Here is a 44,934-nt window from a genome sequence, read left to right on the forward strand (position 1 = left end):
GGATATCGTTGCCGTCGCCGAGCAGGATCTGGCCCTGGATATTGGACCCGATCCAGATGTTGACGAAGTCGTCACCGGCGCCGAGATCGACCGTGCCGACGATCTTGCCGGTGTTGCCGAGCTTGTCGTTACCGTCGCCGAAGCTAACGTCGCCGGTGATGACGCCGGTGCTCTGATTGATCAGCTCGTCGGCGCCGGCACCGAGCAGGACGTCGCCGGTGATGATGGCGCGGTTGACGATCAGATCGTCACCCTCACCCATGTTCACCGCCGAACCGCCAGTGGCGGTGATCGAGCCGTCGTTGCTCAGCGTGTCGTTGCCGCCGCCCATCGCGACGCCGCCGACGATCTGACCGGTGGCGCTGTTGAACAGCGTGTCGGCATAGGTGCCGATCAGGTTGATCGCCTCGTTGCCCCGCAGGTCGAACGGCGCCGCATCCTCGGGGGAGACCCCTTCCGGACCGTGGCCGTCGCCCTTGATCAGGCCGTGGTTGGTGATGGTCGTCACCCCCAGCGCGTTGGCGTTGCTGGAGTTGTCGACCTGGATCGCACGGCCGTAGCCGTAGATCTCGCCGCCGGCATTGTTGACGATGCTGCCGCCACCGATCGCGATCGCTTCGGAGACGTTCGGCTCGCCGTCGTGATAGCCCTCGGCGCCGAGGCCGGAGATCTTGCCGGAGTTGATCAGGGTCAACAGGCCGTCGACGTCGATCGCGTCACCGTCGGAGTCGGCGAGTTCCGCCGAGCGTCCCTCCATGACCCCGTAGTTGGTGACGTAGACCATCTCCGCTTCCGACCCGTCGGTGTCCATGTTCACCGCCGAGCCGTTACGGCCGATCATGGTGCCGTAGTTGACGACCGTCATGTCCTGCTTGCCGGTCACCGCGTGGCGGGCGCCTTCGAGCCAGCCGCCGGCGTAGTTGTTGACCGAGCTGCCGCGACCGCTGTCGAAATCGAGCAGATCGCCGCTGCCAGCCGCGCCGACGACCGACTGCATCGTGCCCCAGTTGTTGACGACGGTGTTGTCGTCGAGCCGGGTGACGTCGGTACCGGCGGTACCGACCTGCCGGATCACGCCGGTCGCGTAGTTGTTGATCACCACATGGGCGCCGTCCTTGACCAGTTCCTTGAGGTCGAAGATGCGTCCGCTGCCCTCGATCAGACCGGCGTTGTTGAAGGTGATCACCGATTCCGGCCGCACCTCCTGACGCGGGTTGAAGTTGCCGTGGACCACGCCGGCTTCGAGGTTGTTGAAGGTGAAGTTGCCGGTCGAGTTGGTCTTGGTGTCGAAGATCCGGCCGGTCGCTTCGAGCAGGCCCGCGTTGTCGACTACGACATCGCCGCCGCCCTGCCAGTAGATCGCATCGCCGGTGACCGACAGCGTGCCGCCGTTCGCGATGACGAGGCGGTCGTCGTTGTCGACCGTCAGGCCCGAGGTCACGGCGGCGCCGCCCTCGACGGTGATGGCGTCGTAGCTTGCGCTACCGGCGACCGACCAGTTGCCGCCCGACACCAGCAGGTTCTCGACATTGAGGGTCGAGGGCAGTTCGCTGCTGCCGCCGCCGATCAGCTTGACGGTGTCGTTGCCGGCGCCGCCGTCGATCAGCGCCGGGGCGCCGTCTTCGGTGGAGACGATGATCAGGTCGTCGCCGTCGCCGCCGTCCGCGGTGTCGCCCTCGCCCACCGTGAGCTCGTCGTTGCCGTCGCCGGCTTCGAGCGTGTCGTAGCCGTCGCCGCCGACCAGGATGTCGTCGCCGGCGCCACCGCGCAGGGTGTCGTCGCCGTCGCCGCCGACCAGGATGTCGTCGCCGGCCTCACCGTCGAGTTCGTCGTCGCCCTCGCCGCCGTCGAGCTGGTCGTCACCGGCGCCGCCGAGCAGCACGTCGTCGCCCTCGCCGCCGTCGAGCCGGTCGTCGCCGCCGAGGCCGACGAGAAGATCGTCGCCGCCGAGGCCGGTGAGCTCGTCGTCACCCAGCGCACCGGTGAGTTCGTTGTCGTCGTCGTCGCCGACCAGAACCACCGACCCGACATCAAGGACGGTATCCTCGCGGTAGTCGAGGTTCTGGATGCGCTCGTCATGCGCCCGGTCGGTGTCCGCCACGTCGTAGGGCGTGTCGGAGTATTTCGCCGCGAGATATTCGGCGAAGGCGTCCTGTTCGGTGCCCTCGGCGGCGAAGTTGGCGACCTGGCCGGCGTCCGGCACCAGGTCGGGCGCCAGGTTGACGATGTTGGCGAAGGTCGGATCGGCCGCGATGAAGCTGGCGAACGGATAGCCGTCGCCGCCGGTGAGCAGGAAGCTCAGTGTGACCACGCGGATCGCCATGTTCGGATCGACCACCAGCTCGCCGTTGGCGACCAGCGCCAACACCGGGTTGCCGTTCTCGTCGATCAGCGCCGCCGACTGGACGCGATTGCCGGCCGGGTTGTCGATGTCGAACGAGTAGGAGATGCCGCCGAGCTGAGCGAACTGGCCCGGGGTGGCGGTCGCGGTGGAGGCCTTCACCGCGTGCTCCAGCACTTCGAGGAGCTGCGACGCGGTGACCGTGACCAGCGACAGCGCGTTGTTGAAGCGCAGCGAGTTGGCGATGTCGAGCTGCGAGATGTCGCCTTCCTGCTTGCCGACGCCGGGGTTGGCCGCCGGCGGGTTCTCCACCGCGGTGTCACCGACCGCATAGACGTTGCCGATCGAGTCGCGGACGCCGCCGCCGTTCTTGATCGACACCAGCACGGTGCCGTCGACCTTCTGCGCGTACCAGAGGTTGGCGTCCGCCGTGAGGTTGCCGAGGTTGGTTTCTTCGGTGCGCACCTCGCCGCGGCGGCCTTCCAGATACACGCTGGTGCTGCCGAACAGGTTGCCGTCCTGGGCGTCGATCACGTCGCCGACCGCCTGCGCGATGTCGTCGACCAGATCGCCCCTGCCGCCTTCCGCGAACGGATTGGCGTCGTCGGCATCGACGTCGCCGTCATTGTCGACGTCGATGGTGGTGTTGCCCTGATACAGCGAGTCGACCACCTCGTCGGTGGAGGCGTAGGCGCCGTTGACGGCCTTGTTCTCGGTGTAGATCACGTTGCCTTCGGCGTCGAAATCGACCACCAGCCGGCCGACATAGGAGTATTCGCCGGAGGTGTTGACGATCAGCGTGGTGTTGCCGTCGGCGTTGGTGGTGACGATCGGGTAGGTGCCGCCGGCGGTGTCGCCCGACGCCAGCACGTCGGTGTCGTCGGCGAGCAGCGTGTGCGAGCCGCCGGCGATGATGACGTCGACGCCGTGCAGCAGCGGGGCCAGTTCCTGTTCGAACGAGAGCTGCTGCAGATGGCTGACCAGGATGATCTTGTTGATGCCCTGGGCCAGCAGTTCGTCGATGGTCGGCTGCAGGATGGCCGCGAGCGCCGCCATGTCGTTGACGTCGTCACCGATCACGTCGATGCCGCCGGTCGAAGAGATGCTCTCGACGATCTGAGTAGTGGCGCCGACCACGCCGATCCGCTCGCCGCCTTCCTCGATGATGGTGGCGGGCGCGATCTTCTTGCCGATGCCGGCCGCCGGCGGGAAGCCGGTGTAGTTGGCCGCGTCCTGGATCGTGCTGGTGTAGAGCCCGGACAGGTTGGAGTCGCCGGAGAACTCCAGGTTGGCCGAGAGGTAGGGGAACTGGGCGCCGGGGAAGCTCGCGGTCTGCCGGATGATCGCCGCGAACGGGTTGGTGCCGGCATCGAACTCGTGGTTGCCGATCGCCGACGCCTGAACGCCGATGATGTTCAGCATCGAGATGTCGGCGGTGCCGAAGCCGGGAGAGATGTTCAGCGTGCCCGGAGCGAGATTGTAGTAGGTCTCCAGCGCGGTCTCGTAGACTTCCTTGAGCGAGGCGTCGCTGCCGGCGTTGAAGAACGGGCTCGGGATGAAGTTGTCACCCGACGACAGCGTGATCGAGTTGGCGTAGGTCTCCTCGAGATAGTCGACGATCGCGGCGAAATTGCCGGCGCGGTCGACCGCGTTGAGGCCGGCCTCGAAGTCCGAGGCGTGCAGGATCTGCAGCGTGTAGGCGGCCGCCGGCTCGTCGTCGCCGAGGTTGAGGCCGACGATCACCGGATCATGGTCGGACACCCGCACGGCTTCGTCGCCGTCGAAGATCGAGGTGTCGCGGCCGTAGTCGGTGTTGTAGTCGAGCGCATCGGCCTCGTCGGCGTTGATGTGCCAGGTGGTGACGCCGGAAACCTGAGAGCCGAGGCTGCCGTTGGCAAAGGCGTAGTCGAGCGTGCCGGTCTGGCCGTCGAACACGTAGGAGTAGGCGCCGTCCTCGCGGTTCTGCAGGTTCTCGTAGCCGGCGCCCTCGATGATCGCCGTGGACTGCTCCTTGGCGTAGCCGTTGAAATCGCCGAGCAGCATCACGTCCGGATCGCCAGAGCCGGTCGGATCGCTCGCAGCCCAGGCGGTCAGTGCGGTGGCGGCCAGCTCGCGCTGGTTCTGCCAGTTGCCTTGACCGTCGCCCTGGTCGGCATCGGCACCCGAGCCGGTGCCGCTCTTCGATTTGAGATGGTTGGCGATCGCGGTGAAGGTCTCGCCGGTGGCGACTTCTTCGAACGTCACCGCCAGCGCGTTGCGGCTGGTGTTCTCGCCGTCGAACACGGCGCCGACCGTGCTCTGGCTGAGCAGGCCTGAAACGCCGAGGCCGGGAAGGTCGGCGTCGTTGAGGATCTCGACCGTGGTGCCGTCGGCGATCTTGACCGCCGTGGTGTTGTAGATGAAGCCGACCGCGATGGCGTCGCCGCCGACAAAGCGCTGGCCGGGATCGACCCAGGCATAGGCGCCGGCGCCGACCGCGGCGTTCAGCTGCTCCACCAGATGCTCGATCGCGTTACCGGAAGACCCAGCCAGGAAATCGTTCTCCAGTTCGGTCAGCGCCAGCACGTCGACGTCCATGTCGAGAATGGTTTCGACCAGCTTGGCGGTCTGGCGCGCCAGTTCGGTGGCGTTATCGGCCCCGCGGGGGTCGGCGCCGATGGCGGTGGTGGCGGAGCCGACATCCAGCGTCGTGAAGTAGTTCAGCACGTTGAAGCTCGCCACCTTGAGGCGGCCGCCGACGTCGGCCGGTTCCTCGGTCCGCGCCGGCGCGGTGTCGTCGAAGCTGTTGGTGCCGTCCTCGGCGGAGCGGATCCGCCAGGTCGCGCCCGAGGCGGAATTGCCGGCCCACTGATAGTCGAGCACGCCGGTCAGCCCGGTGACGGTGTCGCCCATCCGCGGCGCAGTCTCGGTGTTGTAGACCGGGCCGAAGCCGTCGAGATTGCTGATCGGCTCGTTCTGGGTGTTGAGACCGTCGTCATAGGTGATGGTGCGGGCGCCGAGTTCGGCCAGATAGGCCTGATACGCCGCGGCGTCCGGCGCGTTCTCCTGGGTGAACTGCTCCGGACGGTCGCCGGCCACCAGCTTGATCTCGTTGAAGCGATCGAGGTTGTACTGCTCGGTGATGGTCAGGGTTTCCGGGATCGTGACCAGCATGCCTTCGTAGGCTTCGAGATCGGGCTGGTAGTCGCCGTCCTGGCTCAGCGTGGTTCCCGCCGACGGCAGATCGATCTGCACCGCCATGGTGTTGATGTCGGCCACCGCGCCGGCTTCGACGATCGAGATGCTGCTCGCGGTCAGCTCGGTCAGGCCGAAATATTCGCTGATGGAGCCGGTCACCCGCACCTTGTCGCCGATCTGGACGTCGGTGGAGCCGCCGTAGACGAAGATCGCTTCCGAGGTCAGCACGTTGCCGTCCGAATCGGTGATCTCTTCCTGCACGTAGAAGCCGTTCAGGTTTCGGCCGGTGTCGCTGTCGCCGTTCTGGAAGTCGCCGACCACGATCGCTTCCACCGTCACGGTCTGGCCGACCATCGTGCTGCTGGCACCGGTGCCCTGAATGGCGCTGATCTTGGTGATCGAGGCGTCGTCGTTGACGATGGTGCCGGTGGCCTGCGACGAGGCTCCGATGGTGGTGGTGACCGGCTGGGAATTGGAGACGGTGTCGAGCGTCAGCGTAAAGCTCTCGTCCGGCTCGTTGGTGGCGTCACCCGCGACCGTGACGGTGACCGTGGCAGTGGCCTGTCCTTCGGCGATCGTGCCGGAGAAGCCCACCGGCGTCCCGCCGACATAATCCGCCGCATCGGTCTGCGACGAGGCGAAGGTGCCCGAGAACGACACGTCGCCGACGGTGCCCCCGCTGCGCTCCACCGTAAAGGTGTAGACCGTGGGGCCGGCATCGCCTTCGTCTTGGGAGATCGAGGTCGAGCCCGGCACGAAGCCGACGGTCTGCCCCTCGACCGGCGTGTCCGGCTCGCTGGTCACCTTGATGTCGTCGATACCGACCCACTCGTCGTTGCCGCCGGCGTTGGTGGTCATAATACGGACCTGCAGGTCACTGTGACCGTTGACCTCGGCGGGAAGCAGCAGATCGAACGGCGTCACCTGGGTCGCGCTGCCCTGGGTAGTCACGTCCGCAGCATAGCCGCCGGACACGTTGGTCCAAGTGCCGGAGGATCCGAAGCGATACTGCACGTTGATCTGCTGGGCGGCATTGTCGGTGCTGGCGTCGAGGTCGCGGACATTGAACGAAACCCGGACGTCCTCCCGGCCGGAGGCGTCGAGATACAGCACCAGACTCGGCGCGTCGGCGGTGCCCGAGCCGTTCAGCGCTATGGTCGGGTTGGTCAGCGCGAACTCGGCGACGCCGCCATTGGTCAGGGAGTTGGGAGCGGTCTGGTTGGCGATGACGTCGACGGCACCGAGGGCGGCGCCGGTCAGGGTGCGGGGATCGACCCCGGTCGGCGAGCTCGAATTGATGTCTCCGAGATAGCCCTGGATCGACGCTACGCCCGACCAATTGTCATCGGAGGTGATCAGGTTGGCGTTGGTCCAATCCTGCAGGAGGTCGCCATTCGCCAGGACATGATAGGTCGTCGACATCGATTGCCACTCCAATGATAGGGGGATGGACGTCGAGCACCGTCGTCGCGCATGGCGCGACGGGCCCGAACGGCCGTGGTTAACGAGATGTTAATGTCCGCATCTAGAACGTGAACGCTAACAATTGGGTGACTGGATCTTAACGTTGAAATGAAACGTCGGGACGGACAGCCGCATCCCGGGGGCGCGGAACGGACGATGAGACGCGGCGCCAGTGGAGCGCCGCCTCCCGGCGTCGCGCATGATATTCATATGATATAAGCGGTTGGCTATGTTAAGTCGCGAGCAGTTCTCACTCGCGCTGGTCACCCCGGGCGGCCCGCGCGGCGCCGGGCGCGGCCGGCGGCACGGCGGCGTTTGGTCGCAGGCCCGGGGTGGACAATCCGCTTGCACGGGTCCGGCGCGGCGCCGGGCGCTGTCATGTGACTGACGCCTATCGTCGATAACAAACCCGCGCGGCTCTGATCATGGCGATCCGCCGCTTGTTTCGATTGGATATCATGACCGTCCCGACGCCGTCCCAACAGGCTGCGCCAAAGCCGCGCGATCTACCGACCGTCGCAATCGCCTCGTGCCGCAATGCTTTCATCGCGGTCGGACTGTTCTCGGCCGTGATCAACCTGCTGATGCTGGCCGGCCCGATCTACATGTTACAGGTGTATGATCGCGTCATCCCATCACGGAGCATCCCGACGCTGGTCGCCTTGTCGATCGCGGTCGCGGCTTCCTATGCGCTGCAGGGTTTGTTCGATTCCTTGAGGCAGCGCATTCTGACCCGGATCGGTGCGGCTCTGCATATCGCACTGTGGCAGCCGGTCGTCGCCACTATTCTGCGCGGGCCGCTGCGCGGCGGTGCGGGCAATCGCGGCTCGCAACTGTCGCACGATCTCGACTCCATCCGGTCGTTTCTGTCCGGGCTCGGTCCGACCACGCTGTTCGATCTTCCGTGGATGCCGCTGTATCTCGCCGGTTGCTTCCTGCTGCACCCGTATCTCGGCTGGACGCTGGTCGCCGGTGCGGTGCTGTTGTTCGGAATTGCGCTGATTACCGAACTGCTCACCCGGGAGCCGACGCGCGAGGCGTCTCGCAGCGGCGCGGCGCGCGGCGTTCAGCTCGAAGCCGGGCGGCGGAATGCGGAAATCGTCGCCGCGCTCGGGATGGAGCGGCGCCTGATCGAGCGGATCGGCGCCGCCAACGACGAACATATCGCCGCGCAACAGCGCAATGCCGATATCGCAGCATCGCTCGGTGCACTGTCGAAGACGCTGCGCTTCATGCTGCAATCCGCGCTGCTCGGTCTCGGCGCATATCTCGTGATCGAAGGCGAGGCCAGCAGCGGCGTCATGATCGCGGCCTCGATCATGGGCAGCCGCGCGCTCGCCCCGGTCGAACTGGCGATCTCGATCTGGAGGCCGTTCCTCGGGGCACGGCAGGCATGGCAGCGGCTGCGGAGCGCGCTCGGCAGCGGCGATGCTCCCGCCTCTGCGGTGGCGCCGGAACCCGCGACACAGCGGCTGACGGTCGAGCAGGTCTTCGTCGCCGCACCCGGCAGCGGAACGCCGATCGTGCAGAACGCCACCTTCAAGTTGGAAGCCGGCCAAGCGCTCGGCGTGATCGGACCGTCCGCCGCGGGCAAGTCGACTCTGGCGCGGGCGCTGGTCGGGATCTGGCCGGTCGGTCGCGGCGAGCTCCGGCTCGACGGTGCGACGCTCGATCAATGGCCGGCGGAGATCCGTGGCGGCATGATCGGCTATCTGCCGCAGGACGTCGAGCTGTTCGACGGCACGGTGGCGGAGAACATCGCCCGGTTCGATCCGGAGATCGACGATCAGGCGGTGATCGCCGCCGCCAAGGCCGCGGGTGCCTACGACATGATTCTCAAATTGCCGAAGGGGTTCGAGATGAGGGTCGGCGAAGCCGGCGCAACGCTCTCCGGCGGGCAGCGCCAGCGGATCGCGCTGGCACGCGCGCTGTACAAGGATCCGTTCATGATCGTGCTCGACGAGCCGAATGCCAGCCTCGACGCCGAGGGTGACGCCGCACTGACCGAAGCGATCCGGCGCGTTCGCGCCCGCGGCGGCATCGCGATCATCGTCGCGCATCGGCCGGCGGCGCTGGCCGCCGTCGACCTCGTGCTCACCCTCGCCAACGGGCAGGTGCAGGCGTTCGGGCCGAAGGACGAGGTGCTGCGCAAGACTTTGGCCGGCCATCCGGTGCCCGGCACCGTTCCGCTGCAGGCCGTGCCCGACGCCCGCATGACGCCGGCGGCGGCCGTGAGCTGAGGATCCGCGCATGTCTCGATCTCCCGACACCAAGCCGGCCCGCAGCAATCCAGCGCGCGATATCCGCCGCGCGGTGATTGCCGGCGTCGCAACACTGACGTTGGTGATTTCCACCGCCGGCGTGTGGGCGGTGACCGCGCCTCTCGCCAGCGCGGTGATCGCGCCGGCGCAGGTGGTGGTCGACAGCAACGTGCGGCGCATCCAGCATCCGACCGGCGGCGTGGTGGCCGAGATCTACGTCAACGACGGCGATCAGGTCCGCGCCGGCGACATTCTGGTGCGGCTCGACGAGACGCTGCCGCGCGCCAATCTGGCGCTGATCGAGAACCAGCTCAATCAGCTCACGGCGCGGCGCGCCCGGCTGCAGGCCGAACAGAGCGGACGAGACACCTTGGTGCTGCCTCCGGAGATTCTCGCACGCCGCGACGTCGCGGTGATCGCCGAAATGATCGACGGTGAAACCACGCTGTTCGCCCGGCGCCGCGAGGCGATCAGCGGCCAGCAGTCGCAATTGCGCGAACGCAAAGCGCAGATCGCCGACGAAATCCGCGGCCTCGAAGCCCAGATCGCTTCGAAGCGCGAGCAGGTCCGCTGGATCCAGACCGAGCTCGACGGCGTCCGGCAGCTTTATGAGAAGAATCTCGTGCCCTATGCGCGCCTCACCGCTCTGGAACGTGAGGCCTCCCGGCTCACAGGCGAGGACGGGCAACTGATCGCCGAAATCGCGCGCGCGAAGGGCCGGATCACCGAGACCGAATTGCAGATCATCCAGCTCGTTCAAGATCAGCGCCGCGAGGTGGCGACCGAGCTGCGCGAGGTCGAGACCAAGATCGCCGACCTCGGCGAGCGCCGAATCGCGGCGATGGATCAGCTTGAGCGCGTGGTGCTGCGCGCCCCGCAGGATGGTCTTGTCCACCAGAAATCGGTCCACACCGTCGGCGGCGTGATCACCGCCGGCGAGCAGCTGATGCTGATCGTGCCGAAGGATTCGTTGGTGGTCGAGGCCAGGGTCGAACCGCAGATGATCGACCGACTGAGGCTCGGGCAATCCGCCAAGCTGCGTTTCAGCGCGTTCGACTCCGCGGTCACGCCGGAGCTCGATGGGACACTGACGCGGATCGCCGCTGACCTGACCAAAGACCAGCAAACCGGTGCGGCGTACTACGTGGCCCGGATCAGCCTCGCCGCGACGGAACTGGCCAAGCTCGAAGGCAAGGCACTGGTGCCCGGCATGCCGGTCGAAGCCTTCATCCAAAACGGCGTCAGGACCGCATTCACCTATCTGCGCAAGCCGCTGGAAGATCAGCTCGCGCGCGCCCTGCGTCAGAAATAGTTCGCCCGACGCGGGGGGCTTAGACGCTCCTGCGACGGCGGCGCATAGTCTGGCCTCGGAAGTTTCAACGTGCGTTGGCTGTGACAGCCGGTGCCGTCGAGCCCGATCGCTGCTTCCGCCGATGCGGCTCTCCCGCGAGCCGGCAGGCCTCGCACCCGGACTACCCGTGGGATCGACCGCCGTTGCGCGATCGGCCGATTCTGCTAGAGTCGATCAAATATCATCCTCGCACGCACCATGTTGCAGATGTTCTCGCGATCCAAGCCCGACAGACAGTTCAAGGCACGTTCTGCCGGACGGGATTCGCAAACCGACGCCGGTCGCGTCAGTTCGATCGGACAGTCCATCGATGCCGCGCTTGCGGCAGCGCAGGCGGAGCACGCAGGTCTGGGTCAGCGGCTGACGGATGTGTTGGCGCGCGCCGCCTTGACGGTCGGCAACGATGCCGACGAATACATCGATCGCGAACCGGAGAACAACGAGCTGCAGAGCGCACTCAGCGCCGAGATCGCGAACGCCGAACGTCGGCTCCGGGAGCTGGAAGTTAGCATTGGGCACTTCAAGTTTCTGCGGGCCGCACTCGCGACCCGCTTCCCGGATCTGATCGGTTCTCCGAACAAACCCGCCCGATAGACCGCCATCTGCATCGTGCCGACGGCTTGCGGCTCGTCCGTCTACCTCCCCCGGCGCGATGATGATGGCCGCTATTTCCTGCAGATGCGGTGACAGTCGTCCCGGCGCCTGTTGCGGCCCGCTTTCGGAGCGCGATGATCCCCCGGCACGGAACGGTCGCGAATATCGCTTCGAAAACACAATCCGACCAGAAATGTATGTGAGTCGCCGATCAGGAAATCTCCGCTCGGAACTGGTATGGAAAACGGCCCGCCGCTTGTGAAGCGGCGCTAGTCACCGTTCATCCGATTGCGCCGATCGATCGGCATACACCTTCTCGAACCGGAACGATTCCCCGCCCGGGATGCCCTCTCGAGTTTCGGGATGCGGATCCGGGTGATGAAGGTTGAAGAATTCGACGATCTTGAAGCCGCATTTGTTGACATAGAAGTGGATGTTGCGCTTCTCGAAATACGGCGTGTGGGTTTCCCACGCCAGCGTGTCGGGATACATCGCTTCGATCGCGCGCCACGCTCTGGAGCCGATGCCTTTTCCGTGATGTTCGGCGGAGACGAAGAACAGATCGAGCGAATTGTGATGCGTGGCGCTGTCGATCGTCAACACGACCCCGCCGACCCGCGCGCCGTCGAGCACGATGTGATACGTGACCGCCCCCGGCGTATGGAAGAACTCGCCGAGTTCTGCATCCGACGGGATCGGACCTTCGGGCAGCGTTCCGAATGCCGCTGTGAACCCGGCCGCGAACGCGTCCTGCAGACTTAACCGGAAATCCGTCAGCTCCGCTTCCTGCGCCGGGACCAGGATGACACAATTTGCCTCGTCCAATCTCATTGCTTCGTCTCCTGCATTGTCGATCGGCCTTTTGCCGGTCGTCTCGCTCATAAAGCCGCACGCCGATGCGTGATCGGACCGGCTGGATGCGGTCCGGTGTCGACGTCGATCACCTCCGGCGTCAGTGAATCGACCTCGCCGTCCCATCCGCCGCCGAGGGCCTTGTTCAGTGCGATGTAGTCCGAGACGATTCGGACCCGGCTCTGCAGCAGCGCGTCTTCGGCGCTGTAGAGCGAACGTTCGGCGGTCAGCACGTCGAGAAAGCTCGACGATCCGGATCGATACAGCGACTGGGACAGGCTCACTGCCTGCCGATAGGCCGTGGTCGATGTCGCGAGACTTCGGCTCCGCACGCGCTCGTTACTCAGCGCCACCAGCGCGTCTTCGACGTCCTTCAACGCGGTGAGCACGGACGCCTGGTAGGCGAGAAACTGCTGGTCGCGCTGCGCCTGAGCGATCTCCACCGCCGCGCGCAGTTTGCCGCCGTTGAAGATCGGCACCGTCAGGGTCGGGCCGAGCGACCAGCTGATCGATGAATTCCTGCCGAGATCGCCGAGCCTGGTGCCGGAGGTCGCAATGTTCCCCGCCAAACTGACGCTGGGATACAGTGCGGCTTCAGCCTGTCCGATCCGCGCCGTGGATTGCGCGTAGCGACGCTCCGCCAGCTGCACATCGGGCCGCGTCAACAAAACATCCGCAGGAATCCCGGCCGGCACCGGCAGCTTCGGGGCCGGGATCGACTTCGGCCGCGCCAGGAGAGCGGACAACGCGGCCGGCGGCCGACCGGTCAGCACCGACAGCCGATGCACCGTCTTGGCATAAGCCGTCTCGAGCGTGGGAATCACGGCGCGCGTCGCCGCCGCCTGCCCGGTCGCGGTGGCGAGATCCACGGCCGACGCGGTGCCCGCGGCCAGGCGGTTGCGGGTGATCGTGGTGGTTTCGTCCTGCGACAGCGCGGTGCGATGGGCGAGCGCGATGCGCGCCTCATAGCCGCGCGCCTCGACGTAGCTCGACGCGACGTCGCCGACGAGAGTCAGCAACACGGCGCGCAGATTCTCGTCCGAGGCATCGATGCCGTAGGCCGCGGCCTCGACGGCCCTGCGGTTGGCGCCGAACAGATCGAGCTCCCAGCTCGCATCGAAGCCCGCCTGATACAGACCGGAGCTACCGTCCGATCCCACCAACGACGACGGACCGCCGAGGTTGAGACCGCCGGGTGCCGCCGACGTCCCCCCCGTCCCCTTTGCAAGCCTTGCCGACTTGGTGTTGGCGATCGTCGGAAGCAACGCGCCCACCGCCTGCCGATAGCTCGCCCGTGCCTCGCGCACGCGCGCGCTCGCCGTCGCCACATCGAGGTTGCCGTCCACGGCCTCGACCACCAGTCGATCCAAGGTCGGATCGCGCAAGCGGGTCCACCAACGTGGCAACACGGGCGGCGCAGGGGTCGCGACGCCGGCCCGGCTCCACTGCGCGGGCGTCGCGACAAGCGGCGTCCGATAGTCGGGACCGACAGCGCATCCGCCTAGCAACACCGCGGCGAGAATCATCAGCGTCGCAAACGACGGCGCGACCGCAGGCTTCGCCGGTGTCGTGGGTTTCGCAGGCGCCTGCACGGGCGGCGGCGTCCTTGCCGGGTTCAGCGGAATCTCGATGGCGCACCCGCTCAGCGCGGTAGCTATCGACGCCAACGACGCTGACGCGGCGAGCAGCACTCCGGCTCTCCGGCAACGCCGAAGCCATCCGCGCGACCGCATCATCGGCGTTCGTGCTTGCATCATTGCTCTGCTCACGAGTCTGTCGGGCCCGCAAGGCCGAACGCCGCGGGCGGGGTCGGGCTCACGGTGATCTCGGTGCCGGCCGCGCCCTTGAACACACGCCGAACCACGACGAACAGCAGCGGCACGAAGAAGATGCCCAGTACGGTGGCCGCCAGCATGCCGCCCATCACACCGATGCCGATCGAGTTCTGCGCCGCCGAGCCGGCGCCGCTGGCGACGACCAGCGGCGCGACGCCGAGGATGAACGCGAACGACGTCATCAGGATCGGCCGCAGCCGCTGCCGCGCGGCGAGCAAAGTGGCGCGGTGCAATCCCAACCCCGCCTGCTGCCGGGCGATGGCGAATTCGATGATCAGGATGGCGTTCTTGGCGGCAAGACCGATCGTGGTCAGCAGACCGACCTTGAAGTACACGTCATTGCTCTGACCGAGCAGCAGCGCGGCCGCCAGCGCGCCGAACACGCCGACCGGCACCGACAGCATCACGGCGAACGGGATCGACCAGCTCTCGTAGAGCGCGGCCAGACACAAGAACACCACCAGGATTGAGATCGCGTACAGCGACGCCGCCTGATTGCCGGAGAGCTGTTCCTGCCGCGACAACGCGGTCCATTCGTGGCCGAAGCCGCCCGGCAGGCCGGCGACCAGGCGATCGATCTCCGCCATCGCCGCGCCGGAGCTGACCGAGGCCGCAGCGTCGCCCTGGATCTGAACCGCGGCCGCGCCGTTGTAGCGCTCGAGCCGCGGCGAGCCGAAGGTCCAGCGGCCGGACGCGAAGGCAGAGAACGGCACCATCGCGCCGGCGTTGTTGCGGACGTACCAAAGATCCAGATCCTCCGGCTGCATCCGGAAGTCCGCCGCAGATTGCAGATAGACCCGCTTGACGCGGCCACGGTCGATGAAGTCGTTGACGTAGCTGCTGCCCCACGCGATCGACAGCGTCGAATTGACGTCGGCGAGATTGAGGCCGAGCGCACTCGCCTTCTCCCGATCGATGTCGATCGAAAATTGCGGGGTATCGTCCTGCCCATTGGGCCGGGTCCCGCTCAGGAGCCGGCTTTTACCGGCGGCGCCGAGCAGCTGATCGCGCACGGCCATCAACTTGTCGTGCCCCGCGCCGTTGATATCCTTCAGATAGAAATCGAAGCCGTTGCTGGTTCCGAGCCCTTCGATCGCCGGCGGCGCCAGCGCAAATACCTTCGCGTCGCGAATGCCGGCGAACACTGCCATGGCACGTTCGGCCACCGCATTTGCGGAGAGGTCGGTGTCTTTGCGTTCGGCGAAGTCCCTCAGACGCACGAAGGCCATGCCGACATTCTGGCCGGCCCCGGAAAACGAGAAGCCCGTCACCGTCATGAGTCCATCCACCGCCTTGGTCTCGTGGTCCAGGAAATGGCGGGTGACCTTGTCGAGCACACGCTCCGTGCGGTCGGTGGTGGCGCCGACCGGCAACTGCACCGACACCATCAGCAGGCCTTGGTCCTCTTCCGGCAGGAACGAACTCGGCAGCCGGATGAACAACGCCGCGGCGGCGACGATGACGAGCACGAACGCGATCAGACCTTGCCGCGGACGCCGCAGCATGCCGCGCGCCCCGGCCTGATAGGCATCCGTGCCTCGGCCCAGCACGCGGTTGAACCATCCGAATAGGCCGCGCTTCTCGTCGTGCGGCTTCGGCGGACGAAGAATCGTCGCGCACAGGGCCGGCGTCAGCACCAGGGCCACGATCACCGACAGCACCATCGCGGAGACGATCGTGACCGCGAATTGCCGATAGATGACCCCCACCGAGCCGCCGAAGAACGCCATCGGCACGAACACCGCCGACAGAACCGTCGTGATGCCGATCAGCGCGCCGGTGATTTCCGTCATCGATTTGGCCGTCGCCTCGCGCGGTGACAGCCCCTCGTCGTGCATCACGCGTTCGACGTTCTCGACCACCACGATCGCGTCGTCGACCAGAAGGCCGATCGCCAGCACCATAGCGAACATGGTCAGCGTGTTGATCGAATAACCAGCGAGCGCCAGCACGCCGAAGGTGCCGAGCAGCACCACCGGAACCGCCAGCGTCGGGATCAGCGTCGCACGAAAGTTCTGCAGGAAAACCAGCATCACCACGAAGACGAGGACGACCGCCTCGACCAGCGTGCGGGTGACGTCGCCGATCGAGATCTCGACGAACGGCGTGGTGTCGTAAGGGTAGACGACCTTGACGCCTTGCGGCAACGTCGGGACCATCTCGTTGACCACCGCCTTGACGGCCGCGGCCGTCCTGATCGCATTGGCGCCGGTCGCCAGATTGATGGCGAGCCCCGTCGCCGGCAAGCCGTTGTAGGTCGACGCGCTCGTGTAGTCCTCCGCGCCGAGTTCGACGGTGGCGACATCGTTGATACGCACCATCGATCCGTTGCTGTCGCTCTTGACGACGATGCTGCGGAACTGCGCCGGCGTCTGCAGCCGGCTCTGCGCGGTGACGGTCGCGTTCAGCTGCTGGCCCTTGCGCGCCGGCAGGCCGCCGAGCTGGCCGGCCGAAACCTGGGTGTTCTGCGCCTGAATCGCCGCGGTGACGTCGGCCGGCGTCAACGCGTATTTCAGCAGCTTCTCCGGATCGAGCCAGATCCGCATCGCATAGCCGCCGCCGAACAGCTGGGTGTTGCCGACGCCTTCCACTCGCTTGAGCCTGTCGTTCAGCGAGCTCTTCACATAGTCGGCGATATCGGTCTCGCTCATCTTGCCGTTGGTCGAGACGAAGCCGACAATCATCAGAAAGCCGTTGGTGGATTTGGTGACCGAGAGCCCCGTGGTCTGGACGATCGACGGCAGCAGCGCGGTGACGAGCTGCAGCTTGTTCTGCACCTGCATCTGCGCGACGTCGGGATTGGCCTTGTTGGTGAAGGTGATCGCGATCTCGGCCTGGCCGCTCGAGGTCGACGACGCGGTCATGTAGTCGAGGTTGTCGAGTCCGGTCATGCCCTGCTCGATGACCTTGGTCACCGAGTTCTCGACCGTCTGCGCGTCCGCGCCGGGATAGCTGGCGCTGATCTGGATCGTCGGCGGCGCGATCTCCGGATACTGCGACACCGGCAGCGTGGTCAGCGCCAACAGCCCGCCGAGCATGATCACGATCGCGATCACCCAGGCGAAGATCGGCCTCTTGATGAAGAAGGCGGAGATCATGGCTCCGCCCCCGGACGCGCCGCGCGTCGGTGCCGCGGCAGGCGTTCGCGCACTTCGCCGGTCGTGTCGTCGACCACGACTTCGGTGCCGGCGGCCATCTGCCCGGGACGCACATATTGCGTGCCTTCGACGATCACCCGATCGCCGTCGCGAACCCCGGCGCCGATCAGCCAGTTGTTGCCGACGCTGCGGATCATGGACAGCACGCGCTCTTCGGCCTTGCCGTCCTTGTCGAGAAACATCGCGACCGCCTCACCCTTGGTGTTTCGGGTGACGGCGCGCTGCGGCACCAGGAAGCTGTCGGGCGCGACGCCTTCTTCGACCACGGCGCGGGCATACATGCCGGGCAGCAGCAGTCGCTGCGGATTGGGGAACACTGCGCGCAACGTCACCGTGCCGGTCGAGGTGCTGACATTGGCCTCGGAGAATTCCAGCTTGCCCGCCAGCGGATAGATCGCGCCGTTTTCCAGTTTCAGTTTCACCGCGACATGCGGACCGCTCACCTTCAGGCGTCCGGCGTCGATCGCCTGCCGCAGGTCCAGCAGGTTGGTGCTCGACTGAATGACGTCGACGAAAATCGGGTCGAGCGTGCGGATCGTGGTCAGCAAGCCGGTCTGGCCGGCCGTGACCAGTGCACCGGGCGTCAGGGACGAACGGTCGGTCCGGCCGCCGATCGGCGCCTTGATCGTCGTGTAGTCGAGGTTGATCCTGGCGGTCTCGACCGCGGCTTTCGCGGTGGCCACCTCCGCTTTCGCCTGGGAGAGCGCGGCGACCGCATCGTCGAGATCCTGCTTGCTGACGGCGTTCTGCTTGACAAGGCTCTGATAGCGCTCCGACTTGGCCTGGGCGCTGGGCACTGCGGCTTCCGCCTTCCGCAAGGCCGCGACGGCGCTGTCATAGGCTGCCTTGTAGGGCGCAGGATCGATCTGGTAGAGCGCCGCGCCTTCGGTGACTTCGCTCCCCTCGGTGAACAGGCGCTGCTGAACGATGCCCGACACCTGGGGACGCACCTCGGCCGTCTGCGAAGCGACGACCCGACCGGGAAGCTCCGCGGTCATCGCCACCGCCTGCGGGCGCAGCGTCACGATGCCGACCTCGGGACGGTCGACGCCGGCGGAATCGGCGCCGTGATCGTCCGACTGGGGCTTGCAACCGGCAAGCGCCACGGCGAACGCCAGGGCCGCGATCGCGGCAACCGCTGAATGGGACGACACGGGCTTCACTCTCGAGGGAGTACGACGGGGCGACCACCCAGCCGAAGCGTGGGAGCGCGATGCGATGACGCGCGAGACTTATCTGCAGCGCATTGGTCGCGTGTGGAGAGTTTGTGGAGACTTGATGGAGACGGCGGTCCGCCGGCCGCCTGACGCTACCGGCCCACGGTCAATTCGAACACGTTTTCAATTGATTATGAGATATTCGACGTCACCGGAGCACGCTCGCCGTCTGCAGGATTTTGGCCGCGATGTTCGCTAACAACAGGCAGGTCGCCGATCGCGACGTTGTCAGGGAGCTCTGTGATCCGATGAAAAAGTTGCTGTTGAAAGCCGCGGTACTGATGGGCACGTTGTCGCCGTGGGGCGGCGGTGCGGTGGCGATGCCGTTCGGCCATGCGCTACAGGCGTCGCCGGATGTGATCCAAGCCGATTGGCAATGCGGCCGAGGATGGCATCTCACGTCCTGGGGCACCTGTCGTCCCGATCGCCGCCTCGGCTATCGGTTTTCATCGTGGCCGTACCGCTATGATGGCTACCGCACCTACGACTGGAGTGACGATCACGACTGGCGCCATGACCACGACCCGTCCGATGACGACGCTCCGCCCCCATACGACTGGTCATGGGACCACTGAACCGGGGGTGCCCCAAGCCGGGGCGATCGGGCAGGCCGTCCCGATCGCCCCGCCCCTGTCGGACGATGCACTATGAACGAACTCATCCTGATCGCTGAAGACGAGCCGGAAATCGCCAAGATTCTCGACGCCTATCTGGTGCGCGAAGGATTCCGCACCGTGAATGCGGCCGATGGGCAGACGGCGCTCGATCAGCACGCGATCCTGAAGCCGGATCTGGTGCTTCTGGATGTGAAGATGCCGAAAATCGACGGCTGGGACGTCCTCGCCGAGTTGCGCCGTCGGGGCGAGACGCCGATCATCATGATCACGGCGCTCGATCAGGATCTCGATCGTCTGCAAGGGTTACGTCTCGGCGCGGACGACTACGTGGTCAAGCCGTTCAACCCGCTCGAAGTCGTTGCCCGCACCAAGGCGGTTCTGCGACGGTCGGGTCACGCGGCCAGTCGAACGATTCTCCGCATCGGCAAGCTCGAAGTCGACCTCGAGAGCCACCTTGCGAAGGTGCACGGCGACGACGTCTCGTTGCCGCTGCAATTGACCCTGACCGAATTCCGGCTGCTGGCTCACATGGCAAAGGCGCCGACCCGGGCTTTCGCCCGCAACGAACTGATCGACGCCTGCCTTCCCGGGGGCGATGCGCTGGAGCGGACGGTCGACAGTCATGTCAGCAATCTGCGCCGCAAGCTCGACGAGGCGGGCGCAACCGGCATGATGTCGGTGGTGCGCGGCGTCGGCTACCGACTGACGGCCGCATGAGACACTATCGCCTCAGCCGGCAGATCACACTGTCGATGAGCGTCGTCGCCGCCATCGCGGTGCTGATGGTGTTCGTCGGCACGTTCATCTTCTACACCATCTATCTGATCTGGTTTCCGCCGCCGCCCGGCCCGCCGCCGCTGCTGCCGGAAGCATCCGACTTCATCTTGATCGCGATCTTCCTGCTGCTAGGCCTCGCCATTGCGATCCACGCTGCGCTGCGGCTGACGCGGCGTATCCTTGCGCCGCTCAATTCGCTGGCCGAAGGCGCACGCAAGATCGCAGCCGGCGACCTCACCGCGCGTGCTGTGGCCGGCGATCGCTCGCTCGGCGAGACCGCGCAACTGGTCGATGATTTCAATGTGATGGCTCAGCGTCTGCAGGACGCGGCGGAATCGATGGCGTCGTGGAATGCTGCGATCGCGCATGAACTACGCACACCGCTGACAATTCTACGTGGCCGCCTGCAAGGCCTCACCGACGGCGTCTTCGACCCCAGCGACGAGCTGTTCAGGAGCCTGCTGGCTCAGGTCGAAAACCTGTCGCGTCTCGTCGACGATCTGCGAGTGGTGACGCTGTCGGACAGTCAGCGTCTCGACATGCGTGTCGAGCCCACGGATCTCGCCAACGAGGTGGCGCAGGCCGTCGATGCGATGCGCCCCGCCCTCGAGGCGGCCGGCTTCTCGGTTCGGATGACGACGAAGCCGGTGATGCTGCCATGCGACGGCGCGCGGATCCGGCAGGCGCTGCTGGCGCTGCTGGAAAACGCACGCCGCTACGCGACGCCTGGGGTGATCGAGATCCGCATGACGCTGGAAAAGGCCGACATCATCCTCGCCGTGGAAGACGAGGGGCCCGGCATCAATGCAGAGTTTGTGGCGCAGGCGTTCGACGCGTTCGCACGCGCCGAACCCTCTCGGTCTCGGCAATTCGGCGGCTCGGGTCTCGGATTGTCAGTGGTGCGAGCGATCGCCGAGGCGCATGGCGGACACGCCCGATACAGACCATCGGATGCGGGTGGCTCGGTCTTCGAGATCGTTCTTCCTCTGGACGGCGCCGCAGCCGATGGGACGGCTGCGTCTCGCGCTATGAAGGGCTGACGACGGAGTGATAGCGTACCCGACGTCCCAAAGCTGCAAATCGGCAATTGCGCGCGACACATCGAGTTGATCCCATTGGGCCACAACCGATGTCCCCTTCGGCCCACTGCACACAAGACACCGATCAAGGTCGCATGATTTTTGCTGCGATGCAGCTCGCTGTAACGGTCGACGACGGCTTGCGCGGCAACGCGCGTCCCCATCCGCCCACCTGCGGATCGAGGCCGCTGCGGTACCAACGCTGGAAACCATTATTCCGATCGGCGATGATGCAGCCGTCACCCTCCGGGTATTCAGCTGCTGACGGGCCCGACCTCTGCCGACCTTCGCGGTGATACGCCGCCAGCTACACCTCGCTCTGGGACACGCTCGAGGTCCAGATGTCCGTGCGCGGTCGGGGTCACATTTTCCGGAACCAAATTTCTGGTCGCTGCTTATTTCGGAGCTAATTCGCAAGGTGCAGCGGAGACAGTTGGAGTGCGCGAGCGAGTATCGTGTCGAACGCAGATCACGGCCTCGCCCCGCGCGATCGTCGCCATCCCCGTCCACAATGAAGCCCAGCGGATCTGGCGCTGCCTCTCAGCGCTGGCAACCCAGCGAGACGAGGCCGGATCGCCGCTCGCCGCCGGATCGTTTTCGATCCTGGTCTTCGCCAACAACTGCACCGACGGGACCGTGGAGCGAGTGGGCGAGTTCGCGCGGTTGTCTCCGCATCCGATCATCCTCAACGCGGCCGAGCTTCCACCGGAGCGGCAGTCGGCTGGCGACGCGCGGAAGTGCGCGATGGATCAGGCGGCCGCCCGGCTGACAAGCCAGGGTGCCGAGGACGGCGTGATCCTCACAACGGATGCGGATAGTTGCGTCGCACCGACCTGGTTTTCCAAGACGATGACCGAGATGAGCGGCGGGGCGGACTGCGTTGCCGGATACATCGACGCCGAGCCGCTTGAGATCCTGCAATTGGGGGAGGACTTCCTCAAGCGCAGCCGGCTCGAAGATACTTATCTACGGCTGATCGCGGAGATCGATGCGCGTTGCGATCCGCGCCCGCACGATCCGTGGCCGAACCACCGGGTGTCGTCCGGCGCCAGCTTGGCAGTGACCCTGAACGCCTATCGGGCGATCGGGGGGCTGCCGGCTCGGCCGGTCGGCGAGGACGCGGCACTCACGGCTGCCCTTGACCGCGCCGGCTTCAAGGTCCGCCACTCGATGGCGGTGTCGGTTCTGACGTCGTGCCGGCTCGACGGCCGCGCCGTGGGCGGCGCCGCCGAGACAATGCGCCGCCGGCACGCCGAGCCGGACGCGCCGTGTGACGATCATCTGGAGCCGGCGCTCGATGCGACCCGGCGTGCAATCTATCGCGGACGCTTGCGCAGGCAGTTTCAGAACCAGTCGGGGTTGAGCAAGGTCGCGCCGGAGTGGCGCATGCCGAAGGCCGCGCTATGGCAGCTCAACGGCGCCGGCACGAGCTTCGAGGAAGCCTGGGAACAGGTCAAAGGTTCGACGCTGCCCCGCGGCGTGCCACTGCGACCGTCGGATCTTCCGCGGCAGATTGCGATTGCCAACATGATCCTGACTCAACTTCGCCGTCCGCTCAGCGCGGCGCCAGCCGCTCCAGTCGGTACACCTCGTCGCGAACCAGGGTTCGAATCGGCAGCGTGACCGCGAGCGCTGCGGCGAACCTGTCGCTGGCCTGCTCCCCGGTGAGCGGATAGTCTGTCTCGCCGAGCCAATGGCACGCGATGATCTCGCCGCCGGGACGCAGCGCCTTGGCGCACGATCCAGCGACCCGCTGCAAATCGGTGTCGTCGAAATAATACAGCACTTCCGACACCACGATCAGGTCGTATTGGCCGGTCGGGAATTCTCGCGGCAGGATCGCGACCGAGAATGTGACATTGGGCCGGGCCGACTGGGCGGCCGCCGAGATCGCCGTCGGCGAGGCGTCGATCGCAGTGACGGCGTCGCATCGCGCCGCCAGCAATCCGGTCAACACGCCGATCGAGCAGCCGATTTCCAGCGCGCTTGAAAAGCGCGGCCGACCCAGCGCTGCGATCGTGGCCTGATACTTCTCCCGCTCGTAGCTGCTGGTCTGGAAGCGCCACGGGTCGATATCGGCACGGTACTTGTCCTCGAAGTAATCGGCCGGAATAGTCTCGGTGCGGCGCCCCATCACGACAGCCGGATATAGTGTTCGAACCCGCCGAGAAACGGCGCGAGGGTGTCCGTGGTGAATCTGAAACCGTCCGGATCGTCATCGATCAGGTCGGTCATCTGCGAGGCGTGGGCGGCGATCGCCGCGCGCTTGCGCGTCAGCTGCGCGGCGATGTCGAGCCGCAGCCCGCTCGGCTTCGGACGATCAAGCGGCAGCGACGGATCGAGATGCCAGCCCCAGATCGGATAGGCCCACAGCGCCAATGACGGGAGCCGCCGCACCACCGCCGCGGCGATGCGCGCCGCAGCCTGGTGATCGCAATGCGGATCGCCGTCCCAGGTCACGAACAGCGCTTTGGCGCCCGACGACACGCAGATCGCCGCCACGGCTTCCACCGCCGCATCGAACGCGGGGCCGCCATCCGGCGTGCCGGCATCAGGCAGACCGAGAGCGTGCAACCGATTGCGACCGACGCCCAATGCGGCGGCGGCGGCTTCCAATTCGCCGCACCTCAGCGCGACTAGCCGCTGGCGAGGATAGAGTCGCGAGTTTGGGTGCGAGCCGCCGCCGTCGGTGACCAGCACGATTTCGACCCGCTGCCCGGCATCGCGCCCGGCCGCAATCAATCCGCCAGTGCCGAGCGATTCATCGTCGGGGTGCGGCGCCAGGACTACGAATGCGCCGCCACTGGTGAGGTCCTGCAGCGTTCCCGCAGGCAGCCGCCGCACCAGTTCGAGATAGTCCGCCGCAGTCATCAGAACTCACCGACTGCGGTTCGAGACTGCAGCCAGGCCCGCGCGGCCTCGCTCATCGCCCGGTCCGGCGCGGGCTGACGCAGATAAGTGGAGAGGTCGCGACCGATCCGCTCGAGCGGGCTCGGGCGGATGAAAGCGGCGAGCCCGACTCCACGTTGCACCGCCTCGATCACATCGAGTGCACAGCGCTCGGTGACCATTCGCGTCATGTTGGCGAACCCTACGATGGCTTCTCCGCCCGCCTCGTCATCGCCGAATCGGCGCGCCGCCTCCTCGACCCAGAACCGCGCGGTCCGCACCGCCGCGACGCAGCCGGCGACGCGCTGCAGCTGATAGGGATCGTCACCGCGCCCACGCGAATTGAGGTGATCACGATACAACTCGACCAGCCGCTCCATCGCCCCGAGATGCGCCGCGCAGAACCGCCACGCGCCGCCGGAGAAGAACGGCTGTCGGGTGAAGTCGTCGGCGCCGCCGATCGCCTCCGCCTCGCCGACCGACGTGCCGGTCAGTTCGACCGTGCCGGTCGCCGACGAACGCATCCCCTGTGCGGTCCAGCCGCCGAGATCGACCGGATGGTCGGTGGCCAGACGCAGCAGGAACATGAACTGGCGATCGCCGGATTTCGCCGCAACCAGCGGCCGCGTCACAAAACCCGCGCCGGAGGCGAGGATCTTGCGACCTTCGAGTCGCGTATGCGCGCCGTCACCGACAACCTTCAACCCGCTGGCATCGTCGGCGCCCCACACCGCCGACAGCGCGCCGCCAGCGACATCCTCCGCGAGGCGCTCGGCCTGCGATGGCGTGCCATAGCGACAGACCAGCGCGATGGCGTTCACATGACCTTCGAACAGCCGGGCGATCGACAGGTCGGCGCCGCCGAGCAACCGCAGCACCGTGCACAGCTCATTTTGTCGGTCAGGTGCACTCAGCCCAACACCGCCGAGCGGTTCGGGGAAGGCGGCCATCGCCAACCCGCAGCTGCGGAATTCGCCCCATAGCCCGTCGTCGATCACCCCGGCGGAGTCTGTGGCCGCCGCGCGCTCGAACGCTGCGGCGGCAAACTGCCGGGAGCGCTCGATTAGCAGCTGAATGTTGGTAGGAGCCAGAATGAGTCGAACTCGCGCTTGAAACGGGAACGGTACAGCTGAATGAATGCCGCGACTTGCGTTCAGTTCCTTCGGGGAGCGAATTCCAGCCCCTCGCTAAGTCAACCTCAGCCGAGCAATCAGCTAGGATTGCGCTTAGGTCTTCGTCCTAGAGAGAATTGCGCGAGCGGTATTCTCGGTCTTCTGAGACGGTACCATGCACGCATACCGCCCACTTTCACCGCCGACGGAAATACACGCGAACCTCTTCTAAGGCTGCCTCTGGCGTGTCGAAGAGCTGCCCGCCAAAGCTCTTCATCGGACTCCAATATGGACCGTCGGGAAGGATCCTGAAGCGGCCGGGGCTTTCCTCCGAAAGGTGCCCGACGACTTGCTCGGTCTCCGCCCATACGAGGTACCAAAGACCATTTCCACGATCCACTTTCAGCTCAATTCGAGCCATCAAAGCCTCCCGGACGCTATTCGCCTGTCCGAACGCGGGCTAGCGCAGAACAGAAGTCAGCAACGGCAACTTTCGTTCCTTTCCGGACGCGACAACAGTACCTCATCGCGCTAGCAGCGTGTTCAACCTCGGCTGCCGCGCCTCCGTCGACAAGCCCGGCGGCGAGAAGGCCAACTACCTGACCTAGTGAGCGATCCCGCCGAAGGGCAACTTCAAATTTCCTAGCACGGCAAGATCAGGGTCAGACGGCTGGAAGTCCTATCCGGACGGCGCCAAGTGTCATGCAACTCAGTGACATCAGATGCCGAACGGCTTCACAGCGCTTCATGATAAGTTGCGGCGGCTGCGTGCCATGTGGTGGCGCGGGATTTCATCCTCGCCGCGCCGACCGCGCATCGCGGCGCGATCACCTCGCCCGACTTCGTCGCCGTGGCCGCACCATTGGCGCCGTTCCGGTCGGGGCGGAACCGCGCTCCGACAGGCCTAGGGTCGTCCAGCCGGCCGTCGACCAGCCCATTTATCGCATGCGGTCCGCTGGTGCGCGCCGTCGCGATCGCCGCACACCCCGCAGCGTCAACCGATCGCCATATTCCAGCTATCATCTGCATCACGGCGTGCGAATCGTGGAACACGGATCGCGTACGGCGCCGTTCAGCAAAAGAGGTTGTCATTGGTGGGAATCGGGCGATGACGATCAAGTTCGCCCGGCAGCTGGTCGCCCGCTTCGCCCTGCTAGCGCTGACGCTGCAGCTCGCGCTGTCATTCGGGCACACTCACGTGCACCGCATCGTCGGCCATTCTTCTTACATGGCCAACGCCCGCATGCTGACCAGCCTGGCGTCGCAGCCTCACCGTGCCGGGCTGGACGACGATCACGAGCAGTGCAGCATCTGTTTCTCGAACTTCCTGCTGTCGGCGGCGTCGTTGCCGGATGCCGCCGGACGTCCACAATTGCGCGACTTTGTTGCGATCAACGGTCCGATGCCGCCGCTCCGCCGGGTCACGTTCGAGCAGCGCCGCTCGCCATTCGAGTCCCGGGCGCCCCCAAAGGTCGGCTAACCCCCGCGCGACCTTCATCTGGATGGATGGGTCTCGCCGGCCGCCGGCGGCGCAACTTCACGATAGATCGAACCGTCGCCACGCTCACGCAGGTTGCCCGATCGTGTCTGACAATCCACGCGGAGCAGGCCCCCGACCAAACCCGTCGGGCGGCCACCTGTTGGCAGAATGGTAAGTAACCATGACGAAACCCAACCGATTTGTCCGGCTGGCAGCGCTTCTACTCTGCCTCGTCGCCGGACGCGCCGAGGCACACCCGCATGTCTGGGTGACGTTCCACAGCGACGTGCTGTACGCGGCCAACGGCACCATGACCGGCGTGCGCCACACCTGGACGTTCGACGACATGTTCTCGGCCTACGCGCTGCAGGGAATCCATCACACCACGAAAGGCGTCTATACCCGCGCCGAACTTGCGCCGCTGGCCCAGACCAACATGGACTCGCTGAAGGAATACGACTTCTTCACCTTCGCCCGCGCCGACGGCAGAAAGCTGAAATTCGCGCCGCCGCGCGACTACTGGCTCGAATACGCCAATGCCACGCTGGTTCTGCATTTCACCCTACCGCTGGCGACGCCAACGGCCGCCAAGTCGATGCAGATCGAGGTCTACGACCCTTCGATCTTCGTCGACTTCGAGTTCGCCAAGACCAATCCCGTGTCGCTCGACGGCGCGCCGGATTGCACTGCGACCTATCAACTGCCGCATCAACCGACGGCGGCCGAGCAGCTTCGCCTGAGCCAGCTCGACATCACTCCGCTCGAACCGTCAAGCACCTATGGCGAGACCTTCGCCAACAAAATCCTGGTGAAATGCCCATGACGAAATCACGTGGCTTGCTGTTCCTGCTGTCCGCCGCGCTGGCCACTTTCAGCCTTGCCCACGCGGCATCGGCTTCACCGTTCCGCGTACCGCATCCGGCCTCCGGCCTGCCGGGATCGGAACTGACGAGCTGGATCTTCGCCGAGCAGGCCAAGTTCTATCGATCGCTGTCGGCACACATTCGCGCCAGCAAGCAGGATGGCGCGGCCAGATGGGGCCTGTTCGCGATCTCATTCCTGTACGGCATCCTGCACGCCGCCGGTCCTGGTCACGGCAAGGCGGTGATCTCGTCCTACCTGGTCGCCAATCGTGAAACTTGGCGGCGCGGCGTTGTTCTGTCGTTCGCCTCCGCCGGGCTGCAATCGGTGGTCGCCGTCATCATCGTGACCGTCGCGGCGGTAGTACTCGACACGACGGCGGCGGCGATCGGATCGACCGTCCACATCGTCGAGATCGTCAGCTATCTGCTAGTGATAGCGATCGGGCTGCGGCTGCTCTACGTCAAGGGTCGCGCCGCGCTGATCGCTTGGCGCGACCTCGGCTTGCCGCGGGCACTGGCGGTGGCCCCCGCGTCGTTTGGCGGGGCCTCGCTTAGCATGGTGGCGCCAGCGGCGTTCGACGACGCCTCGCTGAAGCCGTCGGCCCGGCAGCCGATGACTATGACGATACGCCCCGGCCAATGCCAAGTCGCGGGCTGCTCCGCCGATATCCACGGCTTCCACTGCGGCGACGAGCATGACCACCACCAGTCAGCCTGGGGCCACGCCCACGCGCCGGACCCGGCCGAGCTGGCCGGCGCTGGCGGCTGGCGGCGCGGGCTATCGGCGATGGTGGTGGTCGGCCTGCGGCCGTGCTCCGGCGCTATCATCGTGTTGGTCTTCGCGCTGGCGCAGGATCTGTTCTGGACCGGCGTCGGCGCCACCCTGCTGATGGGACTCGGTACGGCGTTGACGGTTACTTTGATCGCTTCGCTCGCCGTCACCGCCCGTGAAGTCGCAAGCCGCATCGCCGAGGCCCGTGCCGGCTTCGGCATGCTCACCCTCCGGGCGATCGAAGTGGCCGCCTCGGCGGTGATCGTCGTATTCGGCTTGCTGCTGCTGACCGGCTACATGGCGACCGAGCAGCTCTGGATGTTCGCAGGATAGCAACAGCGCACGTTCGCGTCCTGCGATGCGCACATCCCACAGAGCGATCGTGTGCGTCGTGCAGCTCCGTGCGAGCATGGCTCTACCCACCTCGGTCGATACATCGACCAAGGATCGACGCGCTGCCTTCAAGTCGCAACTTGCATCGGGTCACTTTTCAGCAATATGGGAAGAGCGGACGCCAATATCCTATATTGACGATACATCCCTCTGGCGCAGCAAAGACCGGCCGAGCCCATCTCAAGAACTTATCGGGAATGTGGTAGCGGGAGAGGGACTTGAACCCCCGACCCCAGGATTATGATTCCCGTGCTCTAACCAGCTGAGCTACCCCGCCACGGTGGTTCGTCGTCGGCCTTGCGAACGAAGCCGATGCGAACGCGCGGCATATAAGGAGGCGTGGGTTGCCGTGTCAAGCAATGCCGGGCCGTTCGGGAAAACTGGGGAATTCGGCTATTTCGGGCGCACCGTCGGGTCGCCGCCCGGAGTGCCCGGCGGAGGAATCACCCGCATGGTGCCGACGTCCGGGGCCGGTGCGCGGATTTCGGGGTCGATCCCGGTCGGCGGGCAAAGCACGCCGTCTGTCTTCGCCAGCTTCTCACCGAGCGGCTGGGTCTGCCCGGTAGTCGCGCCAGGACCGGTGGTGCCCGGCGAATTAGCCGTCCCCGGATGCGGCGCGCAGGCCGTTGCGGCCGGGGGGCTGCCGGCCGATGGCTTCGAAGGTGCCTGGTTCGGCGGTGCCTGGGCCACAGCGGGTGCGGACGCCAGAACCAAACAGCCGATCGCGATGGTCAATTTCGATGTCATGCCCGGACAACGTGTCGGGCCGCGCCGCGTTCCGGCGACGAGAGGTCACAGTTTGCGATAGCGGATCAGCGAGAAATGACCCATCGGCGGCATCGGCCGACGCTCGGCCAGTTCCACCCCGCCATGCCGCGCCGCCCAGTTCACCAGCCGTGCCCACGGGAACTCGGGCCGCCAGCCGAGCCGGCGCGCGATCGGCGAGAACGCCAGCTCGAAAAGCTTGCGCGGACCGCTCTCGGCGCCGATGTGGTTGACCAGGATCAGCTCGCCGCCCGGCTTCAGCACCCGGACGAAATCGTCCAGCGTGGCTTCCGGGTCCGGCACCGCGGTGATGACGTATTGCGCCACGACTGCGTCGAAATGGTCGGCCGGAAATGCCAGGTTCTTGGCGTCCATCACCGCCAGCACGTCGACATTGGTCAGGTTCAGCGCGCGGACCCGCTCATGCGCCTTGCGCAGCATCGGCTCGGAAATATCGACGCCGCACAGCCGCGTGGTCTTGGAATAATCCGACAGCGACAGCCCGGTGCCGACGCCGACGTCGAGCACCCGCCCGCCGATCGCATCGGCCACCGCGATGGTCGATTGCCGGCCGCTGTCGAATACCTTGCCGAAAACCAGATCGTAAATCGGCGCCCAGCGCGCATAGGCTTTTGCCACGCCCGCGCGATCGATGTCGTTCGCCATACCCCGCCCCGAAAATCCTCAGCCGCGCACGGCGGCCAGCGCCAGCGCCTCGATTTGCTCGCGCCCGCCTTCGAACCGGCGCGGCGCGGCGCTCTTGATGAAACCGCCGCCGAGCACGCGCGCCTGACCCTCGGCCGCGTCGTAGAACACGCATGCCTGGCCCGGCGACACGCCCTCCTCGCCGACCACGAGTTCGACCTCGTAGCCGCCGTTCGCGGCGCGCAGCCAAGCCGGCTGCGGCGCCCGCGTCGAGCGCACCCGGACGAACAGCTCCAGCCCGTCGCCGATCACGTCGTCGAGCGCCCCGTCGCCGATCCAATTGATATCGCGCAGCACGATCCGGTCCATCAGCAGCGCTTCGCGCGGGCCGACCACGACCTGCCGTCGCGCCGCATCGAGCCGCAGCACGTACAGTGGCGAGCGCGACGCGATGCCGAGCCCGCGGCGCTGGCCGACGGTGAAGTGGACGATGCCGGGATGCTGGCCGAGCACGCGGCCGTCGACATCGATGATGTCGCCCGGCTCCATCGCGTTCGGCTTCAGCCGCTCGACCACGTCGGTGTAGCGCCCGGTCGGAACGAAACAGATGTCCTGGCTGTCGTGCTTGTCGGCGACCGACAGGCCGAACTGCCGCGCCAACTCGCGGGTCTGCGGCTTGGTCATGTCACCGAGCGGGAAGCGCAGGAATTGAAGCTGCTCGCGGGTGGTGGCGAACAGGAAGTAGCTCTGGTCGCGGTCGCGATCGGCGGCACACACCAGCGCGCGCGCCCCGTCCGGCAACCGCCGCGACGACACGTAATGACCGGTCGCCAGCGCAGATGCGCCGAGCTCGCGCGCGGTGGCGAGCAGATCGCGGAACTTGACCGAGCGATTGCACTCGATGCACGGCACCGGCGTCTCGCCGGAGGCGTAGCTGTCGGCAAAGCTGTCGATCACCGACTCGCGAAACCGGCTTTCGTAATCGAGCACGTAGTGCGGGATCCCGATCCGCTCGGCGACCGCGCGGGCGTCGTGAATGTCCTGGCCGGCGCAACAGGCGCCCTTGCGATGAATGGCGGCACCGTGATCGTAGAGCTGCAGCGTGATGCCGACGACGTCATAGCCTTGCGCCTTCAGCAGCGCGGCGGTCGCCGAGGAATCCACCCCGCCGGACATCGCGACCACGACGCGGGTGTCCTGCGGCCGGCCTTCGAGATCCAGACTGTTGAGCATTGGTTCAGTCATGAGCTGCGACCGGCGTGTGCCACGCGGTCATCCTTCCGCATTGTCCGGAAGCGGCCGTGCCAATTCCGCGAACCTCGGTGAGGCCCGCTTTTAATATAGGCCGCGTTCCGGGGGCGCAATCGCAGCGGGGCGGTTTTGCGGGCGGGCCCGCGGCAAATTCTGCCGCCGCGGCAAGAATCGCGTGGCCGAGGCCGGCTCCGGCCGCCTCGCGCAAAAATTATAGTATTGAATCCATTGAATTTTTTGTTTGGCCCGGTCCTTGCTCAAGGATCTTTCGACTGAAGAGTTGAGAGATTGCCAGTGGTCAACGCATCGCCAGACGTCGCAGCCAGCCAGCCCGCCCCAGCGCCCCGCGCGTCGGCGCGGCCGGAGCGATCGTCGCATACGGACAACTTCGCCGCGCTCGTGGACAGTAATACCGCTGCCTACGACAAGGCCAGCACGCCTCCGAAGGCGGATCCGCGTCCCTCGGCCAGCGCGTCGGACGATCGCAGCACCAGCCGCAGTTCCCGCACCGACCGCAGCGACCCGACCGATCACAGCCGCTCGCAGGCCAGCAGTGACGATTCCCGCCGCGCCAACGACGACGCACCGTCCGATCCGGTCTCGACCAGCGCGGATGCGAAAACCGGCGACGCCGGTGGAGTGGACCAGTCGAGCACGGCCAAGAGCGGCACCACCGACAAGACCGACGACAGCCGATCGTCCAAGGACGGCAAATCCGCAGATGCCGCGACGGATGCCGACAAGAAGGGCGACGATCAAGCCGACAGCAAGGATGCCGGCGCCACGCCTGCGGCGACGGTCACGGCCGAAGCTGCCACGCTGATCGTCGCCAAGACCGACACCGCGGCTGCCTCGCCGACTGCCAATATCGATGCGGCCGGCGCGTCTCTTACCGTTGCCGATGCGGCCGGGGCGTCGACCGGCACGCCGCTAGCGATCGCGGCCGCCGCTGCGCTGAAGGCCAAGGCCGACGCCGAGACCAGCACGACGACCGCGCAAGCCGGCACTACCGGTCAGACCGCGACAGCCGAATCGGCGCAGACCGGCATTGCGGCCGACCCCAAGCTCGCGGCTCTCGCGGCCCAGGCGAGCGGCGGCAAGTCTGCGGCGAAAACCGACGCCAGCAAACCGGACGGCAAGGGCGATACCAACGCCGCCGCACCGGCCGGGCAGGTCGCAGCGGCTCAGGCTGCGACCGGAAACGCCACCACCGGGACACCGCTGCCACAGCCCGGCCAGACGACGCCCGACGGTCATCCGGCCGGCGAAGCGAAGCTCGCTCATGCGCTCGCGGCAGCCGGCAACGAGACCGCCTCGAAGACCGGCGCCACGCACCAGAAGCGGGACGCGGCGCTGCCGCAGACGCAGGCCGACCCCAGCAGCATGCTGTCGCAGACGCCGATCGCGGTGCCTCAGCATCTGCAGCAGGCTGCGACCGGCAGCGTCAACGCAGCCACGGCCTCGCAGCTCACCGCGACCAATGCCGCCAATACGCCGGTGCCGCTCGAAGGCCTCGCGGTCGAGATCGCCACCCGGGCGAAAGGCGGCGCGACCCGGTTCGACATCCGGCTCGATCCGGCCGAGCTCGGCCGCATCGACGTGCGGATCGACGTCGACCGCCATGGCCAGGTGACGTCGCATCTGACGGTGGAGAAGCCGGAGACGCTGCAGATGCTGCGGCAGGACCAGACCCAGTTGCAGCGCGCGCTCGACGACGCCGGCCTGAAGACCGGCAACGGCGGACTGCAGTTCAGCCTTCGCGACCAGTCATCGTCCGGCCAGCAGGGCCAGCATCAGGACGGCGGCCGGCAATCGCAGCGACTGGTGATCACACAGGACGAAGTTCCGCCCGCGGCGAGCGCGGGCCGCAGCTACGGCCGCATGCTCGGTGCGAGCGGCGGCGTCGATATTCGGATTTGAGGAGCAACGCGCATGTCCGTCGACTACACAACCGCGACTACGCCGTACTCGGCCCCCAATCCGAACTATTCCGCCGACAGCGCGAAATCGAAGACCAGTTCGACGCCGGGGATCGCCGACAATTTCCAGACCTTCCTGACGCTGCTCACTACGCAGCTTAAGAACCAGAATCCGATGGACCCGCTGGACACCAACCAGTTCACCCAGCAGCTGGTGCAGTTCGCCGGCATCGAACAGCAGCTCAAATCCAACGAATCGCTGAGCTCGCTGGTGCAACTGCAGACCACCGCGCAGGCGACGCAGGCGATGGGACTGATCGGCGCAAGCGCCATCGTCGACGGCAGCAAGACGCAGTTGGTTGACGGCAAGGCCACCTGGTCACTGTCGACCGACAAGCCGGTGAGCGCCCAGGTCTCGATCCAGAGCGATACCGGTCAAACCGTGTACACCGGCAAGTTCACCATCAATGCCGGCAACGATCAGGCGTTCGCATGGGACGGCCGCGGCAACGACGGCACCCAATGGCCGGACGGCAACTACAAGCTGTCGATCGTCGCCACCGACGCATCAGGCAAGACCGCCGCCGTCTCCACCCAGATCAAGGGCACGATCGATTCCGTCGACCTCACCCAGACCCCGCCGAAACTGTCGATCGGCGGCCAGAACTTCACGCTCGACCAGATCAACAAGCTGGTCAAGGCTAACGGCAGCGCCACCGCGATGTGACGAGGCGGCGCGGCCGGCCCAGCCGGTCGCTCACTGCTCGATCAGCTTGTCGGCGAAGTAAGCGATCGTCTTGCGATACACCAGCGCCCTGTTCCACTCGCGCATCGCCTCGAAATTCGCCGTGCCTTCTTCGTAGGAGCCGCCGGCTTTCCAGCCCGCGGTCTTCAGCAGGTTGGCGGTCGAGGCCAGCACGTCCGGCACGCTGTGCCGCAGATCGACGTGGCCGTTGCCGTCGTAATCGACGCCGTATTTGATGTAGGACGACGGCAGGAATTGGGTCTGGCCGATCTCGCCCGCATAGGCCCCGACCATGTCGCGCAACGTCAGGTCGCCGCGCTGCACGATCTGCAACGCCGCCAGCAGTTCGCCCTGGAACAGATCGGTGCGGCGGCAATCATGTGCCAAAGTCGCCAGCACTCGGAACACCGGCAACTTGCCCATGTCGCCCTTGCCGTAATCGGTCTCGAGCCCCCAGATCGCCACCAACACCTGCGGCGGCACGCCGAACTGGCGCTCGATCCGCGACAGCAGCGAGGCATGGCGCATCAGCATCGCGCGACCGGCCTTGATCCGGCCAGCGCCGACGCGGGTGGAGACGTATTGCTCGAAGCTCTTGTTGAAGGTGCCGCGCTGGCGGCGGTCGAACGCCAGCACCGCGGCATCCTCGGTGACGCCGCCGAGCGCCTGCGAGATCACGCCCTGGGAGATGCCGGACTGCGCCGCCTCGGCGGAGAAGCTGGCGATGAAGCTGTTGAAGTCGCCGCCGCAGCGGGCGGCCTGAGCCGGCGCGGTGGCGAGCAGCGCGCCGCCGAGGGCGCAGGTGACGAGAGCAAGGCGCAGCTTCAACATCTGAATCATGTCTCCAAGCAGAGGAAAAGACGAAGCGGAAAGGACGGCGAACCGTAGCGAATGCGTATTGATGCGTATTGCTATGACAACCGCGCGAATCTACCATTTCGCACTTGCGGTTGCGAGGCGGGACGAACAGCGCCATATCTGACCCAACAAGTGGGCTCCAATCCAGGGCCGCTGGCGCCAAGCTGGCGGACCACCGTGAGCGAAGGGAACAACGTCATGCTGCGTCGGAGCGCTTTGCTGGGCCACCCGCTGTTTCGCCTGCTGGCGATCAATCTGGCGATCGGCGTGATGATCGCAGCGCTGCTGCTCGGCGGACTGCTGTATCTCAACCCCGGCCATCTGCGCGATCTGATCTTCGCCGACCACTCGCCGTTCACCGCACTCGGTCTGCTGCTGTTCGGCTTCGTGATCACCTTCGGCTCGGCCGCGATGGGCTCGGCGATCATGGCGATGGGCACCGATCTGCGCGGGGGCGGCAAGGGCGGCCGCAAGCTGGAGCTGCCGATCGAATTGATCCCCGGCGCCAAAGCGATCCCGGTCCGCGCCGAGCAAGGCGCTCGCGCGATGCGGCGGAACCAGCTGCGCTGAATTCGCCGCGCGGCGCATTCCGGCACAGCGCCCCTCTTCCGATCCGCACGGCCTGCGCCATCGCGGCTCCTCTCGCATCAAAACCGCGCCGGTGGTTCGCCGGCGCGGTTGTCGTTTGTCGAACTGTCGCGGATCACCGTGGCGAAACGGCGGCTGAAAGCCGCCGCGTCACCACGTTCCCGGCTTAGGCTGCGCGGCGCTGGTGCTTGCCCTCGCGGATCTCCTCGATGATCTTGGCGGAGAACGCCTCGAGGTCGCCCGGATTGCGCGAGGTGATCAGGCCGTTGTCGGTGACGACCTGGGAATCCTCCCACTTGGCGCCGGCGTTGATCACGTCCTGCTTGATCGAGTGATACGACGTCATCCGCTTGCCCTTGGCGATGCCGATTTCGATCAGCAGCCACGGCGCGTGGCACACCGCCGCCACCGGCTTGCCGGCATCGTAGAACGCCTTGATCAGCTTCAGCGCATTTTGATCGACACGCAGCAGGTCGGGATTGATCTGCCCGCCCGGCAGCACGATGGCGTCGTAGTCGTCGGCCTTCACCGAGCCGAGCTGCTTGTCGACCTTCACCGGCCGGCCCCAGTCCTTCATGTCCCAGCCTTTGATTTCGCCCTGTTCCGGCGACACGATGTCGACCTGTGCGCCGGCCGCTTTCAGCTTGTCGCGCGGGGTTTCCAGTTCCGACTGTTCGAAGCCGTTGGTAGCCAGAATAGCGACGCGCTTGCCATCGAGTTGGCCTGCCATATGTGCTCTCCATGTCGTTGATCAGCGCCCCGTCGAGTAATCGCAGGCGCGGGTGTTCGTTCCCCGGGGAACACAGCAGATCAGCCGCCGTCAGGGAGCTGTGAAGAGCAACGACCGGAATTGAGAGGGGCAGACAGAACCCAGCAACCGGTATCCCTGCGGGTTACGGCTTCTCCTACAAATCGAAGCGAGGAGCCTCGAAGTGCCAAGATACCAACTCGCCGGAATCAACCAGCGTTATCCGGCCCGATAACGTCGCGGATTGCCGCGCCTCTTCTGAGAATGACGACGTCGTCACGATATAGCCGTGGTAGGCATTCTGCTCTTCGATGACCCCCTTGAACTGCTGCACGACGGGCCGCCCGACCCGATTGTCGGGCGCGTTCCGTTTGCACTGTGTGACGATGAGGCCTTTCGGGTGGACTGCAAATCCATCGACGCCGAGGTCGTTGGACCTCTGGGTGACCCATGACTTGCATCCCGCGCTCTCGAAGAAGCTCATGACGTGGCGTTCGAACTGGAAGGGATCCATCTTCAGCAGTGCGTCGTGGACACCGGCTCCTTCCTGGGGTGTCGCGAACCGGACCGGGTCCACCGGACGTTCGCGCATTGCGGCCTTCATTTTCCAGCTGGTCTCGCGCAGACGTTCATCCTTGATGATGATGTCGATGACCTCTGCGATTGCCGGCCGCGCTGCGGGATCCCTGATGATCGCCTCGATAATCGACGTGATCCCTGCGGCGCCGAGGAAGACCAGAAGCAGGATCGGCACGCCGATCGCGCCGCCGAACGCAGCCAGTCCGGCAGCTTGACCTCCGACGAGAGGAACGGCGGCCAGGGTCGCCGGGATGGCAACTTTCACGGCGATAGGAAGATTCGAGTGCCTGTAATTCTGGACCGCCTCAGTCACGCGCGCCGCGACGAACTTCACGACGGAACGAGAGTCGACGAGACTAGAGAGACGCCTGATCTTGTCCGAAACACTCAGTTCGCTCGCGACGATATCTCGCGATTGCCCGAGCCACCGGATCGCCTGCAGGCGATCGTCGGCACTCCCCAGTCGCTTGACGGAATTTGCGAAGACATCGACAGCCCACTGCCTTACGGCATCTTTGACGAAAGTGAACATCGAACCACATTGAAATGAATTGAAATTTCGCGCAGATACTAATTAGTTCAAAAACGAAACGACGCCTGAGATCATAACCGGGGCCCCAAAATTCCGCCAGCAGTCTCCATATGGATCGCGACAGACGCTGACGCTGCTTGCCAAAATACCAAAGCAGATTGGGCGGATTCGGCCGGCCTGAATCCCGGATCCGGGTCGCCGCATCCGGGCCACGGACTACGTTGCCTTCACCGCCGCCAGCCAGAACACCGTCAGCCACACCGTCGCCTGATCGGCAGCGGTGGCCTCGACGCGGTGGCGGCAGTGGGCGGGGATGTCGATCCAGGCGCCGGGGATGAGGTCGACGGTGCGGTCGCCGTCTTCGAACCGCAGCACGGCGGAGCCCGCCAGCAGCACGACGAACTCGTCCTCGTTCTGATCGTACCAGAACCCGTCCGGGCTCGACTGGCCGAACGAGACGATGCGCTCGACGCGGATGCCGCCGCGGGCCAGCAGGGTGTCGAGCACTTCGTCGGGGCCCGGAGCCGGCAGGTCGCGCAGCAGGTGTCCGTCGGTGAGATCCATGGCTTTCATCCTCGGCGCGGAATTTGCCGCCGATCGGCGCCGGCCGCCACCTCTTTTGCGATCGCGCTTGTGTTTCGGCGCGCAGCGTTTCATACCGCTTTTGCCCGCGCCGGCCGAGATGCCCGCGCGCCCCGCCCGCCGGCCTTCCCGCGCCCGACCAACGGACGATGCGGCCGAGTTCCGCGTTTTGTCCGGCGTCAAAGCAGACGCGGCCGAAACGGCGTCGGATACCGGCAGGGCGCGGCGGATCGCTTGGCCGGCGGTCCTCTCACTCAGCCACTGAGCCTGGAGCTTTCCGTGCGCCCTGCCGTCATTGCCGCGACCGGCCTCTACACCCCGCCCGACAGCGTTTCGAACGCCGAGTTGGTGGAGGCGTTCAACACCTATGTGGCGAACTTCAACGCGGCCAACGCAGCGCGGATCGAAGCCGGCGAGATCGAGCCGCTGCAGCCGTCGTCGTCCGAATTCATCGAGAAGGCTTCGGGCATCAAGTCGCGCTACGTGGTGGCCAAGCCCGGCATCGTCGATCCGGAGATCATGCGCCCGATCATTCCGGAGCGCTCCAACGACGAACTCTCGATCCTCGCCGAGATGGCGGTGACCGCCGCCGAGCAGGCGATCGAACGCTGGGGCAAGCCGCGCGAGCGGATCGGCGCGGTGCTGTGCGCCTGCTCGAACATGCAGCGCGCCTATCCGGCGATGGCGATCGAGGTGCAGAACGCGCTCGGCCTCGGCGGCTTCGCGTTCGACATGAACGTCGCCTGCTCGTCGGCGACCTTCGGGCTGAAGACCGCGGCGGATTTCGTCGGCGGCGGCTCGGTCGATGCGGTGCTGATGGTCAATCCGGAGATCTGCTCCGGCCATCTCAACTTCCGCGACCGCGACAGCCACTTCATCTTCGGCGACGTCGCCACCGCGGCGATCGTCGAGCGTGCCGACGATGCAAACGGCGGCTGGTCGATCCTCGGTACCAGGCTGAAGACGCAGTTCTCCAACAACATCCGCAACAACGCCGGCTTCCTCAACCGCGCCTGGCCCGAGGGCCGCGACAACGTTGACAAGCTGTTCGTGCAGCAGGGCCGCAAGGTGTTCAAGGAAGTGGTGCCGCTGGTCTCGGAGATGATTATCGAGCACGCCCGCGAGATCGGCATCGATCCGCACGGCTTGAAGCGGATGTGGCTGCACCAGGCCAACATCAACATGAACGAGATCATCGGCCGCAAGGTGCTGGGCCGCGATCCGACACCGGAAGAGAACGTCATCATTCTCGACGACTACGCCAACACCTCCTCGGCCGGCTCGATCATCGCGTTCCACAAGCATCAGGACGACATGGTGCAAGGCGACCTCGGCCTGATCTGCTCGTTCGGCGCCGGCTACTCGGCCGGCACGGTGTTCGTGCAGAAGCGGTAACGGCCCGCGGCGCCGTCTTCCCGTCATTGCGAGGCGCGAAGCGACGAAGCAATCCAAAGCCAGGTGCATGGCGTCGCTGGACGGCTTCGCTGCGCTCGCAATGACGATCAAAGTCCGCCTGTCTCCTCGGCTTGCGTCCCCGGCCCCTGCGCCTATCTCACGGGCATCGCCATCCGCGTCGAGGAGACCGCCATGCCGCATCCCGCTATCGCCAAGGATCAGGTCGCCGTCGTCACCGGCGGTGCATCGGGCATCGGCTTTGCGGCCGCCAAGCGGTTTCTGCAGGCCGGCATGAAGGTGGCGATCGCGGATCTGAACGCCGATCATCTGGCCCGCGCCGCCGAGCTGCTGGCGCATGTCGCAGGCGGCGGCGCCGATGACGTGCTGTCCAAGGAAACCGACGTGTCCGACCCCGACCAGCTCGAGGCGCTGCGCGCCGCCGTCACCGCGCGGTTCGGCGGCGTCGACGTGGTGATGAACAATGCCGGCATCGAGCCGCCGAGCACCGCGCTCGGCCCGCGCGACGCCTATGAGCGCATCCTGGCCGTGAATCTGTGGGGCGTGATCCACGGCTCGCAGATCTTCGCGCCGGACATGATCGCGCGCGGCCGGCCGGGGCTGATCATCAACACCGGCTCCAAGCAGGGCATCACCACGCCGCCGGGCAATCCGGCCTACAATGTCTCGAAGGCCGGCGTGAAAGCCTATACCGAAGCGCTGGCGCACGAGCTGCGCACCACCGAGGGCTGCGCGGTGACGGCGCATCTGCTCATCCCCGGTTTCGTGTTCACCGCGCTGACTGCGCGCGGCCGGAGCGAGAAGCCGGCCGGCGCCTGGACCGCCGAGCAGACCGTCGACTTCATGCTGGCGCGGCTCGAGGACGGCGACTTCTACATCCTGTGCCCGGACAACGACGTGCCCCGCAGCCTCGACGAACGCCGCATCGCCTGGGCCGCCGGCGACATCATCGACAACCGCCCCGCGCTGTCGCGCTGGCATCCGGATTGGGCAGAGCGGTTCAAAGCGTTTGTCGAGGGCAAGTAACAAGCTCTGACGCCACTGTGAGCGCAGCGTCGTCCTGAAGCGCGCGGCAGTTCAAGCCTGCGCCGACGCCACCGCACCGAAGCCCGCCCCGGCGCCGGCGTCGAACAGCACGAACCGGTTGCGGCCGGCGCGCTTGGCGGCGTAGAGCGCCGCATCGGCGTCCGCAAAGGCGGCGTCGATCGAGCTGCCCGAGACCACCCGGCAGGCGCCGACCGACACCGTCAGCGCGATGTCCTGCCCATCGTCCGAGCGGATCGGCGCGGCGTTCATCGCCGCGACCATGCGGGCGCACAGCGCCTGCAGGCCGTCCTGATCGCAATCCTCGACCAGCACGACGAACTCGTCGCCGCCCCAGCGGGCGCAGGTATCGCCCTCGGCCAGCAGCGGCGCCAGCCGCCGCGCGGTTTCGCACAGCAGCCGATCGCCGGCCAGATGGCCGAACACATCGTTGACGTCCTTGAAGTCGTCGAGATCGATCAGCAGCAGCCCGCCCGACCGCGGCGCCAGCGGCGACTGCGCCAGCCACTGCTCGAACACCTGGGTGAACCCGCGCCGGTTAGGAATCTCGGTCAAGAGATCGAGATTGGCGAGACGCCGCAGCTTCTCGGTCCGCTCGTCGACCAGATCCTCGAGCACGCGGGTGTGGTCGCGCACGGCGTGCGCCATGCCGGACAAGGTGCGCGACAGCCGGCCGATCTCGTCCCTGCCCTGGTCGACGACGATATTGTCGAAGTCGCCGTCTTCGACCCGCCGCGCGGCAGCCTCGACGGTGGCGAGCCGATCGAGCACGACCCGGCGGAACAGGATGGTGACGAGCGCGACCGCCGCCGTCATCATCACGATCAGCAACAGCGCGATCGGGGTGAACAAGCGGCGATCGATGATGGCGTCGATGTCCATCAGCGTCACGTTGAACCAGCCGAGCTGGTCGAGATAGCCAACGCCGACCAGGACCTCGCGCCCCCCGATGTTCATGAAGCGCGATTCCACCGCCGCGGGACCGGCGGAGACGCGCTGCATCATCGCGGCGAGTTCAGCGGCGTCGGCGGGACTGTCGACCTGCTGGAAGATCGTCTTCTTGGTCTTGGTGTCCTTGGTGAGGCTGTGGAAATCGACCATCCCCGGATCGCGATGCGCCTGGATGGCGCCGGAACGATCGACGAACATGCTGGTGACGCCGGTCTGCGGCAGCGCCACCACCTCGCGGATGAACTCGCTGAGGTCGACGCCGGTGCCGATCACGCCGAGAATCCGGCCCTGATCGGCGATGACGCAGTTGATCCAGACTTTGGTGACGGCGAGGTTGTCGTCGCGGTCGACATTGAGCTGGCAGCCCTGACCGGCCGCGATCGTCTTGAAATACCAGCCGTCGCGCGGATTATCGCGCCTCACCTGATAGCGCAGCTGGCTGCCGTCGTGGCTGTTCTGGGCATCGTTGAAGTAGTAATTGCCGGACTGGTCGACGACGAAGAAATAGCTCTTGTCGTGAAACGACAGCCGGTAGTGCTCGAGCTCGGCCAGCCCGCGCTTGGCCTTGTCGGGATCGGCCTCGTCGCGGGCCCAGTCGCGCACCGCCGGCGAGCGGGCGACCGTCTCGGCCAGCGAGACTTCCCGGATCAGCGCCTCGAGGCCGCGGTAGCGGTCGAACAGCACCTGCTTCTCGGCGAACAACGTCCCGAGCGCCACCACGGTCTTCCGGGTCAGGAATTCGAACGCCACATAGGCCGGCACGGCAACCAGCCCGAACACGCAGACCGTGACGACCAGAAACCGCGTCTTGAGGCTGGTGGCAATCTGATTCCAGAGAAAGCGCATCGGGCTTGGTGTCATCTCCGCCGAAACAAGCCGCCGTTCCGAGCGACCGCCGAGTTCGGCTGCGCCGACTAAACCACATACAATTCAGATCTGAAGGCTTCACTAATGGTTCACGCTGTGCTGCCGATCGCCGCGATGGTCGATCGCTGCCGGGGCCGCCGAACATGCCCGGGCATGCGCCCGCGCCGCTGGTGTCTGAACGGCGCCGACGCGGCGATTGACTCTGCCTCAGCGCGGTCGAACGCGATCCGGGCGGCGGTGCCCGGACCGGCGTCACAGCCGATGCGGCCGCCGATCTGCCGCGCCCCTCTAGGCCCCGTGCGGCTTCTCCTTGATGCGCTTGATCTCGCGCATCTGCGCGGAAAAATCCTCCAGCGCCGCGACCGCCGCCTCGCTCAGGCCCTCGCGCGGAAACTCCTTCACCAGCACCTCCAGCGCCTCGCCGATCCGGCCGAGCTGGCGGCCGTAGGAGCCGACCTCGTCGAGGATCTGCGCCTCGACCTGCGGCGCCGACGAGCGGCCGAGATTGATGCTGAACAGGCTGAACTGATTGCCCATGATGGTGGTGAACCAGCGCCACGGGTTGATCACCTGCGCCACGCCGCCGGACAGCGGCCCGTCGCCGCCGGTCGCAATCGGGAATTCGGGCGTGGTCACGGACACGGGCGCGAGCATCTGGGCCATGGCGGGTCTCCTTGGAAAAGAAATTGGTCAGGGCAACGCAACGCCGCGATGATAGCGCGAATGCGCCGGCCGCGGCGTGCCAATTCGGTCATGCGCGGGCATGCGGCGGCGCCCATGTTGTTTGGGCGGCGCGGGGCGCGGAGCAAAGGGTGAGGAGTTGCGCGACCGGCGCGCCCGCCCCGTCGCGCCGCGCCCGAAACGAGGGCGCGCGGAACGCCGGACGCGACGATGCGTCCGCAGCCTCATGCGCAAAGCAAAAAGTGCACGAGTCAGTCACCACGAAAGCACCGAAGCGTCCGGCGTTCCGCACGCGGTGAGGCTCCCGGCTTGCTTCGTGCTCTCCCCGGTGGCGTTGCCCGCTTGGGTTCGTCACCGACGGGACTAAGCAGTGCGGACGCGAACGTCCGGACCTTGTCTCCTGCGGCCGGTCGGCGTGCAGGCGCTCCGTCCCTTGGCGCCAGCGACGGGCGTCAGGGCCACACGACTTGGGCCGGCGCGCAAAGGCGATGCAGATGGGGCGCTCGCCGTCCCGGCCCGCACTGCAAAGCGTCGTCGTCCTACGCGCAAGGTCGTCGGCTCGATAGGCCCCGAGGCTAGGCCCTGCGGACCTCCTGCCTCGCGCCCCCCTTTCGCCGACGCTGCCGCGTCCACCGCCCCCCGCCCCCCGCCCCCCGCCCCGCGACCAGTGACGATCGCGAGCCGGCCCTCGGTATCGGAGTGGGATATATAGGAATATATACTTGCGGTGGGAAGATATTGTCAAGAGAAGGGTGGATTTGCCAAACGCGTAATCCTTCACAAGGTGAGAGGCCGGGTCAGGCTTGCCAACCTACGGTCTTCGGCCATCTTAAGCGCTAGCGACTGTCAAACACTTCGCTACTGCGCTTCCATTTTTGCTTCATAGAAGGGGATGAATGTGATCTCAGAGGCCAATCTTTCGGACACAAATCCAGCAACTACCTTTACAGTCTTTTGGTTCACGATCTCATCCGCGAACCCAGCGCCTCGAATCTTTTCAAAGATGATCTGCGATACTTCTTCCAGGTACTTTCGATCAGTAGGGGGAGGGTTGGCCACTTTCATCAACTCAATACCGATCTTTGTTAGAAATTGGCATTCAACTTTGATGTTTATGACTCGATCAGACTGGTTTACAATCACGATACCAATTGACTGGCCAACCATAGGGAAATTGACGTTCTCCGGAATGCTGAGAACCCACGCTAACCCACCCACGGCATTGTGAGTTGTAACGAGCCCCAGCTCTTCCATTTCAAGGCGAGTATTCAAATTCGGACCTATCTCGCCTATCGATTTCCGCGGAATAACCTGCCCGCCAATTGCGTAGGACAAGAATTGCGAAATTGCCTGCGCATCGTCCCTTGAGAGAGTCGCTAGAAATTGAAGAGTGCGTAGTGAAAATGAGCCTGGACTACGAATTTCCCCTGATAGAATTTTTCCGAATAGAGATTTAAGCTCATCTGATGATTTGTCTTCGGCGATCCTGGCGAATACGTTCAGCCAGTCATCCTCGATTTCCCTGGTAGCGTCGCCTTTACCGTCGTTGGAATGCTTTGAGCCAATATCTTCGAGAGCGAGCTTCACTATTTCAGCCCTGTTTTCGATCTTCCGCTTCTCCTCCGCATTTCTATAAAGCCCCTCGACATCGATCTTCCCTTTAGCGACGACTTTCGATGTGCTTACATTCACCCTCTCCTCAAAATTTCGCCCTACGGCAACGACTAATGTCGAGGCAGCTTTATCGAAATTCTTGAGTGTCTGCGGCATTGAGACCGATGGCAACTTGATACCAAGCCACTCAGATATGATCTCACCAATTGAACGAATGGGTTTTTGCTCTACAGGAAGCTCTTCGCTCATAGGAAACTCGCCTTGTGGTCAACGATCAACGATCCATCAATCGCGCGTCCAAGCAAGAAGGGTAATTTTGATACCCCCTCGCAATCCGTCGCACCTAATCTTGGTCGATAAGGTAGTCATGGGCGGGACCGTAGAGCGGATTTGCCGAAGGCGTCATCCGCCAAAATTGGAAGAGGGGGGACTACGGTTGGCCGCGGCTCACCCCACGGCCACCAACCAAAGTACGAATGACGGCGACCAAGAATCCGATATTCAAGAGTGATACTCTAAGTATTTAGCTGCAACAAATTCAAGGAGCGACAGATGCCTTGGGTTACGTGCCATGCGTGTGATGGCGAGAGGATTTGTCAAACGTGTGAGGGTAGCGGAAGCGGCAAATCCATAAACCCTCATCCAGACCCTGACGACGTTGACTCAGATACGGGCGACGTTACCTGCTACGAGTGCGAAGGCACAGGAAAATGCTCGCAATGCGACGGAGCCGGACGCCTCTGGGAAGACGATGATTGACCAAGAGCGAATCAAAGCTAACTGATGTTTGCCTTAGCAAGTAGCCGGATGGAGGGACACGTAGCCCGTAGGGCGGGTTAATACTACTGCGTCATAAGTTTCCGCCGCCGGCTTGATGCTGCCGCGAGGCCACAACAGGGGCATCGCGGCAGGGTTTTGGC

At 65.6% G+C, this 44,934-nt stretch carries 34 protein-coding genes and 1 tRNA gene; 16 read left to right on the forward strand and 19 right to left on the reverse strand.

Features of this window, described 5'->3' with window-relative positions:
- Positions 1–6,940 (reverse strand): ExeM/NucH family extracellular endonuclease (locus DNX69_RS06085; RefSeq protein WP_110785130.1); only part of this gene is annotated, 6,940 nt, incomplete at its 3' end.
- A 500-nt stretch (positions 6,941–7,440) separates the two neighbouring features.
- Here DNX69_RS06085 and DNX69_RS06090 point away from each other — a divergent pair.
- The 3 genes from DNX69_RS06090 (at position 7,441) to DNX69_RS06100 (ending at position 11,188) form a co-directional block, all read left to right on the forward strand.
- Positions 7,441–9,222 carry a type I secretion system permease/ATPase gene (locus DNX69_RS06090; RefSeq protein ID WP_234826871.1) on the forward strand — a complete coding sequence of 594 codons (1,782 nt, stop codon included), beginning with the start codon at positions 7,441–7,443 and terminating at the stop codon, positions 9,220–9,222.
- A 10-nt stretch (positions 9,223–9,232) separates the two neighbouring features.
- Positions 9,233–10,555: an HlyD family type I secretion periplasmic adaptor subunit gene (locus DNX69_RS06095; RefSeq protein ID WP_110785132.1), complete on the forward strand. Its 1,323-nt coding sequence runs from the start codon at positions 9,233–9,235 to the stop codon at positions 10,553–10,555.
- A 237-nt stretch (positions 10,556–10,792) separates the two neighbouring features.
- On the forward strand, positions 10,793–11,188 hold the full coding sequence (locus tag DNX69_RS06100; protein ID WP_110785133.1) for a hypothetical protein: 396 nt from the start codon (positions 10,793–10,795) through the stop codon (positions 11,186–11,188).
- A gap of 273 nt (positions 11,189–11,461) precedes the next feature.
- Here DNX69_RS06100 and DNX69_RS06105 read toward each other — a convergent pair whose 3' ends face one another.
- From DNX69_RS06105 to DNX69_RS06120, 4 genes are all read right to left on the reverse strand, one after another.
- Positions 11,462–12,019, reverse strand: coding sequence for a GNAT family N-acetyltransferase (locus DNX69_RS06105; protein WP_110785156.1), 558 nt, complete (start codon positions 12,017–12,019; stop codon positions 11,462–11,464).
- 47 nt (positions 12,020–12,066) lie between these two features.
- A complete protein-coding gene (locus tag DNX69_RS06110) occupies positions 12,067–13,566 on the reverse strand; it encodes an efflux transporter outer membrane subunit (protein WP_425327295.1) in 1,500 nt (499 codons plus the stop codon).
- Between the two features lie 239 nt (positions 13,567–13,805).
- Positions 13,806–16,973 carry an efflux RND transporter permease subunit gene (locus DNX69_RS06115; RefSeq protein WP_110785135.1) on the reverse strand — a complete coding sequence of 1,056 codons (3,168 nt, stop codon included), beginning with the start codon at positions 16,971–16,973 and terminating at the stop codon, positions 13,806–13,808.
- Positions 16,970–18,187, reverse strand: coding sequence for an efflux RND transporter periplasmic adaptor subunit (locus tag DNX69_RS06120; RefSeq protein ID WP_110785157.1), 1,218 nt, complete (start codon positions 18,185–18,187; stop codon positions 16,970–16,972). Before DNX69_RS06120 ends, DNX69_RS06115 begins: the two co-directional genes overlap by 4 nt.
- 311 nt (positions 18,188–18,498) lie before the next feature.
- On the opposite strand from DNX69_RS06120, the gene DNX69_RS06125 reads away from it, so the two are divergent.
- From DNX69_RS06125 to DNX69_RS06140, 4 genes are all read left to right on the forward strand, one after another.
- Positions 18,499–18,825 (forward strand): GCG_CRPN prefix-to-repeats domain-containing protein, encoded by a 327-nt coding sequence (locus DNX69_RS06125; RefSeq protein WP_110785158.1) that lies wholly within the window; start codon positions 18,499–18,501, stop codon positions 18,823–18,825.
- Positions 18,826–18,897: 72 nt separating this feature from the next.
- A complete protein-coding gene (locus tag DNX69_RS06130; RefSeq protein ID WP_110785136.1) occupies positions 18,898–19,584 on the forward strand; it encodes a response regulator in 687 nt (228 codons plus the stop codon).
- Positions 19,581–20,684: an ATP-binding protein gene (locus tag DNX69_RS06135; RefSeq protein ID WP_110785137.1), complete on the forward strand. Its 1,104-nt coding sequence runs from the start codon at positions 19,581–19,583 to the stop codon at positions 20,682–20,684. Before DNX69_RS06130 ends, DNX69_RS06135 begins: the two co-directional genes overlap by 4 nt.
- Positions 20,685–21,161: 477 nt before the next feature.
- Positions 21,162–22,346, forward strand: coding sequence for a glycosyltransferase (locus DNX69_RS06140; RefSeq protein WP_234826872.1), 1,185 nt, complete (start codon positions 21,162–21,164; stop codon positions 22,344–22,346).
- On the opposite strand, the gene DNX69_RS06145 is transcribed toward DNX69_RS06140, so the two are convergent.
- From DNX69_RS06145 to DNX69_RS06155, 3 genes are read right to left on the reverse strand one after another with little or no spacing between them, the layout of a single operon-like run.
- A complete protein-coding gene (locus tag DNX69_RS06145) occupies positions 22,279–22,857 on the reverse strand; it encodes a class I SAM-dependent DNA methyltransferase (RefSeq protein WP_110785138.1) in 579 nt (192 codons plus the stop codon). The genes DNX69_RS06140 and DNX69_RS06145 overlap by 68 nt on opposite strands.
- Positions 22,857–23,594 carry a PIG-L deacetylase family protein gene (locus tag DNX69_RS06150; protein ID WP_110785139.1) on the reverse strand — a complete coding sequence of 246 codons (738 nt, stop codon included), beginning with the start codon at positions 23,592–23,594 and terminating at the stop codon, positions 22,857–22,859. Before DNX69_RS06150 ends, DNX69_RS06145 begins: the two co-directional genes overlap by 1 nt.
- On the reverse strand, positions 23,594–24,751 hold the full coding sequence (locus tag DNX69_RS06155) for an acyl-CoA dehydrogenase family protein (protein ID WP_110785140.1): 1,158 nt from the start codon (positions 24,749–24,751) through the stop codon (positions 23,594–23,596). The genes DNX69_RS06150 and DNX69_RS06155 overlap by 1 nt, the downstream gene beginning before the upstream one ends.
- A 1,081-nt stretch (positions 24,752–25,832) precedes the next feature.
- Here DNX69_RS06155 and DNX69_RS06165 point away from each other — a divergent pair.
- From DNX69_RS06165 to DNX69_RS06175, 3 genes are all read left to right on the forward strand, one after another.
- Positions 25,833–26,204, forward strand: coding sequence for a hypothetical protein (locus tag DNX69_RS06165; RefSeq protein WP_110785142.1), 372 nt, complete (start codon positions 25,833–25,835; stop codon positions 26,202–26,204).
- A gap of 181 nt (positions 26,205–26,385) precedes the next feature.
- Positions 26,386–27,027, forward strand: a complete 642-nt coding sequence (locus DNX69_RS06170) for a DUF1007 family protein (protein ID WP_110785143.1) — start codon at positions 26,386–26,388, stop codon at positions 27,025–27,027.
- Positions 27,024–28,172, forward strand: a complete 1,149-nt coding sequence (locus DNX69_RS06175) for a nickel/cobalt transporter (protein ID WP_349626957.1) — start codon at positions 27,024–27,026, stop codon at positions 28,170–28,172. The genes DNX69_RS06170 and DNX69_RS06175 overlap by 4 nt, the downstream gene beginning before the upstream one ends.
- Before the next feature lie 260 nt (positions 28,173–28,432).
- On the opposite strand, the gene DNX69_RS06180 is transcribed toward DNX69_RS06175, so the two are convergent.
- The 4 genes from DNX69_RS06180 to mnmA form a co-directional block, all read right to left on the reverse strand.
- Positions 28,433–28,509: transfer RNA gene (locus DNX69_RS06180), tRNA-Met, on the reverse strand.
- A gap of 116 nt (positions 28,510–28,625) precedes the next feature.
- On the reverse strand, positions 28,626–28,979 hold the full coding sequence (locus DNX69_RS06185; RefSeq protein WP_110785145.1) for a hypothetical protein: 354 nt from the start codon (positions 28,977–28,979) through the stop codon (positions 28,626–28,628).
- Positions 28,980–29,024: 45 nt separating this feature from the next.
- Positions 29,025–29,663 (reverse strand): class I SAM-dependent methyltransferase, encoded by a 639-nt coding sequence (locus DNX69_RS06190; RefSeq protein WP_110785146.1) that lies wholly within the window; start codon positions 29,661–29,663, stop codon positions 29,025–29,027.
- A gap of 18 nt (positions 29,664–29,681) precedes the next feature.
- Positions 29,682–30,875: a tRNA 2-thiouridine(34) synthase MnmA gene (mnmA, locus tag DNX69_RS06195; RefSeq protein WP_110785147.1), complete on the reverse strand. Its 1,194-nt coding sequence runs from the start codon at positions 30,873–30,875 to the stop codon at positions 29,682–29,684.
- A gap of 312 nt (positions 30,876–31,187) precedes the next feature.
- Between mnmA and DNX69_RS06200 the strand changes: the two genes are divergently transcribed.
- Both DNX69_RS06200 and DNX69_RS06205 read left to right on the forward strand, forming a co-directional pair.
- Positions 31,188–32,813, forward strand: a complete 1,626-nt coding sequence (locus DNX69_RS06200) for a flagellar hook-length control protein FliK (RefSeq protein WP_110785148.1) — start codon at positions 31,188–31,190, stop codon at positions 32,811–32,813.
- A 12-nt stretch (positions 32,814–32,825) separates the two neighbouring features.
- Positions 32,826–33,539, forward strand: a complete 714-nt coding sequence (locus DNX69_RS06205; RefSeq protein ID WP_110785149.1) for a flagellar hook capping FlgD N-terminal domain-containing protein — start codon at positions 32,826–32,828, stop codon at positions 33,537–33,539.
- A gap of 30 nt (positions 33,540–33,569) precedes the next feature.
- Here DNX69_RS06205 and DNX69_RS06210 read toward each other — a convergent pair whose 3' ends face one another.
- Complete coding sequence (locus tag DNX69_RS06210) at positions 33,570–34,388, reverse strand: lytic murein transglycosylase (protein ID WP_110785160.1); 819 nt, start codon at positions 34,386–34,388, stop codon at positions 33,570–33,572.
- Positions 34,389–34,613: 225 nt separating this feature from the next.
- Here DNX69_RS06210 and DNX69_RS06215 point away from each other — a divergent pair, with 225 nt between their 5' ends.
- Positions 34,614–34,985 (forward strand): hypothetical protein, encoded by a 372-nt coding sequence (locus DNX69_RS06215; protein ID WP_110785161.1) that lies wholly within the window; start codon positions 34,614–34,616, stop codon positions 34,983–34,985.
- Positions 34,986–35,169: 184 nt separating this feature from the next.
- Here the strand turns inward: DNX69_RS06215 and DNX69_RS06220 are convergent, their stop codons facing one another.
- The 3 genes from DNX69_RS06220 to DNX69_RS06230 form a co-directional block, all read right to left on the reverse strand.
- Positions 35,170–35,733 carry a type 1 glutamine amidotransferase domain-containing protein gene (locus tag DNX69_RS06220; protein ID WP_110785150.1) on the reverse strand — a complete coding sequence of 188 codons (564 nt, stop codon included), beginning with the start codon at positions 35,731–35,733 and terminating at the stop codon, positions 35,170–35,172.
- Positions 35,734–35,908: 175 nt separating this feature from the next.
- Positions 35,909–36,862 carry a restriction endonuclease gene (locus DNX69_RS06225; protein ID WP_110785151.1) on the reverse strand — a complete coding sequence of 318 codons (954 nt, stop codon included), beginning with the start codon at positions 36,860–36,862 and terminating at the stop codon, positions 35,909–35,911.
- Between the two features lie 216 nt (positions 36,863–37,078).
- Positions 37,079–37,426, reverse strand: coding sequence for a cupin (locus tag DNX69_RS06230; RefSeq protein ID WP_110785162.1), 348 nt, complete (start codon positions 37,424–37,426; stop codon positions 37,079–37,081).
- On the opposite strand from DNX69_RS06230, the gene DNX69_RS26040 reads away from it, so the two are divergent.
- The 3 genes from DNX69_RS26040 (at position 37,425) to DNX69_RS06240 (ending at position 39,883) form a co-directional block, all read left to right on the forward strand.
- Complete coding sequence (locus DNX69_RS26040) at positions 37,425–37,709, forward strand: hypothetical protein (protein WP_133255975.1); 285 nt, start codon at positions 37,425–37,427, stop codon at positions 37,707–37,709. The genes DNX69_RS06230 and DNX69_RS26040 overlap by 2 nt on opposite strands.
- A 14-nt stretch (positions 37,710–37,723) precedes the next feature.
- Positions 37,724–38,839, forward strand: coding sequence for a beta-ketoacyl-ACP synthase III (locus tag DNX69_RS06235; protein WP_110785163.1), 1,116 nt, complete (start codon positions 37,724–37,726; stop codon positions 38,837–38,839).
- A gap of 192 nt (positions 38,840–39,031) precedes the next feature.
- Complete coding sequence (locus tag DNX69_RS06240; protein ID WP_110785152.1) at positions 39,032–39,883, forward strand: SDR family NAD(P)-dependent oxidoreductase; 852 nt, start codon at positions 39,032–39,034, stop codon at positions 39,881–39,883.
- Positions 39,884–39,934: 51 nt separating this feature from the next.
- Here DNX69_RS06240 and DNX69_RS06245 read toward each other — a convergent pair whose 3' ends face one another.
- The 3 genes from DNX69_RS06245 to DNX69_RS06255 form a co-directional block, all read right to left on the reverse strand.
- The gene (locus DNX69_RS06245; protein ID WP_110785153.1) at positions 39,935–41,698 is read right to left on the reverse strand and encodes a sensor domain-containing diguanylate cyclase; all 1,764 of its coding nucleotides are present in this window, start codon (positions 41,696–41,698) and stop codon (positions 39,935–39,937) included.
- Positions 41,699–42,007: 309 nt separating this feature from the next.
- Positions 42,008–42,382: a hypothetical protein gene (locus DNX69_RS06250; protein ID WP_110785154.1), complete on the reverse strand. Its 375-nt coding sequence runs from the start codon at positions 42,380–42,382 to the stop codon at positions 42,008–42,010.
- Positions 42,383–43,258: 876 nt separating this feature from the next.
- Positions 43,259–44,263, reverse strand: coding sequence for a DUF2806 domain-containing protein (locus DNX69_RS06255; protein WP_110785155.1), 1,005 nt, complete (start codon positions 44,261–44,263; stop codon positions 43,259–43,261).
- Positions 44,264–44,934: the final 671 nt, after the last annotated feature.

Origin of the sequence: Rhodopseudomonas palustris (assembly GCF_003226555.1) — a bacterium.
Classification (GTDB): Bacteria; Pseudomonadota; Alphaproteobacteria; order Rhizobiales; family Xanthobacteraceae; genus Rhodopseudomonas; species Rhodopseudomonas palustris_I.

Excerpts from the sequence above, each read along its gene's own strand:
- DNX69_RS06090 (WP_234826871.1), top strand. The coding sequence starts at position 7,441 with ATGACCGTCCCGACGCCGTCCCAACAGGCTGCGCCAAAGCCGCGCGAT.
- DNX69_RS06095 (WP_110785132.1), top strand. The coding sequence starts at position 9,233 with ATGTCTCGATCTCCCGACACCAAGCCGGCCCGCAGCAATCCAGCGCGC.
- DNX69_RS06100 (WP_110785133.1), top strand. The coding sequence starts at position 10,793 with ATGTTGCAGATGTTCTCGCGATCCAAGCCCGACAGACAGTTCAAGGCA.
- DNX69_RS06105 (WP_110785156.1), bottom strand. The coding sequence starts at position 12,019 with ATGAGATTGGACGAGGCAAATTGTGTCATCCTGGTCCCGGCGCAGGAA.
- DNX69_RS06110 (WP_425327295.1), bottom strand. The coding sequence starts at position 13,566 with ATGATTCTCGCCGCGGTGTTGCTAGGCGGATGCGCTGTCGGTCCCGAC.
- DNX69_RS06115 (WP_110785135.1), bottom strand. The coding sequence starts at position 16,973 with ATGATCTCCGCCTTCTTCATCAAGAGGCCGATCTTCGCCTGGGTGATC.
- DNX69_RS06125 (WP_110785158.1), top strand. The coding sequence starts at position 18,499 with ATGAAAAAGTTGCTGTTGAAAGCCGCGGTACTGATGGGCACGTTGTCG.
- DNX69_RS06130 (WP_110785136.1), top strand. The coding sequence starts at position 18,898 with ATGAACGAACTCATCCTGATCGCTGAAGACGAGCCGGAAATCGCCAAG.
- DNX69_RS06135 (WP_110785137.1), top strand. The coding sequence starts at position 19,581 with ATGAGACACTATCGCCTCAGCCGGCAGATCACACTGTCGATGAGCGTC.
- DNX69_RS06145 (WP_110785138.1), bottom strand. The coding sequence starts at position 22,857 with ATGGGGCGCCGCACCGAGACTATTCCGGCCGATTACTTCGAGGACAAG.
- DNX69_RS06150 (WP_110785139.1), bottom strand. The coding sequence starts at position 23,594 with ATGACTGCGGCGGACTATCTCGAACTGGTGCGGCGGCTGCCTGCGGGA.
- DNX69_RS06165 (WP_110785142.1), top strand. The coding sequence starts at position 25,833 with ATGACGATCAAGTTCGCCCGGCAGCTGGTCGCCCGCTTCGCCCTGCTA.
- DNX69_RS06170 (WP_110785143.1), top strand. The coding sequence starts at position 26,386 with ATGACGAAACCCAACCGATTTGTCCGGCTGGCAGCGCTTCTACTCTGC.
- DNX69_RS06175 (WP_349626957.1), top strand. The coding sequence starts at position 27,024 with ATGACGAAATCACGTGGCTTGCTGTTCCTGCTGTCCGCCGCGCTGGCC.
- DNX69_RS06185 (WP_110785145.1), bottom strand. The coding sequence starts at position 28,979 with ATGACATCGAAATTGACCATCGCGATCGGCTGTTTGGTTCTGGCGTCC.
- DNX69_RS06190 (WP_110785146.1), bottom strand. The coding sequence starts at position 29,663 with ATGGCGAACGACATCGATCGCGCGGGCGTGGCAAAAGCCTATGCGCGC.
- mnmA (WP_110785147.1), bottom strand. The coding sequence starts at position 30,875 with ATGCTCAACAGTCTGGATCTCGAAGGCCGGCCGCAGGACACCCGCGTC.
- DNX69_RS06205 (WP_110785149.1), top strand. The coding sequence starts at position 32,826 with ATGTCCGTCGACTACACAACCGCGACTACGCCGTACTCGGCCCCCAAT.
- DNX69_RS06210 (WP_110785160.1), bottom strand. The coding sequence starts at position 34,388 with ATGTTGAAGCTGCGCCTTGCTCTCGTCACCTGCGCCCTCGGCGGCGCG.
- DNX69_RS06215 (WP_110785161.1), top strand. The coding sequence starts at position 34,614 with ATGCTGCGTCGGAGCGCTTTGCTGGGCCACCCGCTGTTTCGCCTGCTG.
- DNX69_RS06220 (WP_110785150.1), bottom strand. The coding sequence starts at position 35,733 with ATGGCAGGCCAACTCGATGGCAAGCGCGTCGCTATTCTGGCTACCAAC.
- DNX69_RS06225 (WP_110785151.1), bottom strand. The coding sequence starts at position 36,862 with ATGTTCACTTTCGTCAAAGATGCCGTAAGGCAGTGGGCTGTCGATGTC.
- DNX69_RS26040 (WP_133255975.1), top strand. The coding sequence starts at position 37,425 with ATGGCTTTCATCCTCGGCGCGGAATTTGCCGCCGATCGGCGCCGGCCG.
- DNX69_RS06230 (WP_110785162.1), bottom strand. The coding sequence starts at position 37,426 with ATGGATCTCACCGACGGACACCTGCTGCGCGACCTGCCGGCTCCGGGC.
- DNX69_RS06240 (WP_110785152.1), top strand. The coding sequence starts at position 39,032 with ATGCCGCATCCCGCTATCGCCAAGGATCAGGTCGCCGTCGTCACCGGC.
- DNX69_RS06245 (WP_110785153.1), bottom strand. The coding sequence starts at position 41,698 with ATGCGCTTTCTCTGGAATCAGATTGCCACCAGCCTCAAGACGCGGTTT.
- DNX69_RS06250 (WP_110785154.1), bottom strand. The coding sequence starts at position 42,382 with ATGGCCCAGATGCTCGCGCCCGTGTCCGTGACCACGCCCGAATTCCCG.
- DNX69_RS06255 (WP_110785155.1), bottom strand. The coding sequence starts at position 44,263 with ATGAGCGAAGAGCTTCCTGTAGAGCAAAAACCCATTCGTTCAATTGGT.